Consider the following 57,671-nt stretch of genomic DNA (forward strand, 5'->3'; position numbering starts at 1 on the left):
CGAAGGGTGGCCCTTGTCGTGGGCGAGTTACGACAGGACTCGCCGAGCACCTACATATGAGGTTGTACGGGGACCATCACGTGAGGGTGTACACCGATACGCTGTAAACCTCGGTCTCGTCGGATTTCAAACAGAAGGTGATCCAGCAGATGATTTCTCGACGCCTCCAGATGGGTGTAACCAATGGCTGAGCAACGTCGGATCGGCTTTCATTGGCATCTCAGGCGCGTCATGGCAGCGCACAACCTGTGGAAATCGACTGAGCTGCGCCCACTCCTGCGATCCGCGGAATCAATCTGTCGGACGCACAGGTATACCGACTTGTCACCGGTGAGCCACAGCGAATTCCATCGCGAACATTCGCCGCCCTCTGCGACATCTTCGACTGCACACCCAACGACCTCTTCGAACCCTACGTCGAAATGCAGGCAGCAGCATCAGCCAACGCCCCGCAGCCACGCGAACCGGGAGTGACACCGGGCAACCCGGTGGCCAAGCGTATCCGCATCGTGCGGACGATGGAGATGGCACGACCCCGGAAGCCTGAAGACCCATAGCGGTGGGCATCGCAACTCGACTGGATGACGTTGAATGATATGACCAGCCGCCAAGAGGAATCCCGGCCAGCCGCCCGCCATAATCGGCACCTGACGGGCGTTGGACACACCGTGTTTCATTGACGCGAATAATATGTAAAACGCGGTACCGTAGGGCCACAAATGCAACATCACAGTGATCTCCTCGGATCGGAAGTGACACTAGATGAGCGCTACGATCGAACAGCTTCACGCTGAAGTATTGCCACTCGTTGACGATCTACAGGCAGCGGGCGTGCGCGGGGTGAACCATCTGCGGAAGGCACCCTATCGAGGGCTGCAGTGGAAACATCGCGCGTACCAACGCGATCCGTTCGTCATAGCCTTCACTTTGGAACTCCCGGAGCGGTTTGGGACCTTCATCCGGCGCGACGAGTTGATTTCGCTACGCCGTCTCGTGTTCCACTCAGACGCCCTGAATCTGGACTTGGTGTTGCGTCGGCGCGGATCCTTCCGCCGTCCGAACAATGCGATCCCGATTGAGACGGAGCCTGATCCGACCCTGTTTCCATGTCCCGAGCCAAAGGCCTCCGAAGATGCGCGATTAGCCGCATTGATCTGGGATACGCCCAAGATTGACAAGAAGCACAAGGCCGCCGGACCGACGCCGATCGCCGTTCGACTAGCGAGGGCTGGGCATACTCTCGACGACAACAAATGGGAGTCCGGTTTCCAGCTCGACGCGAGCACCGAACATGAACTGATCCCAGACCGCGCCACCTACCGGCACGATATGCCGGACTGGGACGTTGAGTCTGAGACCGAGACCGCCACATAGTGATCGATCCCAATCAACGCCTACGCAATCTGCGCCAACTCAACGGGATGACGCAAAAGGCATTCGCCGCCGAGCTTGGTATCGGCCAGGCGGCGCTGTCGCAAATCGAACGTGGCGACCGGCCACTTACTGCAGAGCACATGGTGATCGCTCGCCGGCGGTTCAACATTCCTTTCGATTTCTTTGAGGCGCCGCCGATCACCTACGGCCCCAACGATCTCAACTACCGGACGAGAAAGCTCACACGGCCCCAGCAAGATCGAGCGGCGGTAACGTTCGGACTCATAGAGCAAGCGGTACGAGGCGCAGCTGACGTCTCCAATGTCACCGGGTCCCTGGACGCAACGAACTACGACGATGTTCGAGCGCGCCCACAACGCGAAATCGAAGCGCTGGCCGGCGCAGCACGGCAACTTATCGGCATCCGAACTGACAAAGTTATCAACAACGTGACGCGTTGCATCGAGCGGCTGCAGATCCTCGTGACCGGTCTCCCTGCGTGGGAACCGAATGCACGCATCGACGGGATATCGTCTCCTCGTCGCACCCAGGAGCCGTTCGTTGTAGCGCTCGACCTTGACAAGCCTGGCGATCGACTTCGGTTCAGCGCTGCACACGAGTTAGGTCACGTGCTCATTCACACCGAAAGCAAGCCACTGAGTCGACAGGCGCGCGAGACAGAGGCCGATATGTTCGCCTCGGCTTTCCTGCTCCCACGCGAAGCGATGCTTGACGAACTTTCACCGGCGCTAACACTCGCTGGCTACTCGCGAATTAAGGCACGTTGGGGAGCGTCGATGCAAGCAGTGATCAGGCGCTCGTTCGATCTCGGTGTGATTGATAGAGACCGATACCGCAGCCTGCAAATCCAGATCAGTTCTCGCGGATGGCGCAGGGAGGAACCTGTCGAAATACCGAAGGAGACTCCGGCACTACCGACTCCCGACATCGGGGGTTTTCGCCAGATTATCAACGTGGACAATGTGATTAGCATCTTCGATCGGCCAGCCAGCGGATGATTGAGCATCTATGCAATAACCGACTGGTTGACGAGTTCCCGGCTACCTCACTGAGTCGGGCGTATCAGTCGGCCTTGGCAGAGGAAAGTAGTGGGGCTGCCGGGGACGGTGGCCGGATCCGTGGGACGGTTACATGACGGACTTCGAGCAATGGTGCGAACCGCCTGTCGTGAATAACGTCGGCAAACATGCCTATGGAGACCTCGCTTCAAACGATGACGCAACCGGCATCAGCGTCGTTTCAGCCACCCTCGGCCAGAAGTACGCCGAGGTCGACATGCTGGTGCACATCGCCGAGCAGTTCGGCAAGCATGGTGTGTCGGCGTACCTCACCAACAAGTTTCCTACGAAGAAGTCGGCCCGATCCGGGGATCTAGGCGAAATCCTAGCCACTGCGTACCTGAATGAACATTGCGGATTCGCTGTCGGGCCGAGTCGCCTCATCGACCGCGACCATCAGGAATGGGCCATGCGCGGCGATGATGTCTTGGGTGTCAAGATCGACACCAAGACCGGTGTGCACCTGGCCAAGGTCGAGGCTAAGAGCGGCAAGAAGATTCCCGAGAAGGTGGTCGCCGCGGCGCGGGAAGGGCTGCAGCGTTGCGCCGGACTGCCTTCGCCGCAATCGCTTTCCCAGCTTGCTGAACGGCTACGACGAGCATCCGACGAAGACTTAGCCGATGCCGTGCTGCGAGTCCAACTCGCCAACGACATCCGCCCAGAAATGGTCACCCAAATGATGTTTCTGTTCACGATGGGCGACCCGACCGAGTTTGTGAAGAACGATCTCGCCGCCTACACCGGCCCAATTGAGCAGTTGACTATGACGCTGCGCGTCGCCGCTCACCCCGAGTTCATTAGCGGGGTTTACGAGAAGGCTCTCGCACATGGCGCGTGATACCGCCGAGCTGCTCTTGAGCATTCAAGAGTCGACTGTTGCAGCATTTCGTGATCGGCTGCTGGCGCGCGGGCAGGCTCAGTCATTCATTCGTCGCGACGGCGTGTTGCCCGATGGCGCACCACAATTTAGCGCATATCTAGACAATGATCTCCTTAACTATAGCTACGCTCTGATCTCGACCAGCCTGCAGCTGCTGGATTCCAGCGACGCCGAAGAAGATTCTGCACCCGCAGACCAGGCGACCCGCCACGAAGTTGCGCAGAGCGGATTCCTGCAAGCTTCATACGCATTGGAGGCGGCGACCCGCAACGCCGACTCCGCAGCGGATCTTGCGTTTCACCGCCTCATTGCCGGGGCCACAAGCCATCTCGCAGGTTTTGCCGCCCGCGCCTATTCGCTGATGCAGGCCAGCGTTGCCTCTGGGCACCTCACACCAATGGAAACTACTCTGGCCGACATCGTGCTGCGCGATCTCGATCAGATCGAACGGCGCACCCGCGATTTGCGGTCCTCTCCCCAGGCGAGTGACGAGGTGCTCGTCGGAGCACTCGAGGGCCGACGTCTTACACCCGCGAACGCGGATCTGCTAGACGTCCTAGGGCCAATAGGGATGCTGCTGACTGAGCACTACCACTCGGCCATATCGGCGGCACTGTTTGCTATTTCCCATGACCAGCAGGATCTGTTGTCGTCGGCGTTAGCCGACCTAGATATCGGTGAGCAGGCCGCCCTCCAGGCCGGAACTCCAGGGCCATGGTGGGTCTATCGCCTGACCAGGCGACTGCTCGGGGACTTAGGTGAGACCAGCATCTCGTCGAACCTGCCGGTGCCGCGGCCTCCGGCAGGTACAGCGGCGAACGAGGCGAGCGACGAAGCGGATGCGGGTCGGAAGCGCTGGCGCTACTTGCGTCGCACCTTCGTCGCGACGTTGCTGGCGCGGCGTCGCTCCGAGATTGACCTGTGGCCGTCGCAACTGCACGTAGTGAGCCGAATCTTCGCTGATGCAAATGATCTCGTCGTTGCGCTGCCGACCAGCGCGGGCAAGACCAGGATCGCCGAATTGTGCATTCTGGCGTGCTTGGCGCAGGGCCGCCGCATCGTGTACGTCACCCCCTTACGTGCCCTGTCTGCGCAGACGGAACAGGTCCTTGAGGCCACTTTCACACCGATGGGCATCGCTGTCTCGTCCCTCTACGGAAGCATCGGCGTCACCGACCTTGATGAGGACGCGCTGCGAACTAGCCAGATCGTTGTTGCCACGCCCGAAAAGCTTGACTTTGCGCTCCGTTCAGACCCCGGTGTCCTCGATGACGTCGGACTCGTGATCCTCGACGAGGGTCACATGATCGGGCCGGAAGATCGTGAAGTGCGCTACGAGGCTCAAGTTCAGCGGTTGTTGCGGCGCGACGACGCCGACGCGCGCCGTATCGTCTGCCTGTCGGCGGTATTTCCCTCTGGAGAAGAGCTTGATGATTTCGTCGCATGGATTACAGCCGATGATCCCGATGGCTTGCATCGAGAGAACTGGCGGCCCACTCAGCAACGATTCGGCTTGGTGGAGTGGTTTGGCGGCGACCACGCTCGACTGACGACGACACTCGGCGAGGATCAAGCCTTCATCCCTCGCTACATCGAGGCGCGACCCGCAACTGGCAAGCGCAAAAGGTCGTTTCCGGCCGACAATCGCGAATTGGTGATTGCCACCGCGTGGAGACTTCTAGAGGAAGACAAGTCAGTGCTGATTTTCTGTCCTCAGCGTCGATCGGTTGAGCCCTTCGCAAAGGAGATTCTGAAGCTTCACAGGCAGGGCTACGTCGACTCGGTCTTGCCGGACGGAGTCGACCTCCATGAGGTACTAGCTATCGGCACCGAATGGTTCGGCGTCGGGCACCCCATCCTGGAATGTCTCAGATTGGGCGTCGCTATTCATCATGGGGCGCTGCCGGGCCCCTACCGCCGCGAAGTGGAACGTCTCCTTCGAAGCGGCGAGTTGAAGGTGACAGTGGCCTCCCCCACTTTGGCGCAAGGTTTGAATCTGTCGGCGTCAGCGGTGCTGTTTCAAGGGCTGACCCGCGTGAAGGAACTCCTGACAGGGTCGGAGTTCGCCAACGTGATCGGACGCGCCGGACGCGCATTCGTGGATACTGAGGGCCTGGTGCTCTACCCGCGCTTTGAGCCGAGCGAATTCCAGCGCTCCCAGTGGCATAAATTGACCACCGGCGCGGCAAGCAAGGGGCTGCAGTCCGGACTGATCGCGATCAGCGTTGCCCTAGTCAACCGCCTGCGCCTTTCCTACGGCACCGACGCGCTGCCACCTGTAATCGATTACTTGACTGGTTCACCTGATTGGGCGTTGCCAGTCGTATTTGGCGAGGAGCCCTCCGCGGTCGACGCCGCAGACCTTGCATGGCGGGAAAACCTCGCACGGTTAGACATAGGACTGCTTAGCATCCTTGGCGACGACGACTCTGATCCCGACGCGGTCATTCAGCTAATTACAGACGTCCTTCGCGATTCGCTGTGGGAGCGGCAAATGCGCCGCTACGACGAGCTGTCCGCCACCGTGCTGCGCGACGTCGTAGATGCACGCGCACGTTACCTATGGAGCACCTCGACCGCGTCTCAGCGCCGTGGCTGGTACCTCGCGGGCGTCGGAGCCGACGCCGGCTTTGATCTTGGCCAAGTCGCAGCCGATGTCGTCGAGGCCACTGTGCAGGCCGAGGCCGCCCTCGATGACGGTCACAGCGGCGAGGCAGCAGGACTTATATTGCAAATCGCCAGGACGGTATTCGGGCTTAGACAATTTCACCCTGAGACAAAGCTGGTCTGGGAGCCCGTGCTCGCCCACTGGATCGCCGGACGAGCGCTCAACGAACTCGGGGAGCCGTCCGTCGAGGTTGCGCAGTTCATCGAAGCCGACCTGATCTATCGCCTTGTTTGGGGAATTGAGGCGTCGCGCGTCTACGAGGCCGCGCAGGGCAACATGCTGGCCGATGCGTTGACCGGAACCGCCACTATGGCCATAGAAACTGGAACACTCAGCCGATCCGCCGCCATCCTCATTCGTTCGGGATTTGATCATCGTCACGCTGCAATCGCCGCGACGGAGATCACTGGTGCGGCCTACGACAGCGCCGCGGGCATGCGAGAGTGGCTCGATGGGCTGCCCCCGGAAATCACCACCGACCGTAGCTGGCCGACTACCGACTCACACGCCGCGTGGCAAGAATTCGCAAGCCGCTCCGCTCAGTTCCGCAGCCGTCGTTGGGTGCGCCAAACCCATACCGTCAACGACGTCAGCTGGTACTCAGAAGCGCCGCCTGCAGCCTCATGGCTGCGAGTCACCGACAGCGATGACACCGGGATTGCTCTGTGGTCTCCGGGTTTTGATGCGCTCGGCCATGCGAATGTCGCTCTCAACAGGAGTCGCGAGGGGGTTTTGCACGCGCGGCGATCGACCTCCACGCAAGGCATCGATCTGCAATACCGTGGGCCCCGCGACCTATTCCCACGGACACAGACCCAGCAGTAATGGCGCCGGGATCAGCAGAAACTCGCAGAATGTCAATCATCTTGACCGCCAGCAGTCTGGTGCTGTCATGCGCTGCGTGAAACATCCCGCCACCTATGGCGATCCACAACGGCCCATACCCGCGATCACAGCAGTTGGCCCCTATAGCCCGAGCCGAACTACGAAAGATGCCTCTCTCAGCGGTCCGAGAGCAAGTGTGATGTCCTCCGGTGGTCTAGCCCATTCTCTTGACTTTCCCCTTACAAAGCCCAGTAATCTATTCACCTCATCTCGGTCGAAATGTGACCCGTAAACGACGCTAAACTCACGGGCAAGCCCAGCCTCCTGGCACGCTATCAAGAACGTCCTGACGCCTTCCTTAATGGATGGTGCAATGCCGCCGTCCCACGATCCGGGAACCTGTAATTCTCCGCCTCCAGATTTGAGCTCCAAGGTGTGCGTACGCCAGTCGATACTTAACTCCAGTTCCGCACCAATTTTGCCGTTCGGGTACAGGCCCTGCACGATAACTATTTCGATATAGTGTGGATCTCTTAGACCACGGGAAACACGATCCAGAGTGCCCTCAGATAACTCGGCAGACTCGCGCAGAAGAGCCCGCACCTGCAATTCCAAAAGTGCAAAGCGTGCGTAAGTCTGTGTAGCGGTTATTGTTCTAGCCATTGCCTCGACTCCCTTCACACCCTGACCCAACAGCCAAGTAATCATCAGATCGAATGTCGGTCCCTGCAAAGCGATGAGCTATGCGACCGATTAAGTCAGGGTCGTTAACTTCTTCGTCTACTTGAATTCTGTGGCCAGATTTAAGAAGTTCAATTACGCGAGTTTCGCCAATTGAGTCAATGGCAGCTTGAACTCTACTTTCGAGTGCAGCGCTCCTCACATCAGCCCAGAATGCAACGGGCTTATTCGGGTATTTGGTTACAATCGCGTGCAAGGTTTCCTGCTCAACCTGGGGAAAGATTGAGGCTATGATCTGAAAGCGCATCAGGGTATCTGGCTTCCATTGAAGAAGTCGAGTGCGCCCAGGCCTCATCATAGGGCCGTACAAAATCGACGGATTATTTCCCGTGATCACTATAGGAACTCTCGTGGTGCGGTGCCCGTTCACTTCATTTGGAAAATCGCAAAAGGCCATAAGTTGCCCATAGACGATTTGCCTATTAACCGTGTACTGGACTAATTCACCCCAATTTCCCAGCACCGTATCGATATCGTGTATGACCAGAGCGGTCGGTTGCCCATTGCAAGTGCGGTCGCTGGCTTTCATATATTCGCGTCGTAGCAGCTGCGCGGGCGCGCCGGCGTTCTCGCTCTCAAGCTCGCCAGGACTCACCAACTGCTCGTGTATCCCCAACTCGCTGAAGATTGCGTTGACTTGATAAGTCTTCCCCTCGCCGGGCGGTCCGAATATCCCTAATATCAAAGGAAATTCACGCGCATCAGTTAGCAGATTTGCCAGGACGTGTGTTTTGACTGGGTTGCGGAAGTAGCTATCAATGTACGTCATTCGCGGCGATTTTCTTTCTCGTCAACCCGTCTGGCTAGGTCGGCAAGGAGCTCCGAAGCTCGGGACCTCGATTCGTCGGCAGACGCTGTGCCGTGACGTCCTGTCGGGTGCTTCTGCGGCGCGGCCGGCGACGCACCAGGCGCAGCGCGCTGGTTTAGCGGCGGCACGATCTTGTAGCCGCTGCCCTCAGATTGTGAAATGTCTTTCCCCTGTGGCATCTCGGGTGCGGGCCCTGCCAGGACTATCTGCTGATCGGCAAGCCAGCCGAGGCGCGATCGGAGCTCGCTTAGAAGCTCGTTTGACGAACGCGCGTCTCGAAGATCAACGTCGAGCTTGATCTTTGGTTCATGGAGCGGAGCTTTTACATAAGCGAGGCGGGGGCTCTCCTCGACGAGTTTCTCAAGAAGCCGTTCGGTCATCTCTTGGAGTTCGTCTTCTCGAAGACTCGCGCGGACAGCTTCCCGTTTTGCAAGTTCGGCGACTTCGCGTTGCACTTTCGATTGTTTGACCGAAGTCCGCCCCTCCTGAAACCAAGTGAAGACGACCTTCTCTGCGAGGCTTAGTCCAGCACTTACTAGTAACTGCCCAAGATCCAACTTGATCACTTCCCCTATCGTTGGCAAATTATCCGCTGGTTGCCATTGATACCTCCGCTGGCAACTTATCATCCGGTTTGGCAATCGGCATGCCCAATCGGATCTTCTTCCGAACCCACCATCACCGCTTCGCAGCAGCGAGCTAGATCGGCATCGTTGCAATGCCTGTTGCCGCCGCTTGATTCCCGACTCACGGCGCGCAGGTCTTTGCTCGCAGTCGATCTGCAACCACAGCCAGCACAACCTGGAACCCCCCCCGAACAGATCGGGACGGGCTTAGTTATCGAGGATTCAATAGCGACAGCCGCCAGTGGACGAGTAGGACCTTTTAGCAGCTTGCTGTCAACGCGACGCTGACGTGGTCGTTGGTCAGACGCAGGCCGTGGCTAACTCGGTTACGCAAAAGCCGCCGCGACAACTCGCACTCCTCAAGCACGCACCGGTACCAGCAAGATGACGCAGCTCGGAAGCTGGCTGGCCGGTCGGCACGGCGGTCCGGTTCGTGTGAGTCGAAATGTACGGGTGTGTCTGCATCCACTCTTCCACCGGCGTGCGCGCAGTTTTCGAGCGTCGTGTCGGTCATCCGCCGTTGGCCGGCTCGGCTCTTCGCTGTGATTGGATGACGTGCGCGTATCTCACCTGATCCAGGCCACCTCTCGGGCCGCTCCTGGGTCGGCCCCGTGTCACTATTACGAAACGTCACAGTGACGTTTTGGGGTGATGCGGCGGGAGTTGGAATTTTCGCAGTGCGACGGTGATCATGCGAAAACGGTCATTTCGATCGGTATCGGCCGATCGAGTGGTCGAAGCGCACGTTTCTGCTACTGTCCGTGAAATTGCTCGGTGCAGATACCAGCCGAAGGTCACCCGATGTTCGCCGTTCGTCCGTTCATCTCGGCCTCGGGTCGACGTGTGTCGTCGCAACAGCGCGCGGACGGTTCGGTGGCGGGGCTGTTGGATCTGGACGCGACTCGAACTCGCGTCATTCGATTACTCGTCGGCTCGGGGACGTTGTCGATCGGTCTCATCGGTTTACTGAGCGCACCGTCCGAGGAATACAGCGGTTGGCGAGTACCTGCGGTGGTAGCAATCAGCCTGACCGCGTTTCCGGTCGCTTTGCGTTGGTTCTTCGGTCGATGGCCGGGACCGCGTCTGCTGACTGCATTCATCGTGTATTCGGATGTATCGATCGCCGCCGGTCTGTTGTTGAAGGACACGACAATGACTGCGATCGGCGGCACGGTACTCTTTGCCGTCATCACCACTCTGGCTGTGGTGGCGGTGCCGCTACTCCCCTGTCTCGTGCACATCGTTTTCGCCACTGGCGTCCTTGCGGTGGTGGCCGTACTCACCGTGCACGCGGACGTCGCCAGCGGCTGGGTCGTTGCCGCACACAGTTCGACCATGCTGTTGATGTTCGCGTCTCCGCTCATTCTGATGGTGTACGTGAGCGAGCTCAGATCTCGGGCACGGGAGTCGCTGGTGGACCCGCTGACCGGCCTGCACAACCGTCGCGGGCTGTTCGCTGCAGTAGCTGCTACCGCGATGACGACGCCGGATGTGGAACCGAAGGTGATATGCGCCGTCGCCGCCGATGTCGACGGGATGAAGGGTGTCAACGACAGCTACGGACATCACACCGGCGACGCGGTTCTCGTCGATGTGGCCCAGCACATGCGAGCGCTGGCGGCCAACCGCTGGATCGTCGCACGACTGGGCGGTGACGAGTTCGCGTGCATCGCCGTCGGGCGACCTGCCGACCTCGCCGACCGAACTGCAGAGCTCGTGGAGCGCCTCGGACGGGCCCGGATGTTGTCCGGACTCACCGTCAGTGTCGGGTCGGCAGTGGTACCCGTCGACGCGGACAGTGATGTGCGGCAGTCCGCACACGACGTACTCCGCATCGCGGACTCGGAGATGTATCGAGCGAAACGCAGTCGCTGGCCGGCGTGAGAGCAGACACCGAGCGAATTTGTCGTCACCGCAACGTCATCGAGTTTTCAGATACCACCGTGGGAGTGCCACCCACAACGTGAGGAGAAGGGTCAGAGCGACCAGTGCCGCTACGATGCCGACGAGCGGACCGACCACGAAGTCGAACGTGAGAGCCACTACTCCCACCAGTGCGATGCCGAGCATGAACAGGCCTGCGATCGCGAGTCGGTTGCCGACCCGTACGAGTACATCGATTTCTTTGTGACGGAACAGAATTCGGTGCATTCCCACCGGCGCAATCAGCAGGATGGTTGCAACGATCGACGCACTGACGGTGATCAGATACACCGCTCGGCCGAATGTGGACACGTCGTCGAACCGTTGTTGGAACGGCAGGGTCAGGAGAAATCCGGTCAACAGCTGAACCCCGGTCTGTTCGACGCGCAGTTCCTGAAGTAACCCGAGCCAGTTCCTGTCGAGCTGCTGAGTCGGCGTCTCTCCCCTGGCCCGTGCATTCCACTCGGCATTGGGAGGTATCGACCGATCGGTCACGGGCTCTCCTTGTGTGTTGCCGGTTCGGTCACCGGTCGGGTGACGCCGTCGACGGCGGGTGTACCACGATCGTCGGCGAGAGCGTCGTTGCCCTGGACCGGGGACGCATGGCCAACCTGGTCCGCCAGCTCCAAGCCCGCTCCCGCGTAGACGTTGAAGGCGATGTCGACACCGTGATCCCTGGCCCACTGCACTTCGTCGTCGTAGCGCGCGACAGCAGCGACCGTGCCACTGAACCCGGATTCGCGCAGACAGGCGAGGGCAGTGACGTTGGCGCCGTGACGCGGCATCGCCAGCACCGCGATTCGAACCGACTCGGAGTGGCGTAGTTGGTTCCAGAAGTCCAGGTCGGTCGCGTCGCCTTCGATCACTCGCAGGCCCTGATCGGCGAGTCGGCGAATGCGTGGCCCGTCGTAGTCGACACCCACCACACCGAGGCGGTAGTGGTCGGTCAGCCGCTGATACGCCGCGAACCCGACACGCCCCATTCCGATCACGACGACCTCGGCATCGCCGGCGTCACCGGAACGTTCCTCCGGATGCAGACTGTTCTCGTCCTGCTCGGGCAAACGAGTCGCAATCTTCTCGACCATCAGGTGCCCTCGTCCGTTGACCAGCGCCGACGCCACGAAGCTCAGGGCCACGGCTATCGACATCTCGACCAGCCATGCCGGTGCCAGCAGGCCGGTCGTCACTCCGACCGAGACGACGATCAATCCGAATTCCGAATAGTTCATCAGGCTCAACCCGGCAAGGAGAGCTGTTCGATATCGCAACTTCATCAGGGCGAACAGCGCGAGATACAGCACGGACTTGAGCGGCAACAGAAACACCATGAGCAGTGCGACGCCGAGACTGGGCAGGTCGGGTAGACCGGACAGACCGATCGAGACGAAAAAGCCGACCAGCAGTAATTCCTTGATGTGGAACAACGATCGAGACAGCTCGGACGATGCCGGATGCGACGCCAGCAGCACACCGATGATCAGTGCACCCAGGTCTCCTTTGAGACCCAGTGCGGAGAACAGCGCGTAACCGGGCACCAGCGCCATCACGATGCCGAAGAGGGATTGCATCTCACCGTGACCCAGTCCGCTCCATACTCGTCGAAGGATGCGAGTGACGGGCCACAGCAGCACCAGCATGAGCGCCCAGGGACTGGGCAGCGTGCCGCTGGTGACGGTCAGGAACACCACGGCGGCGATGTCCTGCATCACCAGGACACCGATCGCCACCCGTCCGTAGAGGGCGTGTGACTCCCCTCGCTCCTCGAGAACCTTGACCACGAAGACGGTGCTCGAGAACGACATGGCGAAGGCGAGCAATGCGATCGTCGTCAGGCTCTGCCCGGACAGCATGGCCAACCCCGCCACGGCAGCCAGCCACAGAACGGTGGTACCGACCACGACGCTGATCACCAGATGCACCGAGGTGGTCAGCCACACTTCCCGGCGCAGCAGAATACGAACGTCGAGCTTGAGACCGATGGCGAACAACAGCAGCGTCACACCCAGATCAGCGAGCAGCTCGAGCTGGGGCACCTCACCGACGTCGAGTGCATTGATGACGAAACCGGCAGCCAGAAATCCGACCAGTGGAGGCAGCCGTACCACCATGGCAAGTCCACCCAAACCGAAGGCGATGACGAGGTAGATCGCGGCAACTGTCATGCACGGTCCCTTTGCTGGTGGGCTGCAACCGGATCTCCAACGGATCGTTCGACATCGGCACATGCCGTCGGAGTGTCCTCAGTATCCCGGCAAGACCGCACTTTCACAGCGCACGAGGCTCGACGGGAACGGCGGTCGACGAAGCGGATCGCTTCGTCGACCGCCGTTCCTACGTGACGCTTCGGCTGGGAACTTTCAGAGCTCGAACTCGGCCGGATCGATTCCGACCGCGAAGCACGCGTTGCGCACTGCGGCCTTCTCGTGATCGTCGAAATGGCCGTCTGCGCCGCCGATGATGATGCCGATCTGGATGACGGCTCGTGCTTGGTCGGGCTTCGATTTCAGTTTGCCGATCGTGGCTGTCGCCTCGACCTTCCCGAAATCGAAATCTCCTTGCAGCTTGTCGCAGTACCAGTCGAATTTCTGCCGAAGTTCGTCGGGCTCGAACACTCGCAGTGCCTCGTTACCGGCGATGAGAGAGGCCGTCTTCTGGCGCTCGGCAGGATCGATGGTGCCGTCGGCCGCCGCGATCAGGGCGCACATGGCCATGCTGCCGTTGGCGAATTCCTTGTTCTTGAACTGGCTGGTCTTCGTCTGCAGCTGGCCGTTCAATTCCTGTGCCTTGGACTTGAGTTGATCCCAGAACGCCATGGAGCTCCTCACTAGGTGGTACTCGCCCGCACAGTCGCGCGGGCTTCGACCATTGTCCACGTAGTCCGTGAACTGGAGAGGAACTCCAGCTCAGCGCAGCCGTTCTGCATCGTGCGCCTTGGCCAACAGTTCGACGCACAGTCGGTGCAATTCGGCGGCGTCGGCACCCTCCGTCACCGCCGTGCTGACGTCCTCGGCAGCACACCGAACTTCGAACGCTCTGTCGGCCGCCGCCGATACCTCCTCGGCGGTCAACACGACAGCGTCGTCGGGAATCGATGTCCCTTTGGTCGCGCTGCGTTGCTCGTAGGCGCGTTGACGGCACGATTGACGGCAGTACCGCCGCTTCCGGCCGGTTCCGGAATCGGCGACCGGGCGTCCGCACCAGGTGCATGTCTGGTCGCGGCGGGTTCTGACGGACATGGTCGTTCAGCCTACTGCGGCCGCGAGGTAAGATCGCCCGATAAGCTGCGCCGATCGGACCGCGCCTGGACCCATCGGCTCGGGAACGAACCGACGTGCGGCGACGTTGTAGATCAGTGGGTAGACGGTGTAGTTCGAAGTCGACGGATGGCTTCGGCGCACGTACCTACTATCGATGGAGAGGACTTCACCATGGCAGATCGTGTACTTCGAGGTAGTCGGCTGGGAGCGGTCAGTTACGAGACCGACCGTGATCACGACCTGGCACCCCGCCGCGTTGCGCGCTACCGGTGCGACAACGGCGAAGAGTTCGACGTACCGTTCGCCGACGATGCCGAGATTCCCGGAACCTGGGCATGCCGCAACGGCCTGGAAGGGTCGCTGATCGAAGGCACCGCGCCGGAGGCCAAGAAGGTCAAGCCTCCCCGCACCCACTGGGACATGTTGCTCGAGCGTCGCTCGGTCGACGAGCTCGAAGAACTCCTCAAGGAACGCTTGGACCTGCTGAAGGTGAAGCGCCGCGGCGCATGACCGTCGCCGCTCACTGCACCGCCTGATTGGAAACAATCCGGCGGTGCAGTTTTTTTTGTGCTATTCGAACCTGCTGAATGTTTCGATGTGCTTTGTCGCATTAATTGTCCACCGAACGAGGATTCCAATACGATCGACTGGCGGTGTCGGAGTCCGAGGTGACATCATCGAGTATCGGTTGTCACACAAGTGGACGATTCGTGAACGGTTGCCGTAACAGTTATCGGACAATATCGATAAACAGCAGGCACCGGAGTCGAATAAACCAGGGGGCATCAACACGTGAGCCAGGATTCTGATCAGCGCTCGACCGACGCCTTGCGTACGGCGGCCTCCGATGCGCAATCGGAAGGTCATCGCGCAGTCGGCGAGCAGAAGCTTGCGGAGTTGAGGCGCGAGTTGGACGGAATCGACGAGGTTCTGCGCGCTGCAATTCGAGACCGCATCGATGTGTGTGTACGAGTTGCACACGTAAAACGTGAACATGACATTCCGATGATGCAACCAGGCCGCGTCGGACTGGTGACCGAACGAGCACGAGAATTCGCGTCGGCCAATGGACTGTCTCCCGATTTTCTCGAAGATCTGTATCGATCGATGATTGCAGAGGCATGTCGCGTCGAGGATTCGATCATCGATTCTCCGACGCCCGGGCCCGGCCTCGACAGTGAACGGTAGAAGCACTCCGATGACGATCCATACGCTCCTGGTGGACAATTACGATTCGTTCACCTACAACCTGTACAGCCTTCTGACCGAGGTGAACGGTCGACCGCCCACTGTGGTCAAGAACGACGTCGAGTGGACGTCGCTGAATTTCGACGCCTACGACAACGTCGTGATCTCGCCCGGTCCCGGGCGTCCGGATGTGGAGCAGGACTTCGGGATCAGTGCCCGCGTGATACTCGAGTCGGGTCTACCGATACTCGGCGTGTGCCTCGGGCATCAGGGTCTGTGTCATCTGTTCGGTGGCAGTGTGGATCTCGCGCCCGCGCCGATGCACGGCAGGATCACCGACATCACCCATACGGGTGTGGATCTGTTCGAGGGGATTCCGTCGCCGTACTCGGTGGTGCGATATCACTCGCTCGTCGTGACCCGCACCCCTGCCGACTTCGAGGAAGTCGCGTGGACGCCCGACGGACTGGTCATGGCTGTTCGTCACCGCAGCAAGCCCATGTGGGGAGTTCAGTTCCATCCCGAGTCGATCAGCACCGAATACGGCCGCGAACTACTCGCCAATTTCCGCGATCTGACGTTGGCTCGATCGAGCGCATCGAGTGCTGCGCGTACTCAGGATTCGATGTTCACCATCGAAACACGTTCGCTGGAAGGAGCATTCGACTCCGAGCAGGTCTTCGAAGCTCTGTTCGCGGACGGCTCGAAGAGTTTCTGGCTGGACGGCAGCGCGGCTCTCGAACCCGACTGCAGATTCACCGTCATGGGCGACTGCTCGGGTCCCCATGCGGAGTACGTGACCTATTCGGTTGCCGAGACCACGGTGACCGTGCAAGGTTCAGACGGTACGACCGAGCGCATTCACTCGACGTTCTTCGACTACATCGACGACCGTTTACGAGAGCGGGCCACTCCCCCTCGGCACGACCTACCGTTCGCTTTCGGTCTCGGTTACGTGGGGTACCTGGGCTACGAACTCAAGGCCGACACCGGTGGGCAACTGGTGCACACCTCTGCGACTCCCGACGCGTCGATGGTCTTCGCAGACCGCGCGTTGGTGTTCGACCACGAGGCAGGCACCCTCTATCTGATGGGGTTGGCGACCACCCCCGGGGATCCTGTGTTGGCGACGTGGTTCGACTCGGTCACCGATACCCTGCATGGTCTGTCCCGAAAGGTCGCCCCCGACAACCGTCCGGGTGTGCCCGCCTCCGGCACTCCCCTGCTCGGAGCCGATCGGTCGCTCGAACCCCGCCTACGCCACGACCGTGCCCACTACCTCGATCTGATTTCCCAGTGCCTTGCCGAGATCCGTTCCGGTGAGACGTACGAGGTCTGTTTGACCAACACGGCGACCGTGGCCGGTTCCATCGACGCGACCGCCACCTACTCGTACATGCGCGAAATCAACCCCACTCCGTACAGCGCCCTGCTGAAGTTCCCCGAGCTGTCGGTGTTGAGTGCGTCTCCGGAACGCTTCCTGCGCATCGACGCCGACCGCATAGTCGAGTCGAAGCCGATCAAGGGAACTCGTCCTCGCGGAGCCACCGCGCAGGAAGACAACGCACTGAAGGCCGATCTCGTCGCGAACGAGAAGGACAAGGCCGAAAACCTGATGATCGTGGACCTGGTGCGCAACGACCTCGCCCAGGTCTGCGTGCCGGGGTCGGTGCACGTGCCGAAGCTGTTCGATGTCGAAACTTATGCTCCCGTACACCAATTGGTCTCGACGGTTCGTGGGCGCCTGCGCGACGACGCGTCGGCCGCGGACTGTATCCGCGCTGCGTTTCCGGGTGGATCGATGACTGGAGCTCCGAAGATCCGCACGATGGCGATCATCGACAAACTCGAAGACGGACCGCGGGGGGTGTACTCGGGTGCTATCGGTTACTTCTCGATCACCGGCACCGCGGATTTCTCGATCGTCATCCGCACGATCGTGGCCACCGAACACGAAGTGACGTACGGCGTCGGCGGCGCGATCGTCGCTCTCTCCGATCCCGACGAGGAGTTCGAGGAGACCATGGTCAAGGCTGTGTCGATGCGCCGCGCGCTGACCGGAAGAACCGAAAACAGCGGGTAGGGCATTGACGCCCTACCCGCTGTTCGACACTCCCCGACTCGGGGTCGACGTGCCTACGGAGTGGTGAAGTACTCGAACACTGCAGGCTGAGCCTGCGGGTTTCCGTTGCTGGTACCGATGACTGCGCCCGCGACCGTACCGATGACGGTTCCGATGATGCACCCGGAGATGAAGTTCGGGAAGATCGACACACAGCCGATGGCGAAACCGAGGCCTGCGCCGATCGCCGTGCCGACACCACCACCGTTGTTCCAGCCGATCGCGAGCTGGTTGACCATGTTGTCGAACGCCTGCTGCTTGGTCCGCGGACCGGCGACATCGGCGACGGGAATCGTCTGCGGAGTCAATGTCAGTTCGCGACCCTCGGCACCGATCAGCGGTGCGATCGAGTAGACGGTGCCGTTGACGGTGTATTCCAGCGGGACAGATGCAAGCGTGGCACCGGCCTGGTCGATGACGGACACGGTCTCGCTCGTGGCGTCGACCCGGAACAGTCCGGCATCGAGGATGGTGGTGACCGTTCCGTCGGGGTTGACCGACGTCTCGTAGTTCACCGTGTCCGACGACGGGTCTGCCACAGCATGGCCCGCTCCGGTGGCCACCGCAGCGGTCAACGCCACCGCTACCGTTGCTGTTCTGATCAGTTTCACTTATGTCCCCTGGTGTTTGTTATTCGCCTTCGGCGGCATTCGTGCCGAATGCCGATGGTATTCGCAGATGTGCTCTTCGACGTGAAGAACACACCAATCGTTATTCGGGTGTATTTCCGAGATGAGAATCGACGACAGGCCCGATCACGTCGGCAGCGTCCGCATTGGTCATCTCGTTGTGGAAAACGTCGACATCGTGGATGACGATATCTCCTGTGACATACGGCCGCCATTCCTGCGGGGATCGAACAATTCCATCGCTGGCGCCCTTCGTTGCCGAGAAGAACAAAACATCTCCGTCGAAGACGTCCGGGATGAACTCGGCCATCATTCGAGTCGAGTTCTCGAATCCCGCATTGATACGACGGAGGTGATCGGCGGAGACGCCGGTCGTCTGCCCCAACGACTCGTCGAGCAGTTCGACCCCCCGTTCGTAGGTCAGTGGCTCTGTCGACGCCTGAGCCGACAGGTCGAGCCCCAATCCGGCGAGCAGATTCTCGACGCTCAACGCTCCCTCGGCTTGTTCGCCGTCGTGTCCGTCGACGTAGCTGTCGAGGAGAGCAAGGGTGGCGACGTCGCTGCCGGTGCTGCGCAGTTCCACCGCTATCGCATGAGCCAGCGAGCCGCCGAGCGACCACCCCAGAAGGTGGTACGGACCGACCGGCTGGACGGCGCGGATCTCGTCCGCGTACCGGTGGGCGAGATCGCGAATGGATCCGAAGCTCGACCCTTCCACGATGCTCGGCAGCTGCAGGCCGTACACGGGACGGTCGTCGCTCAGGTGTGAGACGAGACCGGCGTATCCCCATGACAATCCGATTCCCGGGTGGACACAGAACAACGGGGCCTTGGACCCGCTGCCGCGCAGCGGAATCACGACTCCGAACACAGAATCGAGGTCGGCGCCTCCCGCGTCGGCATCCGCGGCGACCCGCGCGGCCAACCCTGCCGGCGTCGGATCGACGAACAGTGCCTGCAGCGGCACCCGAACCCCGATGGCGTTCTCGATGGCAGGCACGATCTTCGTGGCCACCAGCGACGTTCCGCCCAACTCGAAGAAGTTGTCGTCCATGCCGACCCGTTCGACCCCGAGAACCTGAGCGAACGCGTCGGCGATCGCGGCTTCGACATCGGTGCCCGGTGCCCGGTACGGAGTTGTCGACACGGTCAGCTCGGGAACCGGCAGCGCCCGTCGATCGAGCTTGCCCACCGGAGTGAGCGGAATGTCGTCGAGCTCGATGATCGCCGACGGAACCATGTGCCGCGGGAGCACTTTGGCCACGCGATCGCGAAGTGCCTCGGTGTCGACCGATTCGCCGTCGGCCGCGAGAACGTAGGACACGAGGACGGTGTCGCCGGACGCAGCCGTGTGACCGATCGTGGCGGCGAATCCGACCTGTTCGTGCTCGGTGAGAGCGGAGTCGATCTCGCCGAGTTCGATACGGAAACCGCGCACCTTGACCTGGAAGTCACTGCGCCCGACGAACTCGACGGCCCCGGCACTGCCCCAGCGCACGACGTCGCCCGTTCGATACATCCGATCGCCCGGAGTGCCGAAGGGATCGGCGACGAAACGCTCGGATGTCAGTCCGAAACGACCGAGGTATCCGCGGGCGGTGCCTGGACCGGCGATGTAGAGCTCGCCCGACACTCCGGCCGGGACCGGTCGGAGTCGTGCGTCGAGCACCACGAACCGGAATCCGGTTCCCGGCTTGCCGACATCCACTGTGCCACCGGGCATTAGAGGTCCGCCGACGCTTGCCTGGATCGTGGTTTCGGTCGGACCGTAGCCGTTGAACATCGTGCGGCCCGGTGCCCATTTCGCCACCAGCTCGGGAGTGCAGGCCTCGCCGCCGACCGCGAGGACCCGAACGGTGCCCAGACGTGTCTCGTCGATCGACGACAGCGCCGCCGGCGTCAGGAACGCATGCGTGACGTGTTCGGATTCGAGCAGGTCGGCCAAGTCGCCGCCGCCGAAGACTCCCGGCGGCACGATGACGACGGTGGCACCGACGCCGAACGCCATCGTCAGCTCGTAGATCGATGCGTCGAAACTCGGCGACGCGATGTGCGAAACACGCGAATCCCGAGTGGGGCGGAATCGCTCGATCACCTCGGCCTGGAGGTTGGCCAGGCCACGGTGCCGTACCGCAACGCCCTTCGGCCGACCGGTCGAGCCCGAGGTGTAGATCAGGTAGGCCGGGTGGTCGATGTGCAGGGTGGCCGTGCGATCGGCATCGGTCACCGCGTCCGCCGGATAGCGAGATAGCTCCGCGGAGGTTTCCGGATCGTCCAGAACCAGCCACGGGACCGTGTCGGGCAGCGAAGCCCTGTTATCGATGTCGGTCAGACCCATTGCGGAATGGGAATCTTCGAGCATGTGCGCGATTCGGTCCGCCGGGTAGTTCGGATCGACAGGCAGGAACGCGGCACCGGTCTTCGCCACAGCCCACACCGACAGCACCGACTCGATCGACCGAGGCAGCGCCAACGCGACGAACGTTTCGGGACCGACCCCGTAGTCGATCAGCATCCGAGCGATCCGGTTGGACCAGCTGTCGAGATCGGCGTAGGACAGGCTGATGCCTCGGTAGGTCACGGCCACTGCGTACGGATCGAGCGCGACCGCCGCCGCGAGCAACTCCGGCCACGTCCGAACTGCCGCGTCGGCGTTTCCTCGCGCAGGCACCAACGTGCGCTGCTCGTCGGCACCCAGAAGTTCGATGTCTCCGACCACCGCGTGTCGGTCGCGTCCGACGGCATCGAGAACTCGGATCAGTCGCGCCGCGATGGCCTCGACGCTGGACGCGTCGAACAACGACGTGGCGTAGTCGAATGCGGCCTCGAAGCCGGACGGACGCCCCTGGTCGTCGAAGGTCTCGGACAGCAGCAATTGCAGATCCTGCTTGGCCACCGGAACGTCGAAGTCGAAGCCTTCGACGCGTAGGTTCGGCAGCTCGAGCGAGGCCTTCTCGTTGTTCTGGAACGACAGCGCGACCTGTGACAGCGGAGCGTACGCCGTCGATCGCGTGGGATTGAGAACCTCGACGATTCTCTCGAAGGGCATTTCGGTGTGATCGAACGCGTCGAGGTCGTGTGTCTTGACCTGGTTCAGCAGATCGTCGAACGTCGCGGACTCGTCCACTCGGCTGCGCAGCACGAGCGTGTTGACGAACATGCCCACGAGGTCGTCGAGCGCCGCGTCACCGCGCCCGGCCACCGGGGTTGTGATCGCGATGTCGTCGGTGCCGCTCAGTCGTGCCAGAACGACCGCGAACGCGGCGTGCAGAACCATGAACATGCTGACGTTCTGTTCGCGCGTGATGGCGACGAGGGCGCGATGGATGTCGGCATCGACGGTGAAGCGGACTCGGCCGCCGCGGAAGTCCTGAGTGGTCGGCCTCGGTCGGTCCGTCGGCAACGGCAACAGATCGGGAAGACCCGCGAGCGCTGTGGACCAGTGCTCGAGCTGAGCCGCAGCCACACTCGACGCGTCCTGCTCGTCACCCAGCAGCGAACGCTGCCAGATCGTGTAGTCGGCGTACTGGACGGGCAGCGGCTGCCAGCTCGGTGCGTGACCGGCACTGCGCGCCGAGTAGGCGAGCACGACGTCGCGAGCGAGAGGTGCCATCGACGCGCCGTCGGCGGCGATGTGGTGCACCACCATGGCGAGTACGAAGACGGGATCCTCCGACGCGTCGTTGTCGGCGTCGAGCACCTCGAACAGCTCGACGTGCACCGGGATCTCGGTGGTCACGTCGAATCCTCGACCGGCCAACAGAGCCACGCGATCGGTGAGAACAGCGGCATCGATCCGTTCGGATTCGACCGCGGGCGCGACCTCGGCAGCCGGGTGCACGAGCTGCACGGGGAACTCGGGGCCGTCGGGGAAGGTCGTGCGCAGGGACTCGTGGCGCCCCAGAACATCGACCACCGCGTCGGCCAGCGCAGCGGTGTCGAGCCGTCCGGTCAGTTTGACGACCAACGGCACGTTGTACGCCGCCGACGAGGTGTCGAACTGGTTGATGAACCACATCCGCTGCTGAGCGAGCGAGAGCGGAATGTGCTCCGGACGCGTCGCCGCAACGAGGGCCGGCCGCTGCGTACGTGGGTCGGCCGAGCCGACTGCGCTCGCCAGACCCGACACCGTCGGGGTCTCGAAGATCGTGCGGACCCCGATCGATGTACCGAATTCGGCATTGACGCGAGCGATCACTCGCGTTGCGCTGAGAGAGTCGCCACCGAGCTCGAAGAAGCCGTCGTCCGCACCGACTCGACCCACCTCGAGGATCTCGGCGAAGACCGCCGCGACCGTCAGCTCGGCAGGCGTGCTCGGCTCGCGGTACGACGTGGCCGTGCCGAACTCCGGTACCGGAAGTGCTGCGCGGTCGAGCTTGCCTACCGGTGTGAGCGGAATCGACTCGAGCACGATGATGGCGCTCGGAACCATGTGCGACGGCAGCGCGGCGGCGAGATGATCGCGCAGAACGGCCGTGTCGAAGGTATCGACCGTCTCGGTCGGGTCGTCCCCCGTCAGGCGAACGTAGGCCACGAGAACGGTGGCACCGGTCGGCCCGGGAGTTCCGAATGTCGCCGCGAAGTCGACCGCCGGATGAGCAGAGAGCGCTGCGTCGATCTCACCGAGTTCGATGCGGAAGCCACGGACCTTGACCTGGGAGTCGCTGCGACCGACGTACTCGATGGTCAGATCCGGCGACCAGCGCACCACGTCTCCGGTGCGGTACATGCGCGCACCGGGAGCACCGAACGGATCGGCGACGAATCGTTCGGCCGTCAACCCCATCCGATCGTGGTAGCCGCGGGCCAATCCGACGCCCGCGAGATACAGCTCACCCACCACCCCGATGGGAACCGGCTGCAGTCGCGAGTCCAGAACCACCTCGTACACACCCCGTACCGGTCCGCCGATCGAGACCGGCTCGCCGGCCACCATCGGTGCACTGATGTTGGACATGATCGTGGCCTCGGTCGGTCCGTACCCGTTGAACAGGTTGCGGCCCGGAGCCCACTTGGTGACCAACTCGGCCGGGACCGCCTCGCCGCCGACGACCACGTCGGCGAACGTGTCGAGCCCCGAGGGATCGACAGAGGCGAGGGCGGACGGGGTGATGAAGCCGTGAGTGACCGATTCCTCGGCCAGCAACGATGCCAGCTCGGCTCCGCCGTACACGGTGGGCGGAACGATCACCATCGTGGCTCCGACGCCGAACGCGAGCAGGTACTCGAGCACGGACGCATCGAAGCTGGGCGACGAAACATGGAGTGTGCGTGAGTCCTTCGTGACTCGATAGCGCTCGCGTTGCTCGGTAGCGAAGTTGTCGAGGCCGGAGTGGGTGACCACGACCCCCTTAGGAACACCCGTCGAACCCGACGTGTAGATGGTGTACGCGGCACTCGAGAGGGTTACGCGACCGTGGCGTTCGTCGTCGGCGATGGGCTCGTCGCTCACCGCGTTCGGGCCATCGGTGGCGAGGTCGTCCAGAACGATCCACGGCACGGTCGACGGCAGATCGTCGAGGTGACTGCGGGTGGTGACACCGAAGGACGCTCCGGAGTCGGCCAGCATGTGCTCGATGCGATCGGCCGGGTAGTTCGGATCGACCGGCACGAACGCGGCACCGGACTTGGCGACGGCCCAGACGGTCAGCACCGACTCGATGGATCGTGCGATTCCGAGCGCCACGAACGTCTCGGTACGAACACCGTGACCGAGCAGGATGCGGGCGAGACGGTTCGACTGTCGATCCAGCTCGCGGTACGTCAGCTCGCCGTCGACGCTGCGTACCGCGACGGCATCCGGGTCGACGGCAGCTGCGTCGGAGAAGATCTCCGGCAGCAACCGAGTCGATCGGCCTTCGAGTCCGAATACCGGTGCCAGCGAACCGAGTTCGGCATCGGCGAGCAGACTGAGTCGAGCCAGCGGCTGCTGCTCGTCGGCCAGTACCGCATCGAGTACCCGCTCGACCCGATCGACGATCGCGTGCACGTCCTCGATCTCGAACAGTTCGGGCAGGTACTTGGCCTTGAGGTTCAAGCGCTCGTCCACCGACGACACCAGGGTGAGCGGGTAGTGCGCGGCATCGGTTCCGAGGATGTCGGTCACCTGCATGCCGGCGAAATCCGTTGCCGCAGAAGCTCCGGCGCGATCGACCGGGTACGACTCGAACACGGTGAGCGTGTCGAATGCGACGCCGGCACCGGCTGCGCGCTGGATGTCGGTCAGACCGAGGTAGTGGTGGTCGAGCAGTGCTGCCTGTTCGGCCTGCACGCGATCGACCAGAGCACCCAGAGTCTCGGCCCGATCGAGCGTGACCCGAACGGGCAGTGTGTTGATGAACAGCCCGATCATGCCTTCGATGCCAGGGACCTCGGGCGGCCGACCCGACACCGTGGCACCGAAGACGACGTCTTCGCGTCCGGTCAGAATGGCGAGCACGATGCCCCACGCGGTCTGAACAAGGGTGTTCAGAGTCGAACCGCGGCGCGCTGCGAAATCGCGCAGTGCCGCTGTGGTCTCGATCGACAACGACCTTTCCGTCTCGCTCGAGACGGTGGACAACTGTCGGCCCCGATCACCGGTGACCAGCAGTGTCGGCTCCTCGACACCCGCCATCGCGCTGACCCACTGCGCCGTGGAGATGGCGACGTCGCGTTGCCGCATCCACGCGAGGTAGTCCCGGTACGCGGGCACACGCGGCAGCATCGAATCGTCGGACTCGGTGACGTAGAGCGTGATCAGTTCCTTGACGACCAGAGGCGTCGACCAACCGTCGAGCAAGATGTGGTGGTTGGTCAGCAACAGTCGCCAGTGATCGTCGGCGAGGGTGATCAGCGTGAATCGAAGCAGCGGCGCCGAGTCCATCTCGAACCGCACACCGCGATCGGCGGCGAGCACGGCCTCGAGCGCGGAGTCGACGTCGGCCTCGCCGCGTAGATCGACCTCGGCCCAGGGAACCGTCACCGAATTCTGCACGATCTGCAGGGATTCGCCGGCGCTGTTGTGCACGAACGCTGCTCGTAAGTTCGGATGGCGAGAGACGAGCTTGTTCACGGCGGAGTGCATCCGCTCGGCATAGACGACGCCACGCAGCTCGAGGCCGAGCTGCACCATGTAGGCGTCGACGCCCGCAGTGTCACTGCCGACCTCGCCGGCGAGGCGCGCGTGGAACAGCAAGCCGGCCTGCAGCGGCGACAGCGACCACACGTCGTCGAGGTCGGGGAACTGCTGCTCGAGCACCTCGATGGAGCGCTGATCGATGTCCACCAGCTCGAGGTCGGACGGGGTCAAGCCTCCCGCACCCTGCACCGAGGCGTGCTCGGTGATCGCGGTCAGCGCCTGCGTCCACAGTTCGATCAACCGATCGACCTCGTCGGAATCGAGGATGCCCGCCGGGAACGCGAAGGTGGCGTCGAGCTGCGGACCGTCGGGCGTCGAGGTGGTGACGGCGTTGATGTCCAGCGCAGCCGGCACGGGCATGTCCGGATTCTGCGCGTCGCCGAGCTCGGCATCGGCGACGGGAATCCAACCAACGTCGGCCATGCCTTCGGTGGAGCCGGTCGAGAATCGTCCGAGGTAGTTGAAACTGACCTGAGGCGCGGCGAAACCGGAAAGCGCCTCGGTTCCAGCCGAATCGAGGTACCGCAACATGCCGTAGCCGATTCCGTGATCCGGGATCTCGAGCAGCTGTTCCTTGACCGCCTTGATCAGTGCACCGGCGGAGTCGCCACCCGACAACGCGTCGGCGACGTCCACCGAACCGAGGTCGAGTCGCACGGGGAAGATCGTGGTGAACCAGCCGACGGTTCTGCCGAGATCGGCTCCGGGAACCACGGCGTCTTCACGGCCGTGGCCTTCGAGCGTGATCAGGGCGCTGCTGACAGCGGCTCCCCGTTCACGACGCCACGCGGTCAGTGCCAACGCCAAGCCGGCCAGGAGGCCGTCGTTGACGCTGCCACGGAAGACGTTCGGCACCGTGGTCAGCAAGCGCTCGGTCACCTCGACGGGAAGTGATGTGCGGATGCGCTGCACGGTGGCGTCGACGTCGATGCGCTTGTCGAGTGGTCGCGAACCGATTGTCGGATCGGCACCGCTCAGAATGCGCTGCCACAGCCCGATCTCGTCGGCGCGGCTCGCCGTGACCTCGGCCAAACCGGTGGACCACCGCCGCATCGATGTGCCGATCGGTGCCAGCGCAGGCGCGTCGCCGGCGATGATCTGGCTCCATGCCGTTGCGAGATCCGGCACGAGGATGCGCCAGGACACGCCGTCGATCACGAGGTGATGCGCGACGACGAGCAGTCGGCCGGACCCGTTCGGGCCCTGAAACCACACCATCTGAACCATGACGCCGTCGGCTGGGATCAGTCGATCTGCTGCGGCGTCGAGCTCCGTTGCGGCGCGGGAAGAGAATGCGGCACCGTCCACGGAATCGACCGAGACCGCATGGATGACCGACGCGGCGGACACGGTGCCGATCGGAGATACTTCCTCGTGCCAGATGCCGTCGGCATCCTGGTACAGCCTCGACCGGAGCATGTCGTGACGATCGAGCACCGCCTGGACGGTGCGCTCGAGCGTCTCGGTCTCGATGCCGACCGGAAGCTGAAGCAGGGCGGTCTGGGTGTAGCGGCCGAAGTCGGTGCTGCGGTCCAGCATCCAGCGAACGACGGGTGTCAGAGGCAGCGAGCCGACTCCCCCACCGTCGAGCTCTTCCAGCACGACGGCGTCGCCCCCGAGAACGACGACCTCGGCCAGCGCCGCAACGGTCTTGCGCTCGAAGATGTCGCGCGGAGCCAGGACCAGACCGGCCGCCTTGGCGCGTGAGACCAGCTGGATGGACATGATGCTGTCGCCGCCGAGCGCGAAGAACGAGTCGTCGACGCCGACGGTGTCGAGGCCGAGCACGTCGGCGAACAATCCGGCAAGGATCGACTCGACTTCGGTTGCAGGCAAACGGCTTTCGGTCACGTTGGCCGAGAAGTCCGGAGCCGGCAGTGCACGGCGATCGAGCTTTCCGTTGGCAGTGAGCGGCAGCTCGTCCAGCACTATCAGCGCAGCCGGAACCATGTAGGACGTCAGCGAGTGCCCGACGAAATCCAGAACGGCGGAGTGGTCGAGGGTTCGACCCGCCTCGGCGACGACATATCCGATCAGGCGATCACCGGATCCGTCGTCACGGACCGAGACCACGGAGGCCGCGACACCGTCGTACGCCAGCAGAGCACTCTCGATCTCGCCGAGCTCGATGCGGAAGCCGTGCAACTGCACCTGCATGTCACTGCGGCCCAGGTATTCCAGTGCACCGTCGCGATTCCATCGCGCGGTGTCGCCGGTGCGGTACATCCGGGCACCGGGGTCTCCGGACGGATCGGCGACGAAACGGGTGGCAGACAGCCCGGCCCGGCCGAGGTAACCGCGAGAGAGCTGTGCCCCCGAGACGTACATTTCACCGGTCACACCCGGCGGCACCGGATTGAGACGGGTGTCGAGAACCGCGACGTGCAGCGCGGGAATCGCCTGACCGATGACGCTGGCCGAGGCCGAGGCGGCGAACTGTTCGGTCAGGGCCAGGTGACTCACGTGGACGGTCGTCTCGGTGATGCCGTACATGTTGACCAGAGTCGGAGCGGATTCGTCGTGCCGGGCGTACCAGCGAGCCAACTGACCGAGATCGAGTGCTTCTCCGCCGAAGATCACGTACCGCAGCGACAGATCGGAGTCCGCGGTTCCGGCGAGGTTTCCGGTCGCAACTCGATCCGCTTCCGCGAACTGGTAAAACGCCGTCGGTGTCTGGTTGAGAACCGTGACCTTCTCGCGTACCAGCAACTCGCGGAACAGCTCCGGGGAGCGCGCGGTGTAGTAGTCGACGACGACGAGTGTTCCGCCGTGCAGCAGCGGTCCCCACAGCTCCCATACCGAGAAGTCGAACGCATACGAGTGGAACATCGTCCAGACGTCGCGATCGTCGAAATCGAAGAGATCGGCTGTGTTCGCGAACAGCGTCGCCACGTTGCGGTGCGCGATCTGCACGCCCTTGGGGCGACCGGTACTGCCCGAGGTGTAGATGACGTACGCGATCGAATCCGCGCTGGTGCCACCCGAGCGGTCCGCATCGGTCAGCGGGGCACCCGACATGACGTCCAGTTCGGCGATCAGCTCGGGCGAATCGATCTCGAGGACATCGAGATCCGAGGCGGGCACTGCCGCACTGTCGGCAACCGTGGAGATCACACAGACGGGCGAGGCGTCCTCGAGCATGAACGCGAGCCGATCCGCTGGGTAGGACACGTCGATCGGAAGGTAGCCTCCACCGGACTTGATCACCGCGAGCAGAGCGACGATCAGCTGCTCGTTGCGCGGCATCGCGACCGCCACGAGCGATTCCGATGTCACACCGCGCTGGACCAGAAGCCGCGCGAGTCGGCTCGACCGGTCGTCCAACTCGGCGTAAGTCAGCGTGTGATCGCCGAAGACGACCGCACGCGAGTCGGGGTATCGCGCTGCTGCGGTGGCGAATCGATCGGCCAATGTCGCGTCGGATGCCACGAGACCTGCGTGGTTCCACTCACCCGTCATGGCATCGAGCTCACCCGGGAGCAAGAGGTCGATGTCGCCGACTGCGCGCTCGGGATCGGTTGTCACCGAGGCGAGCACAGCACCGAATCGTGCCGAGAACTCCTGGACGGACGATTCCTCGAACAGATCGACCGCGTAGGTGATCGCGGCGGTCATCCCGGCCGGCGCACCGGACTCGTCGTACTGCTCGGCGACGGTCAGCTGCAGATCGAACTTCGCGACGTGCGCGTCGATGTCGACGGCCTCGACCGTGAGCTCCGGTAGTTCGAGCGCGGCCGAGGTGTTGTTCTGGAATTCGACCAGCACCTGGAACAGCGGCGAACGGTCCGTCGAACGCGCGGGATCGAGAACGTCGACCAGTCGCTCGAACGGAACATCGGTGTTGTCGAACGCCGCCAGATCTGCTGTGCGGGTGGCACGGAGCAGATCGTTGAACGAGAGCCCCGGTGTCACCTGGGTACGCAGAACCAGCGTGCCGACGAACATGCCGATCAGATCGTCGAGCGCGGCCTCGCCTCGACCGGCGATCGGCGTTCCGACGGCGATGTCCTCGGTGCCGCTGATGCGTGCCATCAGAATCGACCATGCCGCGTGCACGGCCATGAAGACGGTCGCCTCGTTGGTGCGCGCCGACTCGACCAGTGCCGAATGGGTTGCTCGGTCGATCTCGAACCGAACACTGTTGCCGCGCATGGACTGCCGAGTGGGCCGCGGGTGATCGAGCGGCAACGGCAGTACGTCGGGAAGATCCGCGAGAGCGGTCTTCCAGAAATCCAACTGCTGCGCGGCGAGGGACGCGGGATCGGCCTCGTCGCCGAGGACGGTGCGTTGCCAGATCGCGAAGTCCGCGTACTGAACGTCGAGTGGTGCCCACATCGGAGCGCCGGTCGCTACGCGAGAACCGTAGGCAACCATGACATCTCGCGCCAAGGGTGCCATGGAGGCACCGTCGGCGGCGATGTGGTGCACAACGATCGACAGCACGAATTCGTCCGCTGCAACCCGATACAGCACCGCGCGGAACGGTAGATCGGTCGTGACATCGAAACCTGTTGCGGCAGAGGCAGAGATGGCCGACACGATCTCGTCGGCGGCCAGATCGACGACGGCGAGATCGGTTCTCACCGTCTGCGCATCGAGGATCTTCTGCTCGGGGCGCTCACCGTGGCTCGGGAACACCGTGCGCAGCGACTCGTGCCGTTCGAGAACGTCCCCGACCGCCGCACTCATCGCGTCGATGTCGAGTCGACCCGTCAGCCGGACCGCAAGCGGGATGTTGTAGGCCGCAGAGTCGACGTCGAATTGGTTGATGAACCACATCCGTTGCTGCGCGAGCGACAACGGAATCGAATCAGGTCGCGGCTTGGCCACGAGTGCGGGACGGCGCTCGGTGCCGGTCGGATCGCTGTGTACGCGCACCGCAAGCGACTCGACAGTGGGAGCCTCGAACAGTGCACGCACGCTGATCGTGGTGTCCAGGGCGGCATTGACCCGAGCGGTGAGTCTGGTGGCGCTGAGCGAGTCCCCACCGAGGTCGAAGAAGCTCGAATCGATTCCGACACCGCCGTCGATCCCCAGTACCTCGCCGAAGATGTCGGCAATGACCTGCTCGGTGTCGTTGCGCGGTGCACGCGAATCGTCCCCGAGATGAAGATCGGGTGCGGGCAGGGCGTTGCGGTCCAGCTTGCCGGCCGGTGTCAGCGGAATCGATTCCAGGGCGACGAAGGCCGTCGGGATCATGTGGGTCGGTAGCGAATTCGACACATGACTGCGCAGAGACGCCGCATCGATCTGCTCGCCGGACCGCGGAAGGACGTAGGCGACGAGAATGGTGTTACCGGCCGGACCGTCGACACCGACGGTGGTCGCGAACTCGACGGAAGGATCATCGGTCAGGACGGCGTCGATCTCGCCCAGTTCGATGCGGAAACCGCGCACCTTGACCTGGAAGTCGCTGCGCCCGACGTATTCGAGCGTTCCCGACTCGGTCCACCGGACGACATCGCCGGTGCGGTACATCCGCGCACCCGGCTCGCCGAAGGGATTCGCCACGAAACGCTCGGCCGTCAGGCCGAATCGGCAGTGATAACCCCGGGCGAGCGCCGGACCGGCGAGATAGAGCTCACCCGCAACACCGACGGGTACCGGGTGCAGTCGCGAGTCGAGGACGACCTCGCTGAACCCGATTGTCGGCGAACCGATGTCGATCGTCGAATCGATATGCAGCTGATCGCTGACGGACGAGAAGATGGTCGCTTCGGTCGGACCGTACGCGTTGAACATCCGGCGGCCCGGTGCCCAGCGGGCGACGAGTTCCGGAGGACAGACGTCGCCACCGGTCGCGACGACTCGCAGCTCCGTCAGGCCGTCCGGATCCACCGATGCAAGCGCGGCTGGGGTGACGAACGCATGCGTCACCTGCTGCGCAGCGAGCAGCTGAGCCAACTCGGCTCCACCGTAGACCGACGTCGGCGCGATGACCATCGTCGCGGCACCGGAGAGCACCATCAGCAGTTCGAGAATCGAGGCATCGAAGCTCGGAGACGCGAACGCCAGAACCCGCGCGTCCGGGGTCACCTCGAAACGAGTGCGCTCCTCCTCCGCCAGGTTCGCCAACCCCCGGTGAGTGACGGTGACGCCCTTGGGCACACCGGTCGAGCCGGAGGTGTAGATCAGGTACGCGACCTGATCGATGTGAATCGGGCGGATTCGGTCGCCGTCGAGAACCGGCGCGGTCGAGTGACCGGCGATGTCGGCGCTCGTGTCGTCGTGATCGAGAACGGTCCACCGGGCGGATCCCAGACCCTCGACGGCTGATGTGTGCGCGGACACGGTCAGGCCGAGCGAGGCGTTCGAGTCGACGAGCATGTGCTCGACGCGATCGCGCGGGTAGTTCGGATCGATCGGCAGGAATGCCGCGCCGGTCTTCGCGATCGCCCAGATTCCGAGTACCGATTCGATGGAACGTGGCAGAGCCAGTGCGACAACGGTTTCCGGACCGGCACCGCGAGCGATCAGCGTTCGGGCGAGAGCCGAGGACTGCGCGTCGAGCTCGGCGTAGTCGACCGTGCGCCCGTCATTCCACAGAGCGGTGCCGTGCAGGTTGCCCGCAGCAGCGGCGGTGAGGATGTCCGGGAGCAGTCGAACTGCTTCGGCAGCCGGCCCCTGGACCGGTGCCAACCGGACCAGTTCGTCGTCGGACAGCAACGACAGGGACCCCACGAGTCGACCGGTGTCGGTGGCAATGGCGTCGAGGACCCGCACGATCCTGTCGACCGTCGCCTCGACGACGCTGTGCTCGAACAACTCCGGCAAGTACTTCGCCTCGATGTGCAGCCGGTCGTCGACCATGGCGACCAAGGTCAGCGGATACTGCGCTGTGTCGCTGCCGTCGTGCACGTCGTGCACCTGCATTCCGGCGAGGTCGGTCTCGGCCGACAATCCCGCGCGGTCCATCGGGTAGGACTCGAACACCGTCAGGGTGTCGAAGGCGACGGCCGGTCCCACCGCACGCTGGATGTCGGTGAGGCCGAGGTAGTGGTGATCGAGCAGAGCGGCCTGTTCGGCCTGCACCCGCTCGAGGTACTCGCCGAGTGTCTCCGACGGATCGAGCACGATCCGCACCGGCAGAGTGTTGATGAACAGACCGACCATGGCCTCGATGTCGGAGACCTCCGGCGGGCGTCCGGACACGGTGGCACCGAACACGACGTCGGAGCGTCCGGTCAGAGTGCCGAGCACGAGGGCCCACGACGCCTGCACCATGGAGTTCATCGTCACGCCACGTACACGAGCGACGCTGCGCAGCCGGTCCGTCTGCTCCACATCGAGCGAGACCAGCGACCGACCTGCCAACGTCGACTCCTGGCGTCGGCTCTCGACCGGCGTCAACAGGGTCGGCTCGGACAAGCCTGCGAGCGCGTCGGTCCACGCGGCCAGTGCCGACGAACGGTCACGCTTCGCCAGCCATGACAGGTAGTCGCGATAGGCGGGAACCCGCGGGAGCACGGTTTCGTCGCCGTCGACCACGTAGAGCGTCAGCAGGTCCTTGAGCAGCAACGGTGTGGACCAACCGTCGAGCAGGATGTGGTGGTTGGTCATCACCAGACGCCACTCGCCGGGCGCCACCGTGATCAGCATGAAGCGCAACAGAGGTGCCTGCGCCATGTTGAATCTGGTGGCGCGATCGTCGTGTTCGATGCGATCGAGCTCGACGGCTCGATCGTCGGCGTCCAGTCCGGTCAGGTCGATCGACGACCAGGGAGCGTCCACGTCGTGGTGAACGATCTGTATGGACTCGCCGTCGTCGTTGTGAACGAAGGCAGTCCGCAGGTTCGCGTGTCTACGCAGGAGCGCTCGGGCAGCACGTCGGAACCGTGCCTCGTCGACGCTTCCGCGCAGCTCCAACACGAGTTGGACGATGTAGGCGTCGACGGACTGATCCGACAGCTCGGCGTGGAACAGCAATCCGGCCTGCAGGGGCGTCATGGACCAGATGTCGTCCAGCGTGGGATAGACCCGTTCGAGGTGGTCGATGGAACTCTGATCGAGCCGCACCAGATCGAGGTCGGACGGCGTGAAGCCACCGGCCCCCGGTCGCTGGGCGAGCTGTGTCAGCGCGGTGAGGGCCTGACGCCACAACTCCGCCAGTTCGGTGACCTCGGCGGCGGCGAGCACCCCGGTGGGGAAAGCGAACGTCGCCTCGAGGCGCGGGCCGGTCGGCGTCGCGGTGGTGACGGCATTGATGTCGAGCACTGCTGCTACCGGTAGATCGGCGTCCTGCGAATCGCCGACACCGGAGTCGTCGACCGGCAGCCAGCCGTGTCCACGCAGCTCGTCCGGAACGTCGGTGCTGTAGCGCCCGAGATAGTTGAAACTGACCTGGGGAGCCGGGAAGTCGCGCAGAGCAGCGGTGCCGTCCTCGTCCAGGTAGCGGAGCATGCCGTAACCGATGCCGTGATCGGGGACCGCCAGCAACTGCTCCTTGACCGTTTTGATCAGTCGTGCTGCGTCGGCACCGCCGGCGAGTGCGTCGTCCAGGTCCAGACCGGCGAGGGTGAGCCTGAGCGGGTAGATCGTGGTGAACCAACCGATGGTCCGGCCCAGATCGGCACCGGGTACCACGTGGTCCTCGCGGCCGTGACCCTCCAGCGAGATGAGAGCGTCGTCCACGGTCACTCCCCGATCACGTCGCCACACCGCCGTGGCGAGCGCGAGTGCGGCGAGCAGACCGTCGTTGACGCTGCCGTGGAACGCATCGGGCAGTGCTGTCAGTAGCCCCTCGGTGACGTCGGTGGACAACGTCATCTCGATCTTGTCCACCGTCCTGTACACGTCGATCTCGCGATCGAGCGCGCGTGATCCGATGAGCGGATCCGGTTGTGCCAGAACGTCGCGCCAGATCACCAGCTCGTCACCGCGGGTGGCGGTGACCTCACGCAACCCGTGCGACCACCGACGCATGGAAGTGCCGACCGGAGCCAGCTCAGGAGTGTTCCCGCCGATGATCTGGGCCCATGCCGACGCGAGGTCCGGAACCAGGATTCGCCAGGACACGCCGTCGATGACCAAGTGGTGGGCGACGACCAGCAGACGGCTCCCCTCGGGGCCGGCGTCGAACCACACCATCTGGATCATCACACCGGAATCGGGTGCCAACCGGCCGACTGCTGCTTCTGCCTCGGCCGTTGCCTGCTTCGAGAACCCTTCTCCCCGAACGGTCGTCGACGCCACGCGGTGCACGACCGAGTTCGCCGCGATCGATCCGGCGGGAAGCACCTCCATCGTGGGGTGCTCACCCCGGTGCAGAACGCCGCGGAGCATGTCGTGGTGATCGAGGACCGTTTGCACGGTTGCCTCGAGCACATCCAGCTCGATATCGACCGGGAGGGTGAGAACCGCCGTCTGCGTGTGCTTGTCGAGGACAGCCGTCCGATCGAGCATCCAGGCGACGATCGGAGTCAGCGGTACGTCACCGACACCGCCACCTGGCAATTCCTCCAGTACGAGAGGTGCAGTGCCGTCTCCGGACGCGACCACCTCGGCCAGTGCCGCAACGGTCTTGTGCTCGAACACATCTCGTGGCGACAGGGACAATCCGGCTGCCTTGGCACGCGAGACCAGCTGAATCGACATGATGCTGTCGCCGCCGAGAGCGAAGAACGAATCGTCGACGCCGACGCGGTCCAGTCGAAGAACCTCGGCGAACAATCCGGCCAACGTCTTCTCGACCGCGTTGTCCGCATCGCGACCGGCCGTGACCTGAGCGGACCAGTCCGGTTCGGGGAGTGCGTTTCGGTCCAGTTTGCCTGCGGGAGTGAGAGGAATGGACTCGAGCATCACGAACGCCGAGGGCACCATATGCGCAGGCAACACCGAACCGGCATGCTCGCGCAACGCATCCGCCTCGACCCCGGCACCGGCCACCGGCAACACATACGACACCAACACCGTTGCCCCAGCAGCACTCTCACGACCGATGGTGACCACGAAATCGACACCCGGCACCGCAGCCAACACCGAATCGATCTCACCCAACTCGATCCGGAAACCACGCACCTTCACCTGGAAATCGCTACGCCCCACATACTCCAACGCACCCGAAGCATTCCACCGCACCACATCACCGGTGCGATACATCCGCGAACCCGCACCACCGAACGGATTGGCCACGAACCGCTCCGCCGTCAAACCCAACCGCGCGTGATACCCACGAGCCAACGCCGGACCCGCCAGATACAACTCACCCACCACACCCACCGGCACCGGATTCAACCGCGAATCCAACACCACCTCCGCGAAACCGATCGTCGGCGAACCGATATCGACCGACTCCCCCACCACCAACGCCGACGAGATCGACGAGAAAATCGTCGCCTCCGTCGGACCGTACGCATTGAACATCCGCCGACCCGGCGCCCACCGCGCCACCAACTCCGGCGCACACACATCACCACCGGTCACCACCACCTCGACCGACTCCAACCCCACCGGATCCACCGACGCCAACGCCGCAGGCGTGACGAACGCATGAGAGACCCGCTCCTGCGCCAACAACGACGCCAACTCCACCCCACCGAACACCAACGGCGGAGCAATCACCATCGTCGCCCCACCCGAGAACGCCAACACGAACTCGAGAATCGAGGCATCGAAACTCGGCGACGCAAACGCCAACACCCGCGACGACGGACCCACACCGAACCGAACCCGCTCCTCGGCAGCCAAGTTCCCCACACCACGATGAGTGACCACCACACCCTTGGGCACACCCGTCGAACCCGACGTATAGATCAGATACGCCGCATCATCGAGCCGCAACACACCCGAACGCTCGGCATCCAACACCGGAGCAGACGACCGAAACGCCAGATCCGCCACCACATCGGCATCATCGAGCACCACCCACGACACCCCACCCACACCCGACAACACACCCACATCGGCACCCAACGTCACACCCACCACAGCACCCGAATCGACCAACATGTGCTCGATCCGATCCACCGGATACTTCGGATCCACCGGCAAGAACGCACCACCGGCCTTCGCCACCGCCCACACCGCCACCACGGACTCCACCGACCGCGACAACGCCAACGCCACGAACGACCCCGGACCCACCCCACACGACATCAACATCCGCGCCAACCGCGACGACGCCGCATCCAACTCACCATACGAAACAGACCGCGACCCCGACACCACCGCAACACCACCGACACCAGCAACACCCACAGCACCAGCCAACAACTCCGGCAACACCACACCCGCCACAGACCGCGGCCCACGAACCGGAGCCAGCGAGTCGTACTCGTTGGCAGACAAGATTTCGATGTCACCGACTCGGATGGACGGCACGGCGGTCACGGCGTCGAGGATTCGTACCAGGCGATCGGCGAGAACTCGGACGGTATCCGCGTCGAACAGTTCTGTGGCGTAACGGAATCCGGCTTCGATGCCGACCGGTGCGCCGGACGCGTCGAATTCCTCCGAGATCGTCAACTGCAGATCGAAGTTGGAAATGTCGTTGGGTAGCTCGATGCTCTCGATCGACAGTCCGGGCAACGTCACGGTCGGTCGGTCGGTCTGCTGGAACTCGAGCATCACCTGGAACAACGGCGCATGGGCAGTCGACCTCGCGGGATCGACCGCGTCCACCACCCGTTCGAACGGGACATCCGAATGCGTGAACGCGGCCAGGTCCACGGAGCGAACGTCCGAGAGCAGGTCCTCGAACCGCATCGAGCCGGGAACCTGAGTGCGCAGAACGAGGGTGTTGACGAACATGCCGACGAGTTCGTCGAGTGCGGCGTCTCCTCGGCCCGAGATCGGCGTTCCGACCGAGATGTCCTCGGTACCCGAGAGTCGGGCCAGCAGTACGGCAAGAGCCGCGTGCACGATCATGAACGAGCTCGAATTGTGTTCGGCGGCAACAGTAGCGAGGCGGGCATGAACCGAGGCGTCGATCTCGAACGTGACGCTGTCGCCGCGCAGGGAAGCCACCGCGGGACGCGGGCGGTCGGTCGGCAGCGTCAGAACCTCGGGGCTGCCGGACAGTGTCTCGACCCAGTAGGCGAGCTGCTTGGCCATCAACGACTCGGGGTCGGACTCCGCGCCGAGGAACCGGCGCTGCCACAGTGCGTAATCGGCATACTGCACCGGCAACGGTTCCTGGCTGGGTGCATGCCCTGCGGCGCGGGCACTGTAGGACACCATCAGGTCGCGGGCCAGCGGGGCGCTCGAGAACCCGTCGGAGGAGATGTGGTGTACCACCATCACGAGCACATGCTCGTTCTCGCTGACCCGAACCAGTCGAACTCGCAGCGGAACATCGGCCACGACGTCGAAGCCCGAGCCGGCGACGTCGGCGATCAACTCCATGACGTGGCGCTCGTCGTTCGCGAGGATCGGAGTCAGATCCGGCAGTGCAGATTCCACGTCGAGGATCGACTGCACCGGAGCGTCGTCGGTCAGCGGGAACATCGTGCGCAGCGACTCGTGTCGACCGAGCACGTCGGCGATGGCCGAGTGCATCGCATCGACATCGAGCGCGCCGCTCAGGCGCATGGCGAACGCGACGTTGTAGGCAGCCGATTCGGTGTCGTACTGATTGATGAACCACATCCGCTGCTGGGCCAGCGACAGGGGCACTGCATCCGGTCGCTCCTGCGGGACCAGCCGAGGGGCGGCTGCAGCGTCGTGCTCACCGAGTTCGATGCCTGCCGACAGCGCTCGCACGGTGGGGGCGTCGAACAGATCCCTGATACCGATATCGGTTCCGAGTGCCGCATTGATTCGCGCGACCAACCGCATCGCGATCAGCGAGTTGCCGCCGATTTCGAAGAAGCTCGACGTGACACTGACCTGGGCCATACCGAGGAGATCGCCGAAAACTCCGGCGACGATCTCCTCGACCGGGTTCTCGGGCCCGAAGAATTCCGATGCAGCGACAGTGAATTCGGGCGCAGGCAATGCCTTCCGGTCGAGCTTGCCGCTGGCGTTGACCGGCAGCGAGTCGAGTACCACCACGTGTGAGGGCACCATGTACCCCGGGAGACGGCGCGCGGCCTCGGCCGTCAGATGCGCGGGATCGACGGCGTGGCCGGGCGCACCGACCACGTAGGCCACGAGGGTCTCACCGGTGTTCGGGTCCTTGTGCACCAGTGCGATCGCCTGTGCGACCGATTCGGATCGAAGGAGAACCGCTTCGATCTCGGGCAATTCGATCCGGAGCCCTCGCAGCTTGACCTGAAAGTCCGTGCGGCCGATGTACTCGAGCTCGCCGTCGGCGCGCCAGCGCACCAGATCACCTGTGCGATAGAGCCTCTCGCCCGGCTCGCCGAACGGATCCGCAACGAAGCGATCCGCTGTCAGGTCGCCTCGGCCGACGTACCCGCGAGCGAGTTGCACACCGGCGAGATACAGCTCGCCGGGAGCACCGATCGGAGCCGGTCGCAACGACGCGTCGAGCACGTACAAACGCGTGTTCCACACCGGTGCGCCGATGGGAATCGAGACGGACTCGCGCCCGGTCACGTGGTAGTAGCTGACGTCGACTGCCGCCTCGGTCGGACCGTAGAGGTTGTGCAGTTCCGCGAGTGAGAACTGCGCGAACTGCGCCGCGGTGGCAGGTGGAAGCGCCTCGCCGCTGCAGAAGACCAGTCGGAGCGAGACACATTCCGCAGCCCGTGCCCCGGCTGCGAACACCGCGAGCATCGACGGCACGAAGTGCGCCGTGGTGATGTGCTCCTGCGCGATGATGCGGGACAGATACACGGGATCGCGGTGTCCGTCGGGTTCGGCCACGACGAGCTTGGCACCGACCTGTAGTGGCCAGAAGAACTCCCACACCGAGACGTCGAACGTCGCCGGAGTCTTCTGCAGAACGGTGTCCGCAGGCTCGAGGTGATATTCGTGCTGCATCCACAGCAGCCGGTTCACGATGGCCGAGTGCGTGACTGCGACACCCTTGGGCCGACCGGTCGAGCCGGAGGTGTAGATGACGTATGCGGTGTTCGAGCCGTGCAGTCTTCCCAGTCGGTCCGAGTCGGTGATCGTGGAGTGGTCGCGATCGGAGACGTCGAGCAGATCGACGGCCAGGACCGGAGTTGCGACCGGGATGTTGATCCAGTCGCGACTGGTGGTGAGGATGCACACGGGCTGGGCGCTGGAGAGGACGTAGGACGACCGCTCGACGGGATGGTCCGGGTCGATCGGTACATAGGCACCACCGGCCTTGACGATCGCGTACATGCCGACGAGCAGATCGATCGACCGGCGAATCGCCAGGCCGACATGGGATTCGGGTGTCACGCCGAGCGAGATGAGATGACGCGCGAGCTGATTCGCGCGTTCGTCCAGTTCGAGATAGGTGATGTGTTCGTCCTCGAACACGAGCGCTGTCGAGTACGGACTGCGCTGTACCTGTCGGTCGAACAGACTGCTGAGCGTCATGTCGGCGCCGCCGGCCGGAATCTGCTGGTGGACCGGAGGTTCGATCAGACGTGCGGTGTCGTTCCACTCGAACAGGACGAGTTCCCGCTCCGCGGCGGACAGAATGTCGATGTCTGCGGTGCGTACGTCCGTCGACGTTCCGATGGTCGACACGATCCGCAGGAAGCGATCGACGAACCGGTCGATGGTTTCGGGATCGAACAGATCCGTGGCGTAGGTGAACGACGCCGACAGTGCACCGGACGGGTCGACGGGCTCCTGATCCACACGCAGCTGTAGATCGAATTTTGCCGTGTCGGTGCCGATCTCCTCGAACCGAACGGTGAGATCGGGCAGCTCCAACGTGACGGCTGCATTGTTCTGGAACTCGAGCAGAACCTGGAACAGCGGCGAGTGGTCGGTCGACCGCACCGGATCGAGTACGTCGACCAGACGCTCGAACGGGATGTCGGTGTTGTCGAAGGCGGCGAGGTCGGAGCGACGAGTGTCGGCGAGCAGATCGGTGAAGGTTTCTTGCGGCTCGACCTGTGTTCGCAGAACGAGGGTACCGACGAACATGCCGACCAGGTCGTCCAGGGCCGCGTCGCCTCGACCGGCGATCGGCGTACCGACAGCGATGTCCTGAGTTCCGCTCAGCCGCGCGAGCAGGAGTGCAAGCGCCGAATGAACAACCATGAACAGGGTCGAGTCATGTTCGGCAGCAACCGAACTCAATCGTGCGGCGACGTCGGCCGGAATCGTGAACGGGGTGACGCTGCCGCGCATCGACTGCCGGATGGGACGCGGACGATCGAGCGGCATCGGCAATACGTCCGGCAGATCCGCCAGAGCCGACTGCCAGAATTCGATCTGCCGCGACGCCACCGAGGTGGAATCGCTCTCGTCGCCGAGAACGGCGTGCTGCCACAACGCGAAATCCGCGTACTGGACGGCGAGTGGCTCCCACACCGGAGCCGAACCGGCGGATCGGGCACCGTAGGCGACCATCACGTCTCGGGCCAGCGGTGCCATCGACGCACCGTCCGCCGCAATGTGGTGGACGACGATGGAGAGTACGAAATCTTCCGAACCGGTCCTGTACAGCACCGCACGGAAGGGAAGATCGACCGTGACGTCGAATCCTGTTGTCGCGGCAGCACGGACGAGCGCATCGACCGAGCCGGCGTCGACGTCGACCACATCGAGGGGCAGCGTCGATCCGGTGACGTCCTCGACCGGTGTGATGACCTGGTTCGGCAGATCGCCCACGGTCGGGAACACGGTGCGCAGCGACTCGTGCCGGGACAGAACGTCGCCGACGGCCGCAGCCATCGCATCGACGTCCAGTCGACCGGTCAGTCGCACGGTGAGCGGGATGTTGTACGCGGGCGAGGACACATCGAACTGGTTGATGAACCACATCCGCTGCTGTGCGAGAGACAGTGGGATCGAATCGGGCCGGTCCACGGCGACGAGCGCCGGACGGCGATGCAGCGATGCGCCCTTGGCCTCGGCGCGTTCGGACAGGGTCCTCACGGTCGGCGCCTCGAAGAGGTCCAGCACCTTGAGATCGGTTCCGAGAGCCGAATTGACCCGAGCGATCAGACGCGTTGCCACGAGGGAGTTTCCGCCGAGATCGAAGAAGCTGTCGGTCACGCCGACCCGGTCGACCTCGAGAACGTCGCGGAACACGGTCGCCACTGCGGCCTCGTACTCCGTTTCCGCGGCCTCGAATGCACCCTGCGAACCGAGTTCGGGTTCGGGGAGTGCGTTTCGGTCCAGTTTGCCTGCGGGAGTGAGAGGAATGGACTCGAGCATCACGAACGCCGAGGGCACCATATGCGCAGGCAACACCGAACCGGCATGCTCGCGCAACGCATCCGCCTCGACCCCGGCACCGGCCACCGGCAACACATACGACACCAACAACGTTGCCCCAGCAGCACTCTCACGACCGATGGTGACCACGAAATCGACACCCGGCACCGCAGCCAACACCGAATCGATCTCACCCAACTCGATCCGGAAACCACGCACCTTCACCTGGAAATCGCTACGCCCCACATACTCCAACGCACCCGAAGCATTCCACCGCACCACATCACCGGTGCGATACATCCGCGAACCCGCACCACCGAACGGATTGGCCACGAACCGCTCCGCCGTCAAACCCAACCGCGCGTGATACCCACGAGCCAACGCCGGACCCGCCAGATACAACTCACCCACCACACCCACCGGCACCGGATTCAACCGCGAATCCAACACCACCTCCGCGAAACCGATCGTCGGCGAACCGATATCGACCGACTCCCCCACCACCAACGCCGACGAGATCGACGAGAAAATCGTCGCCTCCGTCGGACCGTACGCATTGAACATCCGCCGACCCGGCGCCCACCGCGCCACCAACTCCGGCGCACACACATCACCACCGGTCACCACCACCTCGACCGACTCCAACCCCACCGGATCCACCGACGCCAACGCCGCAGGCGTGACGAACGCATGAGAGACCCGCTCCTGCGCCAACAACGACGCCAACTCCACCCCACCGAACACCAACGGCGGAGCAATCACCATCGTCGCCCCACCCGAGAACGCCAACACGAACTCGAGAATCGAGGCATCGAAACTCGGCGACGCAAACGCCAACACCCGCGACGACGGACCCACACCGAACCGAACCCGCTCCTCGGCAGCCAAGTTCCCCACACCACGATGAGTGACCACCACACCCTTGGGCACACCCGTCGAACCCGACGTATAGATCAGATACGCCGCATCATCGAGCCGCAACACACCCGAACGCTCGGCATCCAACACCGGAGCAGACGACCGAAACGCCAGATCCGCCACCACATCGGCATCATCGAGCACCACCCACGACACCCCACCCACACCCGACAACACACCCACATCGGCACCCAACGTCACACCCACCACAGCACCCGAATCGACCAACATGTGCTCGATCCGATCCACCGGATACTTCGGATCCACCGGCAAGAACGCACCACCGGCCTTCGCCACCGCCCACACCGCCACCACGGACTCCACCGACCGCGACAACGCCAACGCCACGAACGACCCCGGACCCACCCCACACGACATCAACATCCGCGCCAACCGCGACGACGCCGCATCCAACTCACCATACGAAACAGACCGCGACCCCGACACCACCGCAACACCACCGACACCAGCAACACCCACAGCACCAGCCAACAACTCCGGCAACACCACACCCGCCACAGACCGCGGCCCCCGAACCGGAGCCAGGCGAGCGCGTTCGGCGGTGGACAGCAGGTCCACATCGCCGATCCTCAGATCCGGCTCGCCGATCACAGCGTCGAGCACGCGTACGAGGCGGCGGGCGAGCTGAGCCATGCTCGCGGCTTCGAACAGTTCTGTGGCGTAGTCGAAAACGACCGCGACATCGTCGGACTCGTCGACGGTGACTACCAGGTCCATGCCAACCCCGTCACGCGGCAGCGCGGACGGACCGAACCGGAGCGCAACCTGGGCAAGGGGGCTGTACGACTCCGAGCTCGGCAGACCGAGGGCCGTGACGACGTCCTCGAAGGACGTCTCCCCGTGCGCCATCGCAGCATCGAAGTCGGTTCCGGACGCATCGACGAAATCGGCGAACGAGTGCCGAACGTCGGGTCGGGACCGCAGCACCACGGTGTTGCCGTCACCCGCAGGCACGGCGATCGACACGTCGTCGGTGTTGGCCAGTCGCGAAAGCAACACGGCGAGAACGGATTCGAGCACCACGAACGGAGTCGTGGAACGTTCGGCGGCCAACCGAGCCACTGCGGACCACGATTCGGATCCGATGGTCACCTCGTGGGATGCGCGAACATGACCGATGCGCGAGGGGCGCGAACGGTCGGTCGGAAGATCGAGGAGATCGGGGGCATCGGCGAGCCGGTCGGTCCAGTAGGCGAGCTGGGCTGCGGCGCGACGTCGACGTTGGCCTTCGCGTGCGCTGTCCGGATGTACGTCGACAACGGCGACATCGGGTCCGGCCGCGATGAAGGATTGCACCATGTCGACGAAACTCGAATGGTGTGCGGTGAGATCGTCGTCGTCGTACCGGTTGGGGTTGGCCCTGAAATCGACGAACGTCCTTGCCGGAGAACCGCTCTGATAGACGTTGACCAGAAGGTCCTCGACAGGACCCGAGGTCACGATGTTGAATTCGCCGACGATCGAGCCGAGTTCGATCTGCTGATGAAACAGCATCATGTTGACCATCGGGCCGGACAGTTGCTTGTCGCTGCCCGAAGCCGCCAGCTCACGCCGAATGTCCTCGATGCTGAAACGCTGGTGCCGCAGGGCCCCCATCAATTCGAGCTGGACCTGCTGAACCAGCTCGCCGACGGTCGCGTCCTGGGGTACATGGATCGGAATGGGTGCGACGTTGACGAGCATCCCACCGGATCGGCGAAGCAGTGCGGTGGTGCGCGCGGACACCGGGATGTTGACCGAGACGTCCTCCCGCCCGGTCATCCGCGAGAGGTAGCAGCCGAAGGCGGCGATGAACACCGCGGCCGCGGTTCCGCCCTTGGTCGCGTCGGACGCTTCGAGCTCGGTGACGACATCGTCGGGTAGAGCGACGCTGCGCAATTTACTGGCGGCGATCGTGCGCCCGGCAGTGTTGGACAGGGTGGCTCCGTCGTGGATGTCCGCGGCGCGAGCGGTCCAGTACTCCTTGTCCGTCTCGAAGCGAGACGACGTCCGGTATTCCTGATCGAGCTCGTAGAGCCGCCGAAGCTCGGCCGCCTTGCTGGGGGCAGGCTCGACGTGTTCGACGGCCGCGGTGTACAAGGCTGCGGTTCGATTGACGAGCGTCATCGCACCGTAACCGTCGAGTGCGACGTGATGAATCTTGCTGTACCAGAGGTTGCGATCGTCCTCGACCTGAATGATCCAGCTCTCGACGAGTGGATCGTGTTCCATGTCGACAGGTTGGACGTAGTTCTCGTCGATCCAGGCCAGCGCAGAGGTCATGGGATCGTCTTCGCCGCGCAGATCCAGGTAGTGCACGGACTGATCGATGGAGTGATCGACCATCTGGACCGGTTCGCCGTCCACCTCGGCCAGTCTCAGGTAGGCGGATTGAAATTCGTGTGCTGCGAGAGCCGACGCGTCCTGGAGAACGGCGATGTCAAGATCGCCGCGGAGGTCGACGTATTGCGCGATACAGACCGGGACGTCAGGAGCCAGCTGTTGAGCGAACCACATGCCACGCTGAGCGGACGACAGCGGGAACCCGTTCTCGAAGCCGGGGCCGGTCGGAGGCGTCTGAGACCCACCGGTGATTGCGGCGCGCATTCAGATGCCCTTCGGCGGCACGGTCACGACGACGAAGGCCGACGTCGAGTCGATCGACTCGGAGCCCTCGGGTCGGTTGGGAGTGTCGAGCCGCGGCGGCCTGTGCGCGCGATTGAGCAATTCTGGCTTCCGTTCTGGTCTGCGTTCGTGTCGTTTCACACACGTTCGGTGGTGATATGGCTCTGTATCAATTCGTCGCGCATCACCGATCGGATTGAAACAGGGAGAGAACCCGGTTCTACCGGATGGAACAAACCGCGAGTTCTACGAATGAGTGTGTGGTGACTCTCGAATCCATTGTCCTGTACGACACGAACTCCCCTCCCCGCCAGGCGTACGACACGCTCGACACTGTCGGCGTCGGTGCAGCGCTCACATACCAACGCGAGACTGTCGGTCATCCACTGAAAGTCGAGCCCGGATATCCCGCGTCGAGCATCCCAGCGGCTTACAAAGATACAACATCGGCAAGGTTCTTTTGGACGGTAATCATAAGAACCATCGATCGCCGTCTCCAGCCTGTTACAGAAGTGACCGCGAGTGCTACTCGAACAGATGCTATTCGGTCGATCGAATGACTCCGCGTGCCGGGTCGAACGCCTTTGCCCTACTCGTATCCGACTCGGCGACGCGAAAAACCCACTGTTCACCGACTCGGCGATTGTTTCACGAGGCGGAACGGCGGCGCCCGGACAGAAGCGTTGCGCCGAGTGCTCCGACGGCTGCCAGACACAGCACCAGTTCCGATCCGACGCCGATTCGTGTCGCGACGGTGAGGGTTTGTCGCAGTACGACACTGGACACCAGCACGTCAGGGGTGAACAGCGGCGTCTGCTGCAGAACGTGTCCGTCGGGCGACACGATCGCGCTGACGCCGCTCGTCGCCGCCACCACGACTGTTCTCCCGTGCTCGACGGCGCGCACTCTGGACATCGCGAGTTGTTGGTAGGTCATTTCGGTGTCACCGAAGGTCGCGTTGTTGGTGGGTATGGCGATGAACTCTGCGCCCGATCGGACCGATTCCTCGAGGGCGCGATCGAATGCGACTTCGTAGCACGTCGCTATTCCGGCCGCTATTCCCCCGGCGCGTACCACTCCATTTCCGTCGCCTGGGACGAAATAACCCGCTCGGTCGGCATATTCCGAGAACAAGCGGAAGAAACTTCGGAATGGCAAGTATTCGCCGAACGGTTGAATTATCTTCTTGTCGTGCCGCTCACCGGGCCCATCGGTACCGTTCCACGCAATCACCGAATTGGTGTTCGTGCCATCGGCATTGACCAGTACCGTGCCGACGAGAATCGGAGCCCCCACGGCCACCGACGCCTCTGTGATGAGAGTCGCAGCGTCGGCATTTCTCAACGGATCGATATCGGACGCATTCTCGGGCCATACGACGAGATCCGGAGCAGGCTGCCTGCCGGCCTCGACGTCAGCCGCCAACGTCATCGTCTCCCGCACGTGATTGTCCAGCACCGCTCGCCGCTGTGCGTTGAAATCCAGACCCAGCCGCGGAACGCTTCCCTGGACCGCCGCGATCGTCACCGTCCGTTCGTCGCCCTCCGGTGCGTCGTTGCTGTGCAGCGTCGGTAGCAGCATCAGCGCCACGATGGACGCCACCGTCGTTGCGGCGACCGGTCCGAGGTACGAACGCACTCCTCTTCGTCGACCGACCGCGAACAGCAGAGCAGCCGCTCCGGTTCCGGTCAGCGCCACCCCGAAACCGAGCAACGGTGCACCCCCGATGCTCGCCAAGGGAAGCAGCCAGCCCTCGGGTTGTCCGAATGCCAGTCGACCCCACGGAAAGCCACCGAAGGGAACACTCGATCTGAGCCATTCGGTCAGGCTCCAGGCCAATGCCATGGACAACGGCCACCATGCACTCCGTGCCGCCAACACCCCGAGCACTCCGAACAGGCCGACGAAGACCGATTCGGCGAGGGCGAGCGCCAGCCAGGGCATCGGTCCGACGTACACACCGATCCATGGGAGCAGCGGAACGAAGAATCCCAGGCCGGCGGCACAGCCGTAGCCGAATCCCGCTTTCAGCGATACCGAGCCACGGCCGCCGAAGCCGGTCAGAACGAGGGCCAGCAGCGCGATACCCAGCGGTGCCAGGAACCACAGGGTTCGCGGCGGAAAGCTCGCGAATATCAGCGCACCACCGGCAACTGAGAGCGCAGTGGACAGTGCGGCCCGGCGCAGCCGCTCCGCCGATGACACCACCGTCTCGACACCCGAAGCGGACTCAGTTCTCATGGATGACCTGTCCGCGATGCACGGTCATCGAGCACCGTGGAGCGGTGGACGACGGGTCGAGACCGGGCAAGGGAGATACCCCCGCGCGTGGGTCCGTCGACCACCGTTGCACGCTGTCCTTGGGTGCTCGGACGACGAGCTCGTCGACCTCCCACACCGCAAAGGACGCGGGAGCCCCCGGCACCAATGTCCCTGCCAATCCGTCTCGGACTCCGCCCGCGCGCCATGCTCCGCGGGTGGAGGCCGAGAATGCGGCCCGGGGCGAGATGGCACTGCCCGGCGTGCGGTGATCGACCGCCGCCCTGACCGTCGCCCACGGGTCGAGTCGGGTGACCGGCGCATCCGACCCGAACGCGAGCGACACCCCCGCCGACGCCAAGCGCGCGAACGGATGCAGCGCCGACGCCCGGTCTGCGCCGAGCCGTGCCGAGTACAACCCTTCCGTGCCGCCCCACAGTGCGTCGAACATCGGTTGCATGCTGGCGATCACGCCCCACGACGCCAATCTGTCGGCCTGTTCGGGTGCGACCATGGCCAGATGTTCGAGCCGGTGCCCGCACGCGGCGACGGCAGGAGTTCCGAGTTCGGCCACCACCTGCTCGAATGCAGTGACGGCAGCCGAAATCGCCGCGTCACCGATGACGTGGAAACCAGCCTGCACTCCTGCCGTCGTGCACGCCGAGATGTGTGCGGCGATCGCATCGACGTTCTCGTACGACACGCCCGATCCGGCATCGTCGGCGTACGGCGACGACAACCATGCGGTCCGCGAACCCAGCGAGCCGTCGACGAAGATGTCGCCGGCCAACCCGTGGGCACCGGTGCTCTCGAGAAGCTGTCGGGCCTGCTCGGCCGTCTCGACCAGCTCGCCCCAGTATCCGCGCACCTCCACTCCGTGTCGGGTGGACATCAGTTCACGGAAGTCGTCGATCCCCGACACGATCGGACCGGCACATTCGTGGACAGCGACGATTCCCTGCGCCGCAGCACTGTCGAGCGCAGCCGTTCGAGCCCGATCCCGGGTATCGGCCGTCATCATCGACCGCGCGGTCAGCCGGGCGAGGTGATGAGCGGCAGCGGTGAGCGGAGACTGCCCCGCGAAGCCGCTGGTCGATTCGATACCGGCGGCGGCAACGCGCAACGGCGTCGAGACGGCGGCCGAATGTGCATCGATGCGAGCGAGATACACCGGGCGCCCGGGCGCGGCCGCATCGAGGTCGGCTGTCGACGGTGCGCGACGTTCGGGCCACTCGGTTTCGTCCCACCCGTGTCCCCAGACGAGAGCGTCCGATGACGACGATGCGTGGTCGGCGAGCACCCGCATACAGTGTTCGAGCGAGATACAGCCGGACAGATCGAGTCCGACCAACGACAGCCCCAGGTCGGTGACGTGCACGTGAGTGTCCACGAACGCCGGTGCCACGAAGGACCCGGCCAGATCGGTGATGCGGACCCCTGGGTGGAGCGCTCGCCCGGTGCGATCCTCACCGATCCAACTGACGATTCCATCGGTCACGGCCATGGCGGTGGCGTCGGAAGCCATCGGACTGTAGATCCGTCCGCCGCAGAACAATTCGGTGGTCACGAACGACCAGTCTGCCCCTACCGGTGTGGCTTCCGGAAATCCCCACCGGCGGGATCGAACCGGTCCGCCTCGATCACCTGTCCCTCGAGGATCAGCGCAGAACCGGATGCATTCGGCGCGCGAGTACTCCTGTCGACGTCATCGTCGAGGATCTCACCGTCGATGACGGTGGGGCGCATGCGCCGGGTCGCGGTCGCAACCTGCGGCAACCAGCGTGCGGCGGCCCACATCACCGCTGGGCGTAGCAGCCACCTGGTCGGCGGGATCATCAAGAGCAATCCGATCACCGTGGTCACCAGACCCGGCACGAACATCGCGACCGACCCTGCGGCGAAGAGAGCTCCATCGGCCACGGCTCCGCCGGCCGATCGTTCGCCTCTCGATGCCCTCTGCAGACCGTCCAACACGCGTCTGCCCTGCGATCGCACCAGCAGTGACCCGACCAGCGATCCGCCGATCAGCAACACCACTGTCCAGAGCACACCGAGTGCGCTTCCCACGGCGACCAGCGCTGCGACCTCGACCACGACATAGAGTACGAACAGAGCGAGCATGACGATCCTTTCTTCGCTTCATCGGTACAACGCGCGGGGCATCGAAATCGCTCCCGGTGTGACCGGTTTGCCGGGAGATTCTCAGGAACCCGGCCGCACGAGTCCGGTTTCGTACGCCAGCACGACCGCCTGAACTCGATCACGGACACCCAATTTCGTCAGAATTCGGCCGATGTGGGTCTTGATCGTCGCCTCGGACAGATGCAGTGCGGTCGCGATCTCCGCGTTGGACAAGCCGGTCGCCAGGTGCACCAGCACCTCGCGCTCACGGCCGGTGAGAGCGTCGAGAACGGAGGCGTCGGTGGTCGACGGAGTCTGTGCGACGAACCTCGAGAGCAAGCGCTTGGTCACCTTCGGTGAGACGACGGCGTCGCCTGCGGCCACGCTGCGAATCGCGGAGACCAGGTCCTCCGGTGGAGTGTCCTTGAGAAGGAATCCACTGGCCCCCGCCCTGAGTGCACCGAGGACGTGTTCGTCGAGATCGAAGGTCGTCATCACCAGAACCTTGGCGTCCGAACCGGATTCGGTGATGGTGCGGGTAGCGGTCACGCCGTCGACACCGGGCATCCGGACGTCCATCAGCACCACCGCCGGTGCCAGTCTCGCTACGGCTTCGACGGCACTTGCCCCGTCGGCCGCCTCCCCCACCACCTCGATGTCGTCCTGCGCCTCGAGCACCATGTTCAATCCCATGCGCATGAGTTCCTGGTCGTCCACGACGACAACGGTGATCGACACCGACCCAACCTAGCCCTCACTCGATCGGCAGTGTCGCCCGCACGAGCCAAGTGCCGTGTGGCGTCCGACCCGCATGCAGGGTTCCTCGAAGCACCGCTACTCGCTCACGCATTCCGAGCAGTCCGTGCCCACCGCCGTCCGCGGACGTCGGTGCGCCCGAGCCGGTGCCGTTGTCGGAAATCTCGACGGTGACCGTCTCCTCCTCGCGAACGACCTTGACGACGGCGCGCGGCGCATGGCCGGCGTGCCGGAGAACGTTGGTCAGCGATTCTTGGACCAACCGATGAACTCCGAGGCTGATCGCCGGGCTGATGTCGTCCAGATTTCCGGTCTGTTCGAGTTCGACGTTCAACCCGGCCCGACCCATCATCTCGACGACACGCGCCAGTCCCGCTGTCCCGTACTGGGGCATGTCGTCCGAGTCGGGCGACGTCCGCAGCAACGCGACCGTTCGACGCAACTCCGCGAGCGCCGACCGGCCCGTGGCGGAGATGTTGGCAACGGCCTGCTCTGCACGCTCGGGGTTGCGTCTGATCGCATACGAGGCACCGTCGGCCTGGACCACCATGACACTGACGCTGTGGGCAATGACGTCGTGCAGCTCGCGTGCGATGCGCGTGCGCTCGGAGATCACCGCCTCCTCGGCGCGTCGGTCCCTGTCGTACTCGGCCACGACGAGACGGGCCTGCGTCGCTTCGTCGTATGCCCTGCGGGCACCGAGAAATTCCGCCGCAACCCACGACAGCGCGTACATCAGCGCGCTGAACAACAGCGTCGTGAAGACCGGTTGGTCGAACAGGTACAGGCTCGCGGCGGTGTACACAGCGAGCGCGACGGCATAGATGCCGGCCTGGATTCGACCGACGTACGCAACCAGGGTGTAGAGCATGATCGGCAGGGCCAGAGCGGCCGGGTGACCGTTGTACGCATCGCCCGCCAGGCTGCCTGCTGTGTCGGAGGCGAGCGCGGTGACGAGAGTGAGCGCTGCGATCGAGCGCGGCAGACGGCGCCGCCATGCAACGGGAATCGTCAGCACGACCGAGAACACCAGGAACAACGGTGCGTTGAGACCGTCGACCGAGCTGACGAACACCAGAATGTCGAGGACGAACAGCCCGGCCGCCAGCAGGGCGTCGGCCACGAACGGCTGCCCACGGAGCCACAGACTGAATCGACGCATGTGATTGAGTTTGCCGTATGACTGCTGCCGACTGGGGATTGCTGATGGTCGCTGCCACGGCCGCCGGTTGGGTCGACGCCGTGGTGGGCGGAGGTGGTCTCATCCTGCTGCCCGCCATCCTTCTCGTGGCCCCTCAGCTGACGCAGCAGGCGGCGCTGGCGACGAACAAGGCAACTGCCGTGTTCGGTACCGTCGCTGCCGTCGTCACCTTTTCGCGGAAGGTCCCGCTGAACTGGCCGGTGCTGATTCCGGCCGCCGTCCTTGCCGCCGTGGCCTCGGCCGCAGGCGCTGCTGCGGTGTCGTTGATCGATCGCGAGCTGTTCATCCCGATCATCATGGTCGTTCTCGTCGGTGTGGCCGTACTGGTCACCTGCCGTCCGACCATCGGCCGAACGGCGGCACCGTCGCCGCCGACCCATCGCAAGGTTCTGATCGTCATCGGCTGCGCAGCCGCCGGAATCGGCTTCTACGACGGCATTCTCGGGCCCGGCACCGGAACGTTCCTCATCATCGCCTTCGCCACGCTGCTCGGTACCGAGTTCGTGCGCAGCGCCGCGATGGCCAAGGTGATCAACGTCGGGTCCAACGTCGGTGCCCTCGCCTTCTTCGCGGTCACCGGCAGCGTCTACTGGCAACTCGGAGCGGTCATGGCGGTGTGCAACGTGTTCGGTGCCGTCCTCGGGTCGCGTACAGCGGTCGCCCGCGGTGCCGGATTCGTGAGAATCGTCCTGCTCGTCGTGGTGGTGGGGATGGTCGTCCGACTCGGATGGCAACAATTCGGCTAGCGTCTTCAGGCGTGACGAGACAATCGGATCGGTCGGTCGACGCCGACTTCCTGGCTCTGCCCCTGCAGGCCCTCGCGGACGCCGCCCTGAGCACGGCACGGACCGCCGGGGCAACGCACGCCGATGTTCGCGTGCAGCGCTCGACGACTCAGTCGATCTCGCTGCGCGACGGCTCCGTTCAATCCGCAGTCGACGCCGGGGAGATCGGTCTCGCCGTGCGGGTCGTGGTCGACGGGACCTGGGGTTTCGCATCGCACGCCGAACTCGGCACCGACGCTGCCGCAGCCACGGCCCGGAGCGCAGTCGAGGTGGCCACAGCGCTGCGCGCACTCAATCGTGAACGCGTGGAACTCGCTGCCGAGCCGGTGTACTCGAACGCAACGTGGGTGTCGGAGTACGACATCGACCCCTTCGAGGTACCCACCGCCGAGAAGGTGTCACTGCTCGCGGAGTATTCGTCCCGGCTGGCCGCGTCGGATGGCGTCGACCACGTCACCGCCTCGGTTCTGCAGGTCAAGGAGCAGTCGTTCTACGCGGATCTGGCCGGCAGCAGCATCATTCAGCAGCGGGTTCGACTCCATCCTCAGTTCGAGGCCACCACCGTGGATCGATCCGCCGGTGCGTTCGAGACCATGCGTACCCTCGCGCCACCGGTCGGACGAGGCTGGGAGTACCTGGGTGAGAACGGCACCTGGGACTGGGCCGACGAGCTTGCGCGGATACCCGAATGGTTGGCCGAGAAGGTGAAGGCACCGTCGGTCGTGGCAGGACCGACGGATCTCGTCATCGATCCGACCAACCTGTGGCTCACCATTCACGAATCGATCGGGCACGCAACGGAATACGATCGGGCCATCGGCTACGAGGCCGCTTACGCCGGCACCTCGTTCGCGACTCCGGACCAGCTGGGTACGTTGCGCTACGGATCGCCCATCATGCACGTCACCGCGGACCGAACCGAGGTCAACGGTCTGGCCAGCATCGGCTGGGACGACGACGGAGTGGCATCGCAGAAATGGGATCTGGTGCGCGGCGGGACGTTGGTCGGCTACCAACTCGACCGAGTGTTCGCCCCGAAGCTCGGTCTCGAGCGGTCCAACGGGTGCTCGTACGCCGATTCTGCGCATCACGTGCCGATCCAGCGTATGGCGAACGTGTCGCTGCAGGCCGACCCCGACACCGATCGATCCACAGCCGACGTCATCGGTGAGGTGGAGGACGGCATCTACGTCGTCGGCGACAAATCCTGGTCGATCGACATGCAACGGTACAACTTCCAGTTCACCGGCCAACGCTTCTACCGAATCCGCAACGGCGTGCTCGACGGCCAGGTGCGTGATGTGGCGTACCAGGCGACCACCACCGAATTCTGGGGTTCGATGGAACTGCTCGGTGGACAGTCCACGTGGCGACTCGGCGGCGCATTCAACTGTGGCAAGGCCCAACCCGGGCAGGTTGCCGCCGTCAGCCACGGCTGCCCCGTCGCGTTGTTCCGCGGCGTCAACGTCCTCAACACCCGATCGGAGGCAGGCCGATGATCGCTCCGCAGCTCGTGATCGAACGTGCACTCGCCCGCGCGAGTGTCGACGACACCATCGTGATCGTCACCGACTCCAGTGACGCAACGTTGCGGTGGGCCGGAAACTCCATGACCACCAACGGAATCGCCACCTCGCGGCGTTGGGAGGTCATCTCGATCGTGCGCGGGGCGGACGGCACTCGAGTCGGTACCGTGTCGTCGACGAGTGTCGACCCGGACGACATCGAGGCGGTGGTGCGGGCGAGCGAATCGGCAGCACGATCGGCAGAGACCGCGGAAGACGCGATGCCGCTGCTGCCTTCGGATTCGGTCGGGTCCGCTTCCGGAACGGAGAACTGGGACCGCGGTGCGACGCACACGTCGATCGACGTGTTCGGTTCGCTGGCAACGGAATTGAACGTCGGATTCGACGGCGAGGACACGCTGTACGGATTCGCGCAGCACACCGTCGACAACGTCTGGCTCGGAACCTCGACCGGTGTGCGCCGTACGTTCACCCAACCCACCGGATCGGTCGAGATCAACGGCAAGCGATCCGGGGCAAGCGCCTGGGTGGGCACCGGAACAACCGACTTCCGGGACGTCTCGGTCCGAACCATGTTGGCGGAACTGTCCACCCGACTCGGCTGGGCCCGGAACACCGTCGAACTGCCCGCCGGTCGGTACGAGACTCTGCTGCCCCCGTCGGCGGTGGCCGATCTGATGATCTACCTGATGTGGACCATGGAAGGCCGCGGAGCGCAGGAAGGCCGCACCGCTCTCTCGCGGGCCGGGGGAACGAGAGTCGGTGAGAAACTCACCGACCTGCCGCTGACGCTGTACTCCGACCCACGCGCATCCGGACTCGAGTACGCGCCGTTCGTGATCGCCGGCTCGTCGAGTGATGCGGTATCGGTGTTCGACAACGGCATGGACATCGAGCGGGTCGACTGGGTGCGCGACGGTTCGGTCGCGGCCCTGTCCTACCCGCGTGCCGCCGCGCAGAAGTTCGGGGCACCCGTCGCGGTGCCGGGCAACAATCTCGTCATGACCGGCGGCACCGATACTCGGCTGGAGGAGATGGTTGCCGCAACCGAGCGGGGCCTGCTGCTGACCACGCTCTGGTACATCCGAGAGGTCGATCCCACCTCGCTGCTGCTCACCGGGCTGACCAGAGACGGGGTCTACGCCATCGAGGACGGTCGGATCACCGGCGCAGTGAACAACTTTCGCTTCAACGAGAGCCCGCTCGATCTGTTGCGACGCGTCACCGAGGCGGGCGCAACGGAGGCGACACTGCCGCGCGAGTGGAAGGACTGGTTCACTCGCACGGCGATGCCGCCGCTACGCATCCCCGACTTTCACATGTCCTCGGTGAGCGCAGCGCAGTAGGGCTCGGTAGCGCGACCTACTTGTCGGGGCCGGAGAGCTCGAGTGCGATGTTGTCGGGGTCGCGGAACTCCACGATGGACAGTCCGGGCCCGGCGTCCTTGATGCCCTCGTGCGCGATGCCCAACTCGTCGAGTGTCTTCACGGCGTCCTCGAGGGCGGCGCGGGTGTCGACGGTGAAACTGAGGTGATCGAGTCCGCAACGGTCCTCGGCGAATGTGTCGTCGCTCGGTGCGACCGGGCGCAGACCGAGCAGGCCACCACCGAATTTGTAGATGACGCCGCCGAAGAGGAACCACAGCGCCTTCTTGGTCTCTTCGTCCGCGTCGGGATCCCAGGCGTACGCGACGTCGAAGCCGAACACCGAGTCGTAGAACGACCGGGACCGTTCGATGTCGCTGACGGTGAGGCGAACATGGTTGTAATCGGTCACTGCGATTGGCACGTGGTGCTCCATTCCGGCAGCAGGGGAAGCTGCCTCACGAAGCATTCGGAACCGCGCATGCGAACGATGGCACCAATCGCGACTCAGGCGGCGGTGATCGCCAATCCGACGGAACCGCTCTTGCCCCGTCGCAGCACACTTCCCTTGACCGTGAGCCATCCGATGAGTCCGTACTTCGACGCGATCGCCGAGCGAGCCTTTTCCGTCTCGGCCCCGTCGAGAATCTCGGCCCGCGCGTCGACCGCGTCGCCCTGAGGGTTACCGCGCATGTCGCACGGTGCCAGCGTGACTGCGGGGTTGCGGCGAATCCGTTTCACCTTCCACGAATCGGCCACCGTCCAGACCAGCAGCCGATTCCCGTCGAGGGCACCCCACAGCGGAGTCGGAACCCCTGTGCCGTCTTTCTTGAACGTCGTCAGCAGTACGTATTTGCCTTTGGCAATGTCTTCGAAGGTGGCAGCCATACTGCTCAGAATACGTCGCTATTCGCCCTCGAGCTCGCCCTCGGTTTCCAGATACACCTTGCGCAACCCGTTGAGAACCTGCGTGTCCGGCTCGGCCCACATCTTCCGTTCGGCCGCTTCGAGCAGCCGCTCCGCGATACCGTGCAGCGCCCACGGATTGGACTGTTGCATGAACTTCTGGTTCTGCTCGTCGAGCACGTACGTCTCGGCCAGCTTCTCGTACATCCAGTCCTGCACCACGTCGGTCGTCGCGTCGTAGCCGAACAGATAGTCCACGGTCGCCGCCATCTCGAACGCGCCCTTGTACCCGTGCCTGCGCATCGCCTCGAGCCACCGCGGGTTCACCACCCGGGCGCGGAACACTCTCGCGGTCTCTTCCGAGAGCGTGCGCGTGCGAACCGATTCCGGCCGCGTGCTGTCACCGATGTACGCCTCGGGCGACTTCCCGGTCAACGCACGCACGGTTGCGACCATTCCTCCGTGGTACTGGAAGTAGTCGTCGGAATCGGCGATGTCGTGCTCACGCGTATCGGTGTTCTTGGCGGCAACGGCAATGCGCTTGTAGGCGGTGCGCATGTCGTCCGAGGCGGGAACGCCGTCGAGACCACGGCCGTACGCGAAGCCGCCCCAGGTGGTGTAGACCTGCGCCAGGTCGTCGTCGCTGCGCCAGGTCTTGCTGTCGATCAGCTGCAGCAACCCGGCACCGTACGTCCCCGGCTTCGATCCGAAAATGCGTGTGGTGGAACGCCTTTCGTCACCGTGCTCGGCGAGATCGGACTGCGCATGCGCTCGAACGTAGTTCTGATCGGCCGGCTCGTCCAACGCGGCGACCATCCGAACCGCATCGTCGAGCAATGCGAGCACATGGGGAAACGCGTCACGGAAGAACCCGCTGATGCGGACCGTCACGTCGATGCGGGGACGGCCGAGCTCGACGAGGTCGATCACCTCGAGCCGAGTGACTCGGCGCGACGCCTCGTCCCACACCGGTGACACGCCCAACAGTGCGAAGACTTCGGCGATGTCGTCGCCGGAGGTCCGCATGGCCGACGTGCCCCACACCGACAGCCCGACCGACTTCGGCCACTCGCCGTGGTCCTGGCGGTAGCGAGCGAGCAGTGACTCCGCCATCGCCTGACCGGTCTCCCACGCCAACTTCGACGGCACGGCCTTCGGATCGACGGAGTAGAAGTTGCGGCCGGTGGGCAGAACGTTGATCAGCCCGCGCAGCGGTGAACCGCTGGGCCCTGCCGCGATGAAACCGCCGTCGAGCGCGTGCAGTACCTGGGCGATCTCGCGTGAGGTCCCGCGCAGTCTCGGAACGACCTCGGCTGCGGCGAACTCGAGAATCTGTGCAACCACGCCGCCGTGCTCGCCCGCCACTCGCGCGGCCGCTGCGGGATCCCACTGAGTTGCCTGCATCGCCGCGACCAATCCGTGGGCGACGGCCTCGATACTGTCGACGCGGGTGCGATCCTCGTCTCCGTCCTCGCTCAGACCCAGCGCCTCGCGCAGACCTGGAACCGTCTGCTCCCCGCCCCACATCTGCCGAGCACGCAGCATGGCCAGAACCAACTCGACCTCGGCATCGCCGACGGGTTCCTGGCCGAGAATGTGCAGGCCGTCGCGGATCTGCACATCCTTGATCTCGCACAGCCAGCCGTCGACGTGCAACAGCATGTCGTCGAACACTTCCTCGTCGGGGCGCTCCTCCAGTCCGAGGTCCTTGTGCATCTGCGCCGCGGTCATCAGCGTCCAGATCTGCTGGCGGAT

The 57,671-nt window shown here is 63.8% G+C and carries 28 protein-coding genes and 1 pseudogene (1 of these 29 running past the window's edge); 12 read left to right on the top strand and 17 right to left on the bottom strand.

Going from position 1 to position 57,671, the window contains the following annotated elements; genetic code table 11:
* Nucleotides 1-183 precede the first annotated feature (183 nt).
* The 5 genes and pseudogenes from CH276_RS15760 to CH276_RS15780 all read left to right on the top strand — a co-directional run bounded on the left by CH276_RS15760 (nt 184) and on the right by CH276_RS15780 (nt 6,826).
* Nucleotides 184-547, top strand: a pseudogene (locus CH276_RS15760) (helix-turn-helix domain-containing protein).
* A 215-nt stretch (nt 548-762) separates the two neighbouring features.
* Nucleotides 763-1,374 carry a hypothetical protein gene (locus CH276_RS15765; RefSeq protein ID WP_094629959.1) on the top strand — a complete coding sequence of 204 codons (612 nt, stop codon included), beginning with the start codon at nt 763-765 and terminating at the stop codon, nt 1,372-1,374.
* On the top strand, nt 1,374-2,393 hold the full coding sequence (locus tag CH276_RS15770; protein WP_094629960.1) for an XRE family transcriptional regulator: 1,020 nt from the start codon (nt 1,374-1,376) through the stop codon (nt 2,391-2,393). Before CH276_RS15765 ends, CH276_RS15770 begins: the two co-directional genes overlap by 1 nt.
* Before the next feature lie 133 nt (nt 2,394-2,526).
* On the top strand, nt 2,527-3,291 hold the full coding sequence (locus CH276_RS15775; protein WP_141214737.1) for a Hachiman antiphage defense system protein HamA: 765 nt from the start codon (nt 2,527-2,529) through the stop codon (nt 3,289-3,291).
* Entirely contained in the window at nt 3,281-6,826 is a 3,546-nt protein-coding gene (locus CH276_RS15780) for a DEAD/DEAH box helicase (RefSeq protein ID WP_094629962.1), read from the top strand. The genes CH276_RS15775 and CH276_RS15780 overlap by 11 nt, the downstream gene beginning before the upstream one ends.
* Before the next feature lie 141 nt (nt 6,827-6,967).
* Here CH276_RS15780 and CH276_RS28225 read toward each other — a convergent pair whose 3' ends face one another.
* Genes CH276_RS28225 through CH276_RS28230 form a run of 3 tightly spaced genes read right to left on the bottom strand, consistent with a single transcriptional unit; the run spans nt 6,968 to nt 8,941 of the window.
* On the bottom strand, nt 6,968-7,507 hold the full coding sequence (locus CH276_RS28225) for a hypothetical protein (protein WP_141214738.1): 540 nt from the start codon (nt 7,505-7,507) through the stop codon (nt 6,968-6,970).
* Nucleotides 7,482-8,336 carry an AAA family ATPase gene (locus CH276_RS15785; RefSeq protein ID WP_094629963.1) on the bottom strand — a complete coding sequence of 285 codons (855 nt, stop codon included), beginning with the start codon at nt 8,334-8,336 and terminating at the stop codon, nt 7,482-7,484. Before CH276_RS15785 ends, CH276_RS28225 begins: the two co-directional genes overlap by 26 nt.
* Nucleotides 8,333-8,941, bottom strand: coding sequence for a hypothetical protein (locus CH276_RS28230; protein ID WP_141214739.1), 609 nt, complete (start codon nt 8,939-8,941; stop codon nt 8,333-8,335). Before CH276_RS28230 ends, CH276_RS15785 begins: the two co-directional genes overlap by 4 nt.
* 861 nt (nt 8,942-9,802) lie before the next feature.
* Here CH276_RS28230 and CH276_RS15795 point away from each other — a divergent pair.
* Nucleotides 9,803-10,885: a GGDEF domain-containing protein gene (locus CH276_RS15795; protein ID WP_094629965.1), complete on the top strand. Its 1,083-nt coding sequence runs from the start codon at nt 9,803-9,805 to the stop codon at nt 10,883-10,885.
* Between the two features lie 36 nt (nt 10,886-10,921).
* Here CH276_RS15795 and CH276_RS15800 read toward each other — a convergent pair whose 3' ends face one another.
* The 4 genes from CH276_RS15800 to CH276_RS15815 all read right to left on the bottom strand — a co-directional run bounded on the left by CH276_RS15800 (nt 10,922) and on the right by CH276_RS15815 (nt 14,163).
* On the bottom strand, nt 10,922-11,419 hold the full coding sequence (locus tag CH276_RS15800; RefSeq protein ID WP_032398097.1) for a DUF6328 family protein: 498 nt from the start codon (nt 11,417-11,419) through the stop codon (nt 10,922-10,924).
* A complete protein-coding gene (locus CH276_RS15805; RefSeq protein WP_094629966.1) occupies nt 11,416-13,089 on the bottom strand; it encodes a cation:proton antiporter family protein in 1,674 nt (557 codons plus the stop codon). The genes CH276_RS15800 and CH276_RS15805 overlap by 4 nt, the downstream gene beginning before the upstream one ends.
* 195 nt (nt 13,090-13,284) lie before the next feature.
* A complete protein-coding gene (locus CH276_RS15810; protein WP_032398482.1) occupies nt 13,285-13,740 on the bottom strand; it encodes a tellurite resistance TerB family protein in 456 nt (151 codons plus the stop codon).
* 90 nt (nt 13,741-13,830) lie between these two features.
* Entirely contained in the window at nt 13,831-14,163 is a 333-nt protein-coding gene (locus CH276_RS15815) for a hypothetical protein (RefSeq protein ID WP_032398096.1), read from the bottom strand.
* A gap of 192 nt (nt 14,164-14,355) precedes the next feature.
* Here CH276_RS15815 and CH276_RS15820 point away from each other — a divergent pair, with 192 nt between their 5' ends.
* The 3 genes from CH276_RS15820 (at nt 14,356) to pabB (ending at nt 17,455) form a co-directional block, all read left to right on the top strand.
* Nucleotides 14,356-14,694, top strand: coding sequence for an RNA polymerase-binding protein RbpA (locus tag CH276_RS15820; protein WP_027497120.1), 339 nt, complete (start codon nt 14,356-14,358; stop codon nt 14,692-14,694).
* A 282-nt stretch (nt 14,695-14,976) separates the two neighbouring features.
* On the top strand, nt 14,977-15,372 hold the full coding sequence (locus tag CH276_RS15825; protein ID WP_254924089.1) for a chorismate mutase family protein: 396 nt from the start codon (nt 14,977-14,979) through the stop codon (nt 15,370-15,372).
* Nucleotides 15,373-15,382: 10 nt separating this feature from the next.
* Nucleotides 15,383-17,455: an aminodeoxychorismate synthase component I gene (pabB, locus tag CH276_RS15830; protein ID WP_032398480.1), complete on the top strand. Its 2,073-nt coding sequence runs from the start codon at nt 15,383-15,385 to the stop codon at nt 17,453-17,455.
* Nucleotides 17,456-17,508: 53 nt separating this feature from the next.
* Here pabB and CH276_RS15835 read toward each other — a convergent pair whose 3' ends face one another.
* From CH276_RS15835 to CH276_RS15870, 7 genes are all read right to left on the bottom strand, one after another.
* Nucleotides 17,509-18,105, bottom strand: a complete 597-nt coding sequence (locus CH276_RS15835; RefSeq protein ID WP_094629967.1) for a hypothetical protein — start codon at nt 18,103-18,105, stop codon at nt 17,509-17,511.
* 100 nt (nt 18,106-18,205) lie between these two features.
* Entirely contained in the window at nt 18,206-44,980 is a 26,775-nt protein-coding gene (locus CH276_RS15840; RefSeq protein WP_094629968.1) for a non-ribosomal peptide synthetase, read from the bottom strand.
* Between the two features lie 666 nt (nt 44,981-45,646).
* A complete protein-coding gene (gene lnt / locus CH276_RS15850) occupies nt 45,647-47,239 on the bottom strand; it encodes an apolipoprotein N-acyltransferase (RefSeq protein ID WP_094629970.1) in 1,593 nt (530 codons plus the stop codon).
* On the bottom strand, nt 47,229-48,782 hold the full coding sequence (locus CH276_RS15855) for an amidohydrolase (RefSeq protein WP_094630087.1): 1,554 nt from the start codon (nt 48,780-48,782) through the stop codon (nt 47,229-47,231). Before CH276_RS15855 ends, lnt begins: the two co-directional genes overlap by 11 nt.
* Before the next feature lie 59 nt (nt 48,783-48,841).
* Nucleotides 48,842-49,378 (bottom strand): FxsA family protein, encoded by a 537-nt coding sequence (locus CH276_RS15860; protein ID WP_094629971.1) that lies wholly within the window; start codon nt 49,376-49,378, stop codon nt 48,842-48,844.
* Between the two features lie 81 nt (nt 49,379-49,459).
* Nucleotides 49,460-50,116, bottom strand: a complete 657-nt coding sequence (locus CH276_RS15865) for a response regulator (RefSeq protein WP_045195171.1) — start codon at nt 50,114-50,116, stop codon at nt 49,460-49,462.
* Nucleotides 50,117-50,132: 16 nt separating this feature from the next.
* Nucleotides 50,133-51,296 (bottom strand): sensor histidine kinase, encoded by a 1,164-nt coding sequence (locus CH276_RS15870; RefSeq protein WP_094629972.1) that lies wholly within the window; start codon nt 51,294-51,296, stop codon nt 50,133-50,135.
* A gap of 17 nt (nt 51,297-51,313) precedes the next feature.
* Here CH276_RS15870 and CH276_RS15875 point away from each other — a divergent pair, with 17 nt between their 5' ends.
* Genes CH276_RS15875 through CH276_RS15885 form a run of 3 tightly spaced genes read left to right on the top strand, consistent with a single transcriptional unit; the run spans nt 51,314 to nt 54,992 of the window.
* Nucleotides 51,314-52,081 (top strand): TSUP family transporter, encoded by a 768-nt coding sequence (locus CH276_RS15875; RefSeq protein ID WP_032398089.1) that lies wholly within the window; start codon nt 51,314-51,316, stop codon nt 52,079-52,081.
* Nucleotides 52,063-53,619 (top strand): TldD/PmbA family protein, encoded by a 1,557-nt coding sequence (locus CH276_RS15880; RefSeq protein ID WP_094629973.1) that lies wholly within the window; start codon nt 52,063-52,065, stop codon nt 53,617-53,619. Before CH276_RS15875 ends, CH276_RS15880 begins: the two co-directional genes overlap by 19 nt.
* On the top strand, nt 53,616-54,992 hold the full coding sequence (locus tag CH276_RS15885; RefSeq protein WP_094629974.1) for a metallopeptidase TldD-related protein: 1,377 nt from the start codon (nt 53,616-53,618) through the stop codon (nt 54,990-54,992). Before CH276_RS15880 ends, CH276_RS15885 begins: the two co-directional genes overlap by 4 nt.
* 16 nt (nt 54,993-55,008) lie before the next feature.
* On the opposite strand, the gene CH276_RS15890 is transcribed toward CH276_RS15885, so the two are convergent.
* From CH276_RS15890 to cobN, 3 genes are all read right to left on the bottom strand, one after another.
* A complete protein-coding gene (locus tag CH276_RS15890; protein WP_032398478.1) occupies nt 55,009-55,434 on the bottom strand; it encodes a VOC family protein in 426 nt (141 codons plus the stop codon).
* A gap of 83 nt (nt 55,435-55,517) precedes the next feature.
* Nucleotides 55,518-55,898 carry a PPOX class F420-dependent oxidoreductase gene (locus tag CH276_RS15895; protein WP_094629975.1) on the bottom strand — a complete coding sequence of 127 codons (381 nt, stop codon included), beginning with the start codon at nt 55,896-55,898 and terminating at the stop codon, nt 55,518-55,520.
* An 18-nt stretch (nt 55,899-55,916) separates the two neighbouring features.
* Nucleotides 55,917-57,671: the 3' portion of a cobaltochelatase subunit CobN gene (gene cobN / locus CH276_RS15900; RefSeq protein ID WP_094629976.1), read on the bottom strand. The gene runs 1,851 nt beyond the window's last position; only the last 1,755 of its 3,606 coding nucleotides appear in the window; its start codon lies beyond the right edge, outside the window; it ends in the stop codon at nt 55,917-55,919.

Source organism: Rhodococcus sp. 06-470-2 (assembly GCF_002258235.1).
Lineage (GTDB): Bacteria > Actinomycetota > Actinomycetes > Mycobacteriales > Mycobacteriaceae > Rhodococcoides.

Coding starts and splice junctions, on each gene's coding strand:
- CH276_RS15855 (WP_094630087.1), bottom strand. CDS start 48,782: ATGGCTTCCGACGCCACCGCCATGGCCGTGACCGATGGAATCGTCAGT.
- CH276_RS15875 (WP_032398089.1), top strand. CDS start 51,314: ATGACTGCTGCCGACTGGGGATTGCTGATGGTCGCTGCCACGGCCGCC.
- CH276_RS15880 (WP_094629973.1), top strand. CDS start 52,063: ATGGCAACAATTCGGCTAGCGTCTTCAGGCGTGACGAGACAATCGGAT.
- CH276_RS15775 (WP_141214737.1), top strand. CDS start 2,527: ATGACGGACTTCGAGCAATGGTGCGAACCGCCTGTCGTGAATAACGTC.
- CH276_RS15765 (WP_094629959.1), top strand. CDS start 763: ATGAGCGCTACGATCGAACAGCTTCACGCTGAAGTATTGCCACTCGTT.
- CH276_RS15870 (WP_094629972.1), bottom strand. CDS start 51,296: ATGCGTCGATTCAGTCTGTGGCTCCGTGGGCAGCCGTTCGTGGCCGAC.
- pabB (WP_032398480.1), top strand. CDS start 15,383: ATGACGATCCATACGCTCCTGGTGGACAATTACGATTCGTTCACCTAC.
- CH276_RS15860 (WP_094629971.1), bottom strand. CDS start 49,378: ATGCTCGCTCTGTTCGTACTCTATGTCGTGGTCGAGGTCGCAGCGCTG.
- CH276_RS15780 (WP_094629962.1), top strand. CDS start 3,281: ATGGCGCGTGATACCGCCGAGCTGCTCTTGAGCATTCAAGAGTCGACT.
- CH276_RS15785 (WP_094629963.1), bottom strand. CDS start 8,336: ATGACGTACATTGATAGCTACTTCCGCAACCCAGTCAAAACACACGTC.
- CH276_RS15795 (WP_094629965.1), top strand. CDS start 9,803: ATGTTCGCCGTTCGTCCGTTCATCTCGGCCTCGGGTCGACGTGTGTCG.
- CH276_RS15815 (WP_032398096.1), bottom strand. CDS start 14,163: ATGTCCGTCAGAACCCGCCGCGACCAGACATGCACCTGGTGCGGACGC.
- CH276_RS15840 (WP_094629968.1), bottom strand. CDS start 44,980: ATGCGCGCCGCAATCACCGGTGGGTCTCAGACGCCTCCGACCGGCCCC.
- CH276_RS15810 (WP_032398482.1), bottom strand. CDS start 13,740: ATGGCGTTCTGGGATCAACTCAAGTCCAAGGCACAGGAATTGAACGGC.
- CH276_RS15820 (WP_027497120.1), top strand. CDS start 14,356: ATGGCAGATCGTGTACTTCGAGGTAGTCGGCTGGGAGCGGTCAGTTAC.
- CH276_RS15895 (WP_094629975.1), bottom strand. CDS start 55,898: ATGGCTGCCACCTTCGAAGACATTGCCAAAGGCAAATACGTACTGCTG.
- CH276_RS15805 (WP_094629966.1), bottom strand. CDS start 13,089: ATGACAGTTGCCGCGATCTACCTCGTCATCGCCTTCGGTTTGGGTGGA.
- lnt (WP_094629970.1), bottom strand. CDS start 47,239: ATGAGAACTGAGTCCGCTTCGGGTGTCGAGACGGTGGTGTCATCGGCG.
- CH276_RS15885 (WP_094629974.1), top strand. CDS start 53,616: ATGATCGCTCCGCAGCTCGTGATCGAACGTGCACTCGCCCGCGCGAGT.